Origin of the sequence: Pleurocapsa sp. PCC 7319 (assembly GCF_000332195.1) — a bacterium.
GTDB lineage: Bacteria > Cyanobacteriota > Cyanobacteriia > Cyanobacteriales > Xenococcaceae > Waterburya.
The window spans coordinates 3,220,365-3,275,958 of sequence record NZ_KB235922.1 but is presented as its reverse complement, the minus strand read 5'-3'; the positions used below and the strand labels follow the sequence as shown (position 1 = coordinate 3,275,958).

66 protein-coding genes, 4 pseudogenes and 1 riboswitch (2 of these 71 only partly in view) are annotated in these 55,594 nt (G+C 37.8%); of the genes and pseudogenes, 24 read left to right on the top strand and 46 right to left on the bottom strand.

The window, feature by feature from the left end; genetic code table 11:
* On the top strand, positions 1-656 hold the 3' portion of the coding sequence (locus PLEUR7319_RS0118900; protein ID WP_019506796.1) for a hypothetical protein. The gene continues 88 nt to the left of window position 1, outside the view; the window shows 656 of its 744 coding nt (coding positions 89-744); its start codon lies beyond the left edge, outside the window; it ends in the stop codon at positions 654-656.
* Positions 657-895: 239 nt separating this feature from the next.
* On the opposite strand, the gene PLEUR7319_RS40175 is transcribed toward PLEUR7319_RS0118900, so the two are convergent.
* Together PLEUR7319_RS40175 and PLEUR7319_RS0118890 are read right to left on the bottom strand one after the other, a co-directional pair.
* Positions 896-1,384 (bottom strand): hypothetical protein, encoded by a 489-nt coding sequence (locus PLEUR7319_RS40175; RefSeq protein ID WP_019506795.1) that lies wholly within the window; start codon positions 1,382-1,384, stop codon positions 896-898.
* 106 nt (positions 1,385-1,490) lie between these two features.
* Positions 1,491-3,287 carry a DUF262 domain-containing protein gene (locus PLEUR7319_RS0118890; protein ID WP_019506794.1) on the bottom strand — a complete coding sequence of 599 codons (1,797 nt, stop codon included), beginning with the start codon at positions 3,285-3,287 and terminating at the stop codon, positions 1,491-1,493.
* Between the two features lie 144 nt (positions 3,288-3,431).
* On the opposite strand from PLEUR7319_RS0118890, the pseudogene PLEUR7319_RS35975 reads away from it, so the two are divergent.
* From PLEUR7319_RS35975 to PLEUR7319_RS0118865, 5 genes and pseudogenes are all read left to right on the top strand, one after another.
* A pseudogene (locus tag PLEUR7319_RS35975) lies at positions 3,432-4,988 on the top strand (N-6 DNA methylase).
* Between the two features lie 3 nt (positions 4,989-4,991).
* Entirely contained in the window at positions 4,992-6,281 is a 1,290-nt protein-coding gene (locus PLEUR7319_RS38335; protein WP_019506791.1) for a restriction endonuclease subunit S, read from the top strand.
* Entirely contained in the window at positions 6,278-6,505 is a 228-nt protein-coding gene (locus PLEUR7319_RS0118875; protein ID WP_019506790.1) for a DUF433 domain-containing protein, read from the top strand. Before PLEUR7319_RS38335 ends, PLEUR7319_RS0118875 begins: the two co-directional genes overlap by 4 nt.
* Positions 6,502-6,876: a DUF5615 family PIN-like protein gene (locus PLEUR7319_RS0118870; RefSeq protein WP_019506789.1), complete on the top strand. Its 375-nt coding sequence runs from the start codon at positions 6,502-6,504 to the stop codon at positions 6,874-6,876. The genes PLEUR7319_RS0118875 and PLEUR7319_RS0118870 overlap by 4 nt, the downstream gene beginning before the upstream one ends.
* A gap of 3 nt (positions 6,877-6,879) precedes the next feature.
* Positions 6,880-10,026, top strand: a complete 3,147-nt coding sequence (locus PLEUR7319_RS0118865) for a type I restriction endonuclease subunit R (RefSeq protein ID WP_019506788.1) — start codon at positions 6,880-6,882, stop codon at positions 10,024-10,026.
* A 15-nt stretch (positions 10,027-10,041) separates the two neighbouring features.
* Here the strand turns inward: PLEUR7319_RS0118865 and PLEUR7319_RS0118860 are convergent, their stop codons facing one another.
* The 5 genes from PLEUR7319_RS0118860 to PLEUR7319_RS0118840 all read right to left on the bottom strand — a co-directional run bounded on the left by PLEUR7319_RS0118860 (position 10,042) and on the right by PLEUR7319_RS0118840 (position 12,256).
* Positions 10,042-10,599, bottom strand: a complete 558-nt coding sequence (locus PLEUR7319_RS0118860; RefSeq protein ID WP_019506787.1) for a hypothetical protein — start codon at positions 10,597-10,599, stop codon at positions 10,042-10,044.
* A 55-nt stretch (positions 10,600-10,654) separates the two neighbouring features.
* Entirely contained in the window at positions 10,655-10,972 is a 318-nt protein-coding gene (locus PLEUR7319_RS0118855) for a hypothetical protein (protein WP_019506786.1), read from the bottom strand.
* Positions 10,973-11,187: 215 nt separating this feature from the next.
* Positions 11,188-11,643: a hypothetical protein gene (locus PLEUR7319_RS0118850; RefSeq protein ID WP_144054338.1), complete on the bottom strand. Its 456-nt coding sequence runs from the start codon at positions 11,641-11,643 to the stop codon at positions 11,188-11,190.
* Positions 11,644-11,715: 72 nt separating this feature from the next.
* Positions 11,716-11,898: a hypothetical protein gene (locus PLEUR7319_RS35965; RefSeq protein ID WP_019506784.1), complete on the bottom strand. Its 183-nt coding sequence runs from the start codon at positions 11,896-11,898 to the stop codon at positions 11,716-11,718.
* Between the two features lie 145 nt (positions 11,899-12,043).
* Positions 12,044-12,256: an AlpA family transcriptional regulator gene (locus PLEUR7319_RS0118840; RefSeq protein ID WP_019506783.1), complete on the bottom strand. Its 213-nt coding sequence runs from the start codon at positions 12,254-12,256 to the stop codon at positions 12,044-12,046.
* 232 nt (positions 12,257-12,488) lie between these two features.
* Here PLEUR7319_RS0118840 and PLEUR7319_RS35960 point away from each other — a divergent pair, with 232 nt between their 5' ends.
* Positions 12,489-12,851: a hypothetical protein gene (locus PLEUR7319_RS35960; protein WP_019506782.1), complete on the top strand. Its 363-nt coding sequence runs from the start codon at positions 12,489-12,491 to the stop codon at positions 12,849-12,851.
* Between the two features lie 258 nt (positions 12,852-13,109).
* Here the strand turns inward: PLEUR7319_RS35960 and PLEUR7319_RS0118830 are convergent, their stop codons facing one another.
* The 8 genes from PLEUR7319_RS0118830 to PLEUR7319_RS0118785 form a co-directional block, all read right to left on the bottom strand.
* Positions 13,110-14,597, bottom strand: a complete 1,488-nt coding sequence (locus PLEUR7319_RS0118830) for a hypothetical protein (RefSeq protein WP_019506781.1) — start codon at positions 14,595-14,597, stop codon at positions 13,110-13,112.
* A gap of 923 nt (positions 14,598-15,520) precedes the next feature.
* Complete coding sequence (locus PLEUR7319_RS0118815; protein ID WP_019506778.1) at positions 15,521-15,907, bottom strand: hypothetical protein; 387 nt, start codon at positions 15,905-15,907, stop codon at positions 15,521-15,523.
* Positions 15,895-16,497 carry a hypothetical protein gene (locus PLEUR7319_RS0118810; RefSeq protein ID WP_036799013.1) on the bottom strand — a complete coding sequence of 201 codons (603 nt, stop codon included), beginning with the start codon at positions 16,495-16,497 and terminating at the stop codon, positions 15,895-15,897. Before PLEUR7319_RS0118810 ends, PLEUR7319_RS0118815 begins: the two co-directional genes overlap by 13 nt.
* 90 nt (positions 16,498-16,587) lie before the next feature.
* Positions 16,588-17,106, bottom strand: coding sequence for a hypothetical protein (locus tag PLEUR7319_RS0118805; RefSeq protein ID WP_019506776.1), 519 nt, complete (start codon positions 17,104-17,106; stop codon positions 16,588-16,590).
* Between the two features lie 101 nt (positions 17,107-17,207).
* Positions 17,208-17,957, bottom strand: coding sequence for a hypothetical protein (locus PLEUR7319_RS0118800; protein ID WP_019506775.1), 750 nt, complete (start codon positions 17,955-17,957; stop codon positions 17,208-17,210).
* A 274-nt stretch (positions 17,958-18,231) separates the two neighbouring features.
* A complete protein-coding gene (locus tag PLEUR7319_RS0118795) occupies positions 18,232-18,429 on the bottom strand; it encodes a hypothetical protein (protein ID WP_019506774.1) in 198 nt (65 codons plus the stop codon).
* Positions 18,430-18,542: 113 nt separating this feature from the next.
* Positions 18,543-18,767 carry a hypothetical protein gene (locus PLEUR7319_RS0118790; protein ID WP_019506773.1) on the bottom strand — a complete coding sequence of 75 codons (225 nt, stop codon included), beginning with the start codon at positions 18,765-18,767 and terminating at the stop codon, positions 18,543-18,545.
* A gap of 307 nt (positions 18,768-19,074) precedes the next feature.
* Entirely contained in the window at positions 19,075-22,449 is a 3,375-nt protein-coding gene (locus PLEUR7319_RS0118785; RefSeq protein WP_019506772.1) for a hypothetical protein, read from the bottom strand.
* Positions 22,450-22,956: 507 nt separating this feature from the next.
* On the opposite strand from PLEUR7319_RS0118785, the gene PLEUR7319_RS0118775 reads away from it, so the two are divergent.
* The gene (locus PLEUR7319_RS0118775) at positions 22,957-23,331 is read left to right on the top strand and encodes a hypothetical protein (RefSeq protein ID WP_019506770.1); all 375 of its coding nucleotides are present in this window, start codon (positions 22,957-22,959) and stop codon (positions 23,329-23,331) included.
* A 37-nt stretch (positions 23,332-23,368) separates the two neighbouring features.
* Here PLEUR7319_RS0118775 and PLEUR7319_RS0118770 read toward each other — a convergent pair whose 3' ends face one another.
* From PLEUR7319_RS0118770 to PLEUR7319_RS0118725, 10 genes and pseudogenes are all read right to left on the bottom strand, one after another.
* Positions 23,369-24,535, bottom strand: a complete 1,167-nt coding sequence (locus PLEUR7319_RS0118770; RefSeq protein ID WP_019506769.1) for a tyrosine-type recombinase/integrase — start codon at positions 24,533-24,535, stop codon at positions 23,369-23,371.
* A 466-nt stretch (positions 24,536-25,001) separates the two neighbouring features.
* On the bottom strand, positions 25,002-25,190 hold the full coding sequence (locus PLEUR7319_RS0118765; protein WP_019506768.1) for a hypothetical protein: 189 nt from the start codon (positions 25,188-25,190) through the stop codon (positions 25,002-25,004).
* Between the two features lie 70 nt (positions 25,191-25,260).
* A pseudogene (locus tag PLEUR7319_RS35955) lies at positions 25,261-25,977 on the bottom strand (RNA-guided endonuclease InsQ/TnpB family protein); the annotation flags it as partial.
* A gap of 166 nt (positions 25,978-26,143) precedes the next feature.
* Entirely contained in the window at positions 26,144-26,290 is a 147-nt protein-coding gene (locus PLEUR7319_RS41370; RefSeq protein ID WP_019506766.1) for a hypothetical protein, read from the bottom strand.
* Positions 26,291-26,318: 28 nt separating this feature from the next.
* Positions 26,319-27,218: an alpha/beta fold hydrolase gene (locus PLEUR7319_RS0118750; protein WP_019506765.1), complete on the bottom strand. Its 900-nt coding sequence runs from the start codon at positions 27,216-27,218 to the stop codon at positions 26,319-26,321.
* Between the two features lie 138 nt (positions 27,219-27,356).
* On the bottom strand, positions 27,357-27,626 hold the full coding sequence (locus PLEUR7319_RS0118745) for a type II toxin-antitoxin system RelE/ParE family toxin (RefSeq protein ID WP_019506764.1): 270 nt from the start codon (positions 27,624-27,626) through the stop codon (positions 27,357-27,359).
* Positions 27,623-27,841 (bottom strand): hypothetical protein, encoded by a 219-nt coding sequence (locus PLEUR7319_RS0118740; protein WP_026102633.1) that lies wholly within the window; start codon positions 27,839-27,841, stop codon positions 27,623-27,625. The genes PLEUR7319_RS0118745 and PLEUR7319_RS0118740 overlap by 4 nt, the downstream gene beginning before the upstream one ends.
* A 225-nt stretch (positions 27,842-28,066) precedes the next feature.
* A complete protein-coding gene (locus tag PLEUR7319_RS0118735) occupies positions 28,067-28,645 on the bottom strand; it encodes a DJ-1/PfpI family protein (RefSeq protein ID WP_019506762.1) in 579 nt (192 codons plus the stop codon).
* A 252-nt stretch (positions 28,646-28,897) separates the two neighbouring features.
* Complete coding sequence (locus PLEUR7319_RS0118730) at positions 28,898-29,509, bottom strand: cation transporter (protein WP_019506761.1); 612 nt, start codon at positions 29,507-29,509, stop codon at positions 28,898-28,900.
* Between the two features lie 135 nt (positions 29,510-29,644).
* The gene (locus PLEUR7319_RS0118725; protein ID WP_036799009.1) at positions 29,645-30,013 is read right to left on the bottom strand and encodes a metalloregulator ArsR/SmtB family transcription factor; all 369 of its coding nucleotides are present in this window, start codon (positions 30,011-30,013) and stop codon (positions 29,645-29,647) included.
* A gap of 126 nt (positions 30,014-30,139) precedes the next feature.
* Between PLEUR7319_RS0118725 and PLEUR7319_RS0118720 the strand changes: the two genes are divergently transcribed.
* The 3 genes from PLEUR7319_RS0118720 (at position 30,140) to PLEUR7319_RS0118710 (ending at position 30,990) form a co-directional block, all read left to right on the top strand.
* Complete coding sequence (locus tag PLEUR7319_RS0118720) at positions 30,140-30,346, top strand: type II toxin-antitoxin system HicA family toxin (protein WP_019506759.1); 207 nt, start codon at positions 30,140-30,142, stop codon at positions 30,344-30,346.
* The gene (locus tag PLEUR7319_RS0118715) at positions 30,343-30,555 is read left to right on the top strand and encodes a type II toxin-antitoxin system HicB family antitoxin (protein WP_019506758.1); all 213 of its coding nucleotides are present in this window, start codon (positions 30,343-30,345) and stop codon (positions 30,553-30,555) included. The genes PLEUR7319_RS0118720 and PLEUR7319_RS0118715 overlap by 4 nt, the downstream gene beginning before the upstream one ends.
* 183 nt (positions 30,556-30,738) lie before the next feature.
* Complete coding sequence (locus PLEUR7319_RS0118710) at positions 30,739-30,990, top strand: SDR family NAD(P)-dependent oxidoreductase (RefSeq protein WP_019506757.1); 252 nt, start codon at positions 30,739-30,741, stop codon at positions 30,988-30,990.
* A 4-nt stretch (positions 30,991-30,994) separates the two neighbouring features.
* On the opposite strand, the gene PLEUR7319_RS0118705 is transcribed toward PLEUR7319_RS0118710, so the two are convergent.
* The 10 genes from PLEUR7319_RS0118705 to PLEUR7319_RS0118665 form a co-directional block, all read right to left on the bottom strand.
* On the bottom strand, positions 30,995-32,206 hold the full coding sequence (locus tag PLEUR7319_RS0118705; protein ID WP_019506756.1) for an FAD/NAD(P)-binding protein: 1,212 nt from the start codon (positions 32,204-32,206) through the stop codon (positions 30,995-30,997).
* Positions 32,207-32,267: 61 nt separating this feature from the next.
* Entirely contained in the window at positions 32,268-32,945 is a 678-nt protein-coding gene (locus tag PLEUR7319_RS35950; RefSeq protein WP_019506755.1) for a hypothetical protein, read from the bottom strand.
* 85 nt (positions 32,946-33,030) lie between these two features.
* Positions 33,031-33,885, bottom strand: coding sequence for a hypothetical protein (locus PLEUR7319_RS0118695; protein ID WP_019506754.1), 855 nt, complete (start codon positions 33,883-33,885; stop codon positions 33,031-33,033).
* Between the two features lie 212 nt (positions 33,886-34,097).
* The gene (locus tag PLEUR7319_RS0118690; protein WP_019506753.1) at positions 34,098-35,090 is read right to left on the bottom strand and encodes a sirohydrochlorin chelatase; all 993 of its coding nucleotides are present in this window, start codon (positions 35,088-35,090) and stop codon (positions 34,098-34,100) included.
* A 233-nt stretch (positions 35,091-35,323) separates the two neighbouring features.
* Positions 35,324-35,474: riboswitch (cobalamin riboswitch) on the bottom strand.
* Positions 35,475-35,634: 160 nt separating this feature from the next.
* Entirely contained in the window at positions 35,635-35,964 is a 330-nt protein-coding gene (locus PLEUR7319_RS0118685) for a hypothetical protein (protein WP_019506752.1), read from the bottom strand.
* 167 nt (positions 35,965-36,131) lie between these two features.
* The gene (locus tag PLEUR7319_RS0118680; RefSeq protein WP_019506751.1) at positions 36,132-36,275 is read right to left on the bottom strand and encodes a chlorophyll a/b-binding protein; all 144 of its coding nucleotides are present in this window, start codon (positions 36,273-36,275) and stop codon (positions 36,132-36,134) included.
* A gap of 97 nt (positions 36,276-36,372) precedes the next feature.
* Positions 36,373-37,332, bottom strand: coding sequence for an orange carotenoid-binding protein (locus tag PLEUR7319_RS0118675; protein WP_019506750.1), 960 nt, complete (start codon positions 37,330-37,332; stop codon positions 36,373-36,375).
* Positions 37,333-37,495: 163 nt separating this feature from the next.
* On the bottom strand, positions 37,496-37,708 hold the full coding sequence (locus PLEUR7319_RS0118670; RefSeq protein ID WP_019506749.1) for a hypothetical protein: 213 nt from the start codon (positions 37,706-37,708) through the stop codon (positions 37,496-37,498).
* 192 nt (positions 37,709-37,900) lie between these two features.
* Positions 37,901-38,047, bottom strand: a complete 147-nt coding sequence (locus tag PLEUR7319_RS41365; protein WP_158441854.1) for a hypothetical protein — start codon at positions 38,045-38,047, stop codon at positions 37,901-37,903.
* A gap of 320 nt (positions 38,048-38,367) precedes the next feature.
* Positions 38,368-38,967: a superoxide dismutase gene (locus PLEUR7319_RS0118665; protein WP_019506748.1), complete on the bottom strand. Its 600-nt coding sequence runs from the start codon at positions 38,965-38,967 to the stop codon at positions 38,368-38,370.
* Positions 38,968-39,190: 223 nt separating this feature from the next.
* Here PLEUR7319_RS0118665 and hemB point away from each other — a divergent pair, with 223 nt between their 5' ends.
* A complete protein-coding gene (gene hemB / locus PLEUR7319_RS0118660) occupies positions 39,191-40,180 on the top strand; it encodes a porphobilinogen synthase (RefSeq protein WP_019506747.1) in 990 nt (329 codons plus the stop codon).
* A 34-nt stretch (positions 40,181-40,214) separates the two neighbouring features.
* Here hemB and PLEUR7319_RS0118655 read toward each other — a convergent pair whose 3' ends face one another.
* Positions 40,215-40,448, bottom strand: a complete 234-nt coding sequence (locus PLEUR7319_RS0118655; RefSeq protein WP_019506746.1) for a hypothetical protein — start codon at positions 40,446-40,448, stop codon at positions 40,215-40,217.
* Between the two features lie 83 nt (positions 40,449-40,531).
* On the opposite strand from PLEUR7319_RS0118655, the gene PLEUR7319_RS0118650 reads away from it, so the two are divergent.
* Positions 40,532-41,341, top strand: coding sequence for a class I SAM-dependent methyltransferase (locus PLEUR7319_RS0118650; protein WP_019506745.1), 810 nt, complete (start codon positions 40,532-40,534; stop codon positions 41,339-41,341).
* A gap of 91 nt (positions 41,342-41,432) precedes the next feature.
* On the opposite strand, the gene PLEUR7319_RS0118645 is transcribed toward PLEUR7319_RS0118650, so the two are convergent.
* Both PLEUR7319_RS0118645 and PLEUR7319_RS0118640 read right to left on the bottom strand, forming a co-directional pair.
* Positions 41,433-41,651, bottom strand: a complete 219-nt coding sequence (locus PLEUR7319_RS0118645) for a type II toxin-antitoxin system HicB family antitoxin (protein WP_019506744.1) — start codon at positions 41,649-41,651, stop codon at positions 41,433-41,435.
* A complete protein-coding gene (locus PLEUR7319_RS0118640) occupies positions 41,641-41,850 on the bottom strand; it encodes a type II toxin-antitoxin system HicA family toxin (protein WP_019506743.1) in 210 nt (69 codons plus the stop codon). The genes PLEUR7319_RS0118645 and PLEUR7319_RS0118640 overlap by 11 nt, the downstream gene beginning before the upstream one ends.
* Before the next feature lie 288 nt (positions 41,851-42,138).
* Between PLEUR7319_RS0118640 and PLEUR7319_RS0118635 the strand changes: the two genes are divergently transcribed.
* From PLEUR7319_RS0118635 to PLEUR7319_RS0118605, 7 genes and pseudogenes are all read left to right on the top strand, one after another.
* A complete protein-coding gene (locus PLEUR7319_RS0118635; RefSeq protein WP_019506742.1) occupies positions 42,139-43,308 on the top strand; it encodes a PQQ-binding-like beta-propeller repeat protein in 1,170 nt (389 codons plus the stop codon).
* Positions 43,309-43,495: 187 nt separating this feature from the next.
* Positions 43,496-44,290 (top strand): GTP-binding protein, encoded by a 795-nt coding sequence (locus tag PLEUR7319_RS0118630; protein WP_019506741.1) that lies wholly within the window; start codon positions 43,496-43,498, stop codon positions 44,288-44,290.
* Positions 44,287-45,102, top strand: coding sequence for a metallophosphoesterase (locus tag PLEUR7319_RS0118625; RefSeq protein ID WP_019506740.1), 816 nt, complete (start codon positions 44,287-44,289; stop codon positions 45,100-45,102). The genes PLEUR7319_RS0118630 and PLEUR7319_RS0118625 overlap by 4 nt, the downstream gene beginning before the upstream one ends.
* A gap of 68 nt (positions 45,103-45,170) precedes the next feature.
* A pseudogene (locus PLEUR7319_RS35945) lies at positions 45,171-45,668 on the top strand (GTP-binding protein); the annotation flags it as partial.
* Positions 45,656-46,744 (top strand): WD40 repeat domain-containing protein, encoded by a 1,089-nt coding sequence (locus PLEUR7319_RS0118615; RefSeq protein ID WP_019506738.1) that lies wholly within the window; start codon positions 45,656-45,658, stop codon positions 46,742-46,744. The pseudogene PLEUR7319_RS35945 and the gene PLEUR7319_RS0118615, both read left to right, overlap by 13 nt.
* Positions 46,745-46,844: 100 nt before the next feature.
* Positions 46,845-47,132: a hypothetical protein gene (locus tag PLEUR7319_RS0118610; protein ID WP_019506737.1), complete on the top strand. Its 288-nt coding sequence runs from the start codon at positions 46,845-46,847 to the stop codon at positions 47,130-47,132.
* A 2-nt stretch (positions 47,133-47,134) separates the two neighbouring features.
* The gene (locus PLEUR7319_RS0118605; RefSeq protein WP_019506736.1) at positions 47,135-47,563 is read left to right on the top strand and encodes a type II toxin-antitoxin system VapC family toxin; all 429 of its coding nucleotides are present in this window, start codon (positions 47,135-47,137) and stop codon (positions 47,561-47,563) included.
* Between the two features lie 78 nt (positions 47,564-47,641).
* Here the strand turns inward: PLEUR7319_RS0118605 and PLEUR7319_RS0118600 are convergent, their stop codons facing one another.
* The 3 genes from PLEUR7319_RS0118600 to PLEUR7319_RS0118590 all read right to left on the bottom strand — a co-directional run bounded on the left by PLEUR7319_RS0118600 (position 47,642) and on the right by PLEUR7319_RS0118590 (position 49,349).
* Entirely contained in the window at positions 47,642-47,980 is a 339-nt protein-coding gene (locus PLEUR7319_RS0118600; RefSeq protein WP_026102631.1) for a DUF5615 family PIN-like protein, read from the bottom strand.
* A gap of 8 nt (positions 47,981-47,988) precedes the next feature.
* Positions 47,989-48,276 carry a DUF433 domain-containing protein gene (locus tag PLEUR7319_RS0118595; protein ID WP_019506734.1) on the bottom strand — a complete coding sequence of 96 codons (288 nt, stop codon included), beginning with the start codon at positions 48,274-48,276 and terminating at the stop codon, positions 47,989-47,991.
* Positions 48,277-48,527: 251 nt separating this feature from the next.
* Positions 48,528-49,349, bottom strand: a complete 822-nt coding sequence (locus PLEUR7319_RS0118590) for a hypothetical protein (RefSeq protein WP_019506733.1) — start codon at positions 49,347-49,349, stop codon at positions 48,528-48,530.
* A 522-nt stretch (positions 49,350-49,871) separates the two neighbouring features.
* On the opposite strand from PLEUR7319_RS0118590, the gene PLEUR7319_RS39555 reads away from it, so the two are divergent.
* Positions 49,872-50,060, top strand: coding sequence for a phage integrase N-terminal SAM-like domain-containing protein (locus PLEUR7319_RS39555; RefSeq protein ID WP_071592930.1), 189 nt, complete (start codon positions 49,872-49,874; stop codon positions 50,058-50,060).
* On the opposite strand, the gene PLEUR7319_RS0118585 is transcribed toward PLEUR7319_RS39555, so the two are convergent.
* The 3 genes from PLEUR7319_RS0118585 to PLEUR7319_RS0118575 all read right to left on the bottom strand — a co-directional run bounded on the left by PLEUR7319_RS0118585 (position 50,040) and on the right by PLEUR7319_RS0118575 (position 52,717).
* Complete coding sequence (locus PLEUR7319_RS0118585) at positions 50,040-50,855, bottom strand: metal ABC transporter permease (RefSeq protein ID WP_026102630.1); 816 nt, start codon at positions 50,853-50,855, stop codon at positions 50,040-50,042. The genes PLEUR7319_RS39555 and PLEUR7319_RS0118585 overlap by 21 nt on opposite strands.
* A complete protein-coding gene (locus tag PLEUR7319_RS0118580) occupies positions 50,824-51,612 on the bottom strand; it encodes a metal ABC transporter ATP-binding protein (protein ID WP_019506731.1) in 789 nt (262 codons plus the stop codon). The genes PLEUR7319_RS0118585 and PLEUR7319_RS0118580 overlap by 32 nt, the downstream gene beginning before the upstream one ends.
* A gap of 82 nt (positions 51,613-51,694) precedes the next feature.
* On the bottom strand, positions 51,695-52,717 hold the full coding sequence (locus tag PLEUR7319_RS0118575) for a metal ABC transporter solute-binding protein, Zn/Mn family (protein WP_019506730.1): 1,023 nt from the start codon (positions 52,715-52,717) through the stop codon (positions 51,695-51,697).
* A gap of 120 nt (positions 52,718-52,837) precedes the next feature.
* Between PLEUR7319_RS0118575 and PLEUR7319_RS43180 the strand changes: the two genes are divergently transcribed.
* From PLEUR7319_RS43180 to PLEUR7319_RS39550, 3 genes and pseudogenes are all read left to right on the top strand, one after another.
* Positions 52,838-52,966 (top strand): hypothetical protein, encoded by a 129-nt coding sequence (locus tag PLEUR7319_RS43180; protein ID WP_256380646.1) that lies wholly within the window; start codon positions 52,838-52,840, stop codon positions 52,964-52,966.
* On the top strand, positions 52,954-54,477 hold the full coding sequence (locus PLEUR7319_RS0118570) for an IS66 family transposase (RefSeq protein ID WP_019503244.1): 1,524 nt from the start codon (positions 52,954-52,956) through the stop codon (positions 54,475-54,477). Before PLEUR7319_RS43180 ends, PLEUR7319_RS0118570 begins: the two co-directional genes overlap by 13 nt.
* Positions 54,478-54,550: 73 nt before the next feature.
* Positions 54,551-54,676: pseudogene (locus tag PLEUR7319_RS39550) on the top strand (metallophosphatase); the annotation flags it as partial.
* Between the two features lie 49 nt (positions 54,677-54,725).
* On the opposite strand, the gene PLEUR7319_RS35940 reads toward PLEUR7319_RS39550, so the two are convergent.
* Both PLEUR7319_RS35940 and PLEUR7319_RS0118555 read right to left on the bottom strand, forming a co-directional pair.
* Positions 54,726-55,046 carry a DUF3291 domain-containing protein gene (locus PLEUR7319_RS35940; protein ID WP_019506728.1) on the bottom strand — a complete coding sequence of 107 codons (321 nt, stop codon included), beginning with the start codon at positions 55,044-55,046 and terminating at the stop codon, positions 54,726-54,728.
* Positions 55,047-55,089: 43 nt separating this feature from the next.
* On the bottom strand, positions 55,090-55,594 hold the 3' portion of the coding sequence (locus PLEUR7319_RS0118555; protein ID WP_202804250.1) for an alpha/beta fold hydrolase. 437 nt of this gene lie beyond the right edge of the window; the window shows 505 of its 942 coding nt (coding positions 438-942); the start codon falls outside the window, past its right edge — the gene reads right to left on this strand; the stop codon is at positions 55,090-55,092.

Here is a 55,594-nt window from a genome sequence, read left to right as displayed (position 1 = left end):
TTTTGACTTTCAATGATATGGATGGTCTTGAAAAATACCAATACGCACACAGTACCAAAAAGAAAAGAGAAGAAATCTACAGATTGATTCTTCAAAATGAAGATTTTGACAAATTTGACACTGTGAAAGACTTTCACGACTACGTTTTGGGAAGTGCGGAGGATATAGCCGAAGCAAAAAGATTATATAAAGAGACAATGGATAGCTACAAAGCTGGTCTTGAATCTAAAGTAGCTAAATTGAGTCTCGATTTTGAAATTAAAGATGACACTCGCGAGCTTCAACAAGAAATAAAGGGTCAGCAAAAATGCTGCAAACTGATTGAAAATGGTTTGAAAGGATATGGCAAGGCAATTGTAGCAGGTCATATCATTGGCAAACAAAAACAAGTGATTGCTGCGGGCAACTATATAGCTGTAGAAGCTTCTAGGATTACGAGTGAACAAAACTTAAAAAATAAATCAATAAAAGATGTTAAGACAGTGATGAAGAATGTAAGTCCTGGTGTTAACAATCTTGTAACAAGTCTTCACACGGAAAGGGGGGAACTAAATGCTAAGGCTGACAGCTTGGTCGTTGCGACCTCCGAACAAGGGGGACAGTTGATAGAAGCAGTAGAAGAATTCGAGAAACAAACTGTAGGCGTTGGTGGATAACTAACCCGAACACTCTCTTCTGCAAAAGTTGGGGGTGTTCCTAAGACAATCCAAGATATCTTGAAAATAACAATTGTTGGTTCAAGTTGACAAACTTGAAAATCGAATTCTGAAAACTCGCTAAAAGTCATCTAGTAGCACCAGGATTAGCTACAACGGCACTCACCATTAAGTCTATAAGTGGGAGTATCCTGTGATGCTGCTAGATGGCTTACCCCATAGATAACTGGAGTATGGGCTTATTTGCATTTGAGTTCGTAATGTATTTCTTGGATAATCCAGTCACACCAGATAGCCTGACCCGTTGTAGTACGACCCCAAACTATCAAACCCATAAAATCTTTCTCTACGGTTTCGCCTTTATCTTCAAGTTTGTTGGCTAGCCATTCGCTGATAAGCCAGTATTCACAAACTTCGCAGTTATAACTAAATAAATCCCAATTGAGGTCATCAAAGTATTTTTTGATGGCTTCTTTTTTGTGTTCGTGTATTGGCTCTACTGTGTAATATTCATTGTCTTTATCATATACACCCCATAGATTATCAGCATCTACTTGAACAGTACAGACATTTTGGTTAATAGCCTTCTCTGCTTCATCCCAATCAGTTGAAGTGGTTAAGTGATAAAACTCTTCACAATATTTTTCTTGTTGTAGTAGTTCATCAATAAGGGGACTGATGAAATAAATTACTTCAGTCTCTATTAGTTCTTTTATTGTTCTAGTCATAACATTGATTTTTTAGTCATGTAGATAAGTAAAAAAATAGAGCCAGTTTTACGTCATAACTCAGGACAGGTTATTTAGTTGGAAAGAGATTGGGTTACATCAACCGCTATAGCTCGAAGTAATAATTTTTAATCTTGTTCGCCATCAATCTTCGGCGTTCGGCTAGAAAATCATCATAATCATCAATGGTTTTAGTTTCCATAGCATCAGGAAGACAGTGCATGGCAAAATTATCGTACATTTGTTCTATCTTATTTATTCCTCCAAATTTAGCTTCGCCATCATTTGCTTGTTTTAGAAGAAGTGAAAAATATTCAGATGGAGGATTATCTCTAATGGAGATATTGATTTCACTCTGCATCATTACATAATTAGCAATCTGGTTATATCTACCGCGAGTTAAGCCGTGTTTTTGAAGATACTTTTTAGGGAAGATATGATGTATGTCTCCTCTGTGAAGTAGAAGGTCATTTACAGTAATATCTTTTGATAAGAATCCTTTATTATTTGCTTTGACTTGAGATGCAAGGAACACTTTAAAATAAGGACTGCTAGCTACAGAGGTATTCATTTGTTGTGGTAATGACGAGTTCCAAAATGCCTCTGACAAATCAGCAGATTCTATTTTTGATAAGTATTCTGGAAATCCAAACTGATTAATTCTTTTGATGTCTGTATCAAATGTAGATTCTGGAGAGCCAGAATATCTTCCAGTCAGTATAGACATTACAAACCATTTGCGGACATAAGACTCTATTTTGTTTGAATCGATTTTCTGTTCTTTAAGGACTAGATAAACGATGTAAGAAAAATTAATCGCGTTTTGAGAGCGAATCATTGACGAGTTTATAAAACCAGATGAGCGAACAATCATCATAAAACGCTTAAAGTTGGTTTCATTCATGAAATTGAAAATACCTTTCTCAAGCATCTTGAAAGATGATTCTGCTATTTGTTCTTCATAACTTCTAGTTTCAAAATTTCTACCTGAAAGTAAAGCTACCAAATCTTCTAACCTTCCTCGCTTGAACTCTGAAGTAAAAGCTACACGCAACATATCAGTATAAGAGGGAGCATACAAATCATCATTCACGGATTTTAACCATGACATTTTCTGAAAGTATTCTGTAGCCGAAAAGTCTAAGTCTATCTCTGCTAGTTGTTGATAAAACTCTGGTGCAACTGCAAGATGACAAAAGTAATCAATACATTTTCTCAGCAAATTACCGCCATAAGTTTCATTGGCAGCAATCTTGGACATAGCAAAATCTGCTTGGCTTAATCTTGCTCCTTGTGAGTTGATACGGATGAAAATTTCTGTAATGGTTTCAATATCTAAATCAGAATTTAGTTCGATTAAACCGATATGATTATTAGCTATCCCTTTTAATAAATCAATGCTTTCAAAAATGTCGTCTTGGTCTGCATCCTCGTTCTTTTGACAATAATCGTTGACAAATTTGATAGTTTTGAAGTCAGCAGTAAACACTTGGGCTATATCTACAATCCAAGATTTATCTTTACTTATTGCAGTATTAGAAACTTCAAACTTCCTTTCTTGAGGATGGAAAGCAATTGTTATACGTACTTTTCTATAGTCTTTGTTGATTACGTATCTTCCTAAAACGGCAGCCATTAAAGCAGTAACACGCTGTTGTCCATCTATAAGTATTCTTTTCCCACTAGATGAAGTTCCATCTTTTAACTTAACTGTAGGGTTACGCCATGCAATCAGATAACCTACTGGATAACCTTGATATAAAGAGTCAATTAGGTCACGTACTTTACTAGCATTCCATACAAAAGGTCGCTGAATTTCAGGTATAGCAATTTCACCTGAACTAATCCAAGAAAGTAAAGTTTGAACGGGATGTTGGTTAACTGAATATTTTTGGATGGACATGAATAGGGATATTTTATATGTAGTTGCTTCATCATTAGAATGCCCATTTCTCATTAGCGTTTCTAAAGTTCGTTGAAATATCTGGTGTCATCGCCATAAATAGGACATACAATCAAAAAGCTTGATGATTGTAGTAAACACCTTATGCCAGCCAACACCACTGATTTAGAGAAACGTTTATGGGATGCTGCCGATGAGTTGAGGGCAAACTCTAAGCTCAAAGCTTCAGAGTATTCTGTACCTGTACTGGGGTTAATCTTCCTGCGCTACGCTGATTACAGGTTTACCAAAGCAGAACAGGAGTTAAAGAACAAAGGCAGTAGAAGACGTGGTGTATCTAAAGCAGACTATCAAGCCAAAGGGGTAATGTATTTACCCGATATAGCTCGTTTTTCCTATCTAGTTAATCTCCCAGAGAGCGAGGATACAGGGAAGGCGATAAATGAAGCTATGAAAGCTATTGAGGCTGAGAATGAGGAATTGAGTAACATTTTGCCTCAGACTTATAACCGCTTTGAAAATAGCTTGTTAGTCGAACTACTCAAAAGCTTTAACAAGATAGATATCGATACAGATTTAGAAGGTGATGCTTTCGGGAAGATATACGAATACTTCCTCGGTAAGTTTGCCATGAGTGAAGGACAAAAGGGAGGGGAATTTTTCACCCCTACTTCTATCGTTAAATTAATTGTCGAAATTCTAGAACCCTATCACGGACGTATTTATGACCCTGCCTGTGGTTCGGGTGGTATGTTCGTACAAAGTGCTTCCTTTGTCAGTAAGCATCAGAAAAACCCTAATGCTGAGATAAGTATCTACGGACAGGAAAGGGTAACTGAGACAGTACGGCTATGCAAGATGAACCTAGCTGTACATGGTTTATCTGGAGATATTAAAGAAGGCAATACTTATTACGAGGATATCCACAAGAGTATTAGTAAGTTTGACTTCGTAATGGCTAATCCACCCTTCAATGTGGATAAGGTGGATAAGGAAAAGATGAAGGGGGATTTACGGGTACAAGACTTTGGAATGCCTAAAGCTGATAGTGCTAATTATCTCTGGATTCATTTCTTCTACAGTGCTTTAAGTGATAAAGGTAGGGCAGGATTTGTCATGGCTAACTCTGCTAGCGATGCTAGAAGTTCAGAGTTAGAAATCAGACAAAAGCTCATCGAAGCTAGTGTAGTCGATGTAATGATAGCTGTAAAATCTAATTTTTTCTATACAGTGGGTGTACCTTGTACTCTTTGGTTTTTAGATAAAGGTAAAACCGACACCACACGGAAGAACAAAGTTTTATTTATTGATGCCAGACATATTTATCGGTAGATAGATAGAGCGCATCGGGAGTTTACCCCAGAACAGATTGAGTTTATTTCTAATATTGTCAGGCTTTATCGAGGGGAGCAAATAGAAACTGTTTATGATTCTCCTTTGCTGAAAGAGAATTTTCCAGAAGGTCAATATATTGATGTAGCTGGTTTATGCTGTATGGCTACCATCGATAAAATTAAAGAGCAAGGATGGAGTTTGAACCCTGGAAGATATGTAGGGGTTGCGGAAAAGGAAGAGGAAGAATTTGATTTTGCTGAAAGGTTGTCAGAATTGAATGAAGAGTTGGAGATTTTGAATAGTGAGGCAAAGGGCTTAGAGGGAAAAATTGCTGAGAATGTAGTTAAGCTACTGGAGGAAATTTAAAAAATGATAAACTCAGTAATTCTAAAATCTCTTATTGATATATCTAAAGATGGAGAATGGGGTAAAGGAGAACAGTTTGATAAATCAGTGAAAATGGCTGTCATTAGAGGAACAGATTTTGAAAAAGTCAGAAAAGGAGAAATTGAGGATTTACCCATTCGCTATATTCCAAAGCGTATTGCAGATAGAAAAATTCTCAAACCCAATGATATTTTGTTAGAAACGGCTGGTGGTTCAAAAAATAGACCTACAGGACGTTCCCTATTTATCAATCCTTCAATAGTTTACAAGTCAGAATTACCATTAATTTGTGCTAGTTTTAGTAGATTTATAAGAATCAATCCTAAACGGGCAAACAGCAATTACTTATTTTGGCAACTACAGTATCTTTATCACGCTGGTTATTTGTTGCAATATCATACTCAGCATACTGGAGTAGCGAGATTTCAATATACTGTTTTCTCGGAAAACGAGCCTTTGTATCTACCACCTCTACCCATACAAAACAAAATTGCTTCTATACTTTCAGCCTATGATGACCTCATCGAAAATAATACCAGACGCATCAAAATATTAGAATCAATGGCACAAACTATCTATCAAGAGTGGTTTGTTAAATTCCGTTTCCCTGGTCACGAACAGGTAAATATGGTTGAGTCTGAATTAGGTTTAATTCCTGAAGGTTGGGAAGTCACAAAAGTAACGGACGCAGTTTTAGTTAATCCCAAAACTCAAGTTCCCAAACAAGGACAAAAACCTTTTGTTCCTATGGGGAGTCTATCTACTGATTCAATGCTAATAAATGATATTGAATCTCGTACTAGTAACAGTGGTGCAAAGTTCAAAAATCACGATACTCTTTTAGCAAGAATTACTCCTAGTCTTGAAAATGGCAAAACAGGCTATGTTCAATTTTTACCTTCTAATGATTCTGTAGCTTGTGGTTCGACTGAGTTTATTGTTCTTAGGTCTAAAACTCTTTGTTCTGAATATGTTTATCTTTTGGCACGTTCAGATGACTTTAGAGAAAATGCAATTAAGAGCATGACTGGCTCTAGCGGTAGACAAAGAGTACAAGTAGGTTGCTTTGAAACTTTTTTAATAGCTCATCCTGACAGTAATACTATTCAAAAGTTTTCTGAAATTGTTTCTCCACTATTCAGACAAATATATGTTCTTTCAGAGAAAAACATTAACCTCCATAAAACTCGTGACTTACTATTACCCAAACTCATTTCAGGGCAGATAGATGTAGAAAACCTAAATATAGACACAGGAGAATTAGCAGCATGAACTTAGATAGAATTACCTTCAATCCCGAAGTAATGGGTGGTAAGCCTTGTATCAGAGGGATGCGGGTTACTGTAGGAACAATAGTAGGTTTAATGGCTTCAGGTCATACTCCAGAGGAAATCCTCAAAGCCTATCCCTACTTGGAAAAAGATGACATTTATCAGGCTTTAGCGTATGCTGCATGGCGTACAGAAGAAATTGAAGTACCCCTCGCTATGCCGTGAAAATTGTTATCGACATGAACATACCTCCTACTTGGGTATCTGTATTTGAGGCTGCTGGTTATGAAGCCGTCCACTGGTCTTCTGTAGGTGATATAAAAGCTAAAGACTCAACTATCATGGCTTGGGCTGTGAGTAACGGTTACACGGTGTTTACCCATGATTTAGACTTTGGTACGCTGTTGGCAATCTCGGAAGCTGATACACCAAGCGTAATTCAGGTAAGGACTCAAGATGTTTTCCCCGATAAATTGGGCAAGATAGTATTAGCTGCGCTACTACAGTTTCAGTCTGAACTAGAAGCGGGTGCTTTAGTTACTGTGAATGAAGCTCAAGCCAAAGCCAGGATACTACCTATCAAACGAAATTCTTAACCGATGAAAAAACCTCATCCTGATTCTGAAGATGCCTTAGAACTACGTACAATTGAACTATTCAAAGAAATAGGGTGGGACAAAACAGCTAATTGTTACCACGAATGGCAAGACGATAAAAGTACGTTAGGCAGAAGCAGTAGAAAAGAGGTTGTCTTAGTACACCAGTTAAGGAAAGCGTTAGTTAGATTAAACCCTGACTTATCAACAGCAGCAATTGATTTAGCGATAGAAGAATTAACTAAAAACCGCAGCACCTTAAGTTTAGAAAATGCTAACCGCGAGATATATAGGTTGCTCAAGGATGGGGTTAAAGTTACTTTTCAAGATGCCAACGATGAAGAAGCAATAGAAACAGTTAAAGTAATTGATTGGAATGACCCCAGTAACAATGATTTCTTCCTCGCCTCTCAATTCTGGATTACAGGGGAAATGTATCTCAGGCGTACAGATTTACTAGGTTTTGTTAATGGTTTACCCCTAGTATTTATCGAACTCAAACGCCATCACAGAAGACTCAAAACAGCCTATGATGATAACCTCCGAGACTATAAACAAACTATCCCACAGCTATTCTGGTACAACGCTTTTATTATTCTCTCCAACGGTAGTAAAAGTAGAATTGGTAGCCTAACCTCATCCTGGGAACACTTCAGCGAGTGGAAGAAAATTAACTCTGAAGGCGAGAAGGGGATTATTTCTCTGGAAACTGTAGTTAGAGGAACTTGTAATAAAAAACTGCTACTAGACATCATTGAAAACTTCACCTTCTTCTATACGGCTAAAGGGAAGTTAGTAAAGATAGTCGGCAAGAATCACCAGTACTTAGGGGTAAATAATGCTATTGATGCCGTTAAACAGATACAAGACAACCAAGGTAAGTTAGGGGTCTTCTGGCATACTCAAGGTAGCGGTAAATCCTATAGCATGGTGTTCTTTGCTCAAAAGATACACCGTAAATTACAGGGTAACTGGACGTTTTTAGTTATTACCGATAGAGATGACTTAGACAAACAAATCTATCAAAACTTTGCCTATGCTGATGCTGTTACCGAACCAGAAAAGAACGTCAGGGCTAATAGTGCAGTACACCTCAAGCAACTACTAAAAGAAGACCATCGCTACGTATTCACCCTAATTCAGAAATTTAGAGTAGACAAAGGAGAAACCTATCCTAAACTCTCAGACCGTTCTAACATCATCGTCGTGGTAGATGAAGCACACCGCAGCCAATACGATACTTTTGCCCTCAACATGAGGAATGCTTTACCTAATGCTGCTTTTATCGGCTTTACTGGTACTCCTTTGATGGCTGGTGAAGAAAGAACCAGAGAAGTATTTGGCGATTATGTCAGTATCTATAACTTCCGTCAGTCAGTAGAAGATAAAGCTACCGTACCCCTCTACTATGAAAACCGCATTCCCGAACTACAGCTTACCAACGATGAGCTTAACGAGAATATGCAGAACATCATTGAGAATGCCACTCTTGATGAAGACCAAGAAAGCTTACTAGAACGTCAATGTAGCAGGGAATATAACCTGATAGTAAACAATGACCGTTTAGACAAGATTGCAGCCGATATAGTAACCCATTTCTTAGCTAGAGGATTTCAAGGTAAAGCGATGGTTATTTCTATTGATAGGTTTACCGCAGTCAAAATGTATGACAAAGTACAGCACTACTGGAAGGAACATCTAAACGAACTCAAAGCCCAACTAGCCCAAGCAAACGTTAGTGAGTTTGAACTTAAGCAGCTACAGAAGAAAATCCAGTATGTAGAAGATACAGACATGGCGGTAATTATTTCTTCTTCCCAGAATGAAGTAGAAGACTTCCAGAACAAAGGTTTAGATATTACTCCCCACCGTCATAGATTAGTCAACGAATCACCAGGACTAGATGAAAAGTTCAAAGATACTAATAACCCACTAAGAATAGTATTTGTTTGTGCTATGTGGATAACTGGGTTTGATGCCCCTAGTTGCTCTACAGTGTACCTAGACAAACCGATGAAGAATCATACCCTGATGCAGACTATAGCTAGGGCTAACCGAGTCTTCAAGGAAAAAGTAAACGGGCTAATAGTTGACTATATCGGCGTATTCCGTAACTTACAGGATGCTCTAGCTATTTATGGTTCTGCTTCAGGTGGTGGCGTAGAAGATGGCGACACACCCGTTAATCCTAAAACGGTATTAGTACAGGAACTAAGAGAAGCAATAGCTGAAGCTAAGGACTTCTGTAAGCAAAAAGGAATCGACTTACACAAACTAGATACTACCCAGGATGCTTTTGAACGAGCAAAAGTATGGGATGAAGCAGTAGAAGCTGTATTAGTCAGTGAACAGGTGAAAAAGCATTATTTCGCCCTCTCAGCTAACGTTACCCGACTGTACAAAGCTATCCTCCCAGATACAACTGCTAATGAGTTTGCTAAGACTCAGATGCTACTAGAGAAACTAGCAATAAAGATTCGTCAAGAACTACCAGAGACGGATATCTCAGAAGTCATGGAAGAGGTAGCAGAATTACTAGACGAATCAATAGTAGCAGGTGAGTTTATTATTCCCGATAGTCCCAAACAGCTAATAGATTTAAGCCAACTAGATTTAGAACAGCTAGAAGATAAATTTAAAACTGGCTACAAACATACAGAAGCCGAAAAACTTAAAGGAACAGTCCACCGCAAGCTACAGCAAATGGTTGAGTTTAATAAAACCCGTCTCAACTACTTTGAGAAGTACCAGAAGATGATAGAAGAATATAACTCTGGTTCGCGTAATGTAGATTGGTTCTTTACTGAGTTGCTAGGATTTGCCAAACAGTTAAACGAAGAAGAGAAAAGAGCTATAGCCCAAAAGTTAACTGAAGAAGAGTTAGCTATCTTTGACCTGTTAACTAAACCTAATATCAATTTGAGTAAGCAGGAAGAGAAGGAAGTTAAAGAAATAGCCCAGGAATTATTGGCAACCCTGAAACGAGAGAAGCTAGTTATAGATTGGCGTAAGCGTCAGCAGACTAGAGCCTCTGTAGAAGTGGCAATTAAGGATGTATTGGATAGATTACCCCAGTCTTATTCTGATGAGATGTACGAACTGAAGTGTAATGAAGTATACCAACATATTTATGATTCTTATGCAGGTTAAGTATTTCAAATACTTCTATGGTAGATAACGAGTAATTTGAATGAACAAACTTACTCCTAAACTTCTAACTGAGTTTTCATAGAACTCAAATCCTTTGGCATCCATTTCATTCTTCATTGTTTCAATACAGAATACTAAAAGACGGGCGCGTTCAACTGTAAGCTTTTTCAAGTCTTGTTTCTGTCGGTCAGTTAATAATTCTGGGAGTCCCAAATCATTATCTAAATAATCTTCTACAGCAGAATTAACGGCTTGTTGAGTAGCGTTAGTCCCGTTGGCATAGCCGTTAGACTTAGGTATGTTTGGCATTATCTCTTTGACAGATTTTAGTCCTGCGCCATTGATATTGTGGGGTGGTTCTTTATCAAGAACACTAAATTTACCCTTGTCAGATTCGATAAGCTCAACAATGTCGCCTTTATGCTTTGAGCGATATACTTTGTTGCCAAGCTCATTACTCCAACAAGCGACTTGGGAATTATCAGATAGTAACTTACAGTTGAGAACAAGCTTACGACCATATTTAGTCTTCGCGATTACACAGTTGATTACTTCTGCTTGATGAGTTTTCATGGTGATAAATATTTGATTGATTAGTCAAGTGTTTATGTAAATAAAAAGAAGGTAGCTAAAACGGGTGCTGACCTTCAGGTATACATTCCCAGACGTAAGAAATCCGCCAATGCTTACGCAAATAGCCTTCTTGTTCCAGTAAGTCAGCAATAATGTCATAGGACGCACCCCCACAAGGCAAATGAACAATCTCTCTAGGCAAACTAATGTATGTAATGTCGTCATCTACAGGACAAGTTACAGCGCGTCCGTCTTGTATAAACGTATGTTCTTCAACTGTTACTAGTGAGACACCAACAGTTACAATCTTTGGGCGTGGGTCAAAGTTTTCATCGTAGCTACCTTGAGGTGGTCTTGATTTTGATATGGTCATTAGTTTTAATTGCTGAAAATGTATAGTTAATAAAAAAAGACCCCCAAGAAATTAATCTTGAGAGCCGTCTGATAATTTGCCAACACTGGGTTATTAGATAATCCCTATTTAATTGTTTAAATATTATTTAGAAAGCTTATTTATTCGATTTTATTTATAAAAACTATTTAATAAATTTTTCTACAACTATTTTAAGTAACTGACATGATTATTAATTAAAATGGTAGGTCATCATCTAATTCATTCTCTTCTGAATCTAATGTTTCTTGTTGAACTGGTTTTTCTAAAACCTGTAAAATATTAGCTTTATGTTCTTTCAACTTTTCAGCTAAAATAGCACCGTGCATATTCATATGACCTTCATATAATTTCTTTGTTCTATAAGGGTATCTCCTCCTTAGAAACAAAGCTACTTTCATTTCTTCCGCATATTGGTGATTATTAGAAATTTCTTTTTCAAGCTCTTTATTTTTCATTCTACAAAAGCTTTCAAAATATACATCACCCTCATCACTTCCATCATCAATATCAGAGCAATCTACTAAGTTACCTCCTCTTGCCAAAGAGTCTGCCCAGAAAATAGCTTTGTCAAACATTTCTAGAGCTTCTTTGCTATTTTGCATATCACTATCTAAAACTTTGTAATCTGTTCCGTATTTAATATTTTTCATAATTCTTTTTTTGTTTATTATTTTTCCCTTGAGACAATTTGTTAATCGCATTAGAGTCTGCGATATAGCCATTTATTTTTTAATCAATTGCTTTACTGCTTTTCTTACTAAATGACTAGTTGGTAAATCAAGCTCGATAGATAATTTACTCAATTCTTCCCAATCTTTTCTCTCAAACCTTATACTTCTTGTTATTGATTTGAGTTTTCTACTAGCTATTTCTGACGTAATAGTGTCAGCTACATTTAATTTCATTATACTACTTTCGACTACATATATATTATAACAATAAATATTAGAAATGACAATCATTCTCATAAAATATAATTAACAAAAAACTACCGTTCAAATTAAAGAATAGTGGTCTTATTTGTTTATTCAGTTTCATAATATAGAGAAACTAAGTATTAACTTCTTCTATATAAAATCTAGTAGCTAGAAGCTTATCAACTTCAGATTTGAGATAATACACTTTGGTCTTCTCCAGGCTATCGCGCACTTTGCGGAGTAGACCTTTTTTAATATATCCTCGCAAGGTTGTAGTGCTAACTTGCAAGGCTTCTCTTGTTTCTTTAATGGTTAATAAATCTTTCTTAGTAATTGTTGCTTTCATAAATCTAAACTCTATATCTAAACTCTATATTTCAAATATTCCTTAATTGCTAATCTAACTAATTCACTTATTCGCATATTATATTTATCTGCTATGATACTTAATCTGTCCCAATCATTAGGAAGCAGTCTTATATTTCTGCTTATCATTATTTTCTTCATATATAAAAAGTAATCACTATGGCTACTTTTCTATTATTGAAAAATAGTAGTAGTAAATAATAGTCAAACTATTGATTAACAAACTAATCGCTTTTAATATCAGAGAAATAGAAAATAGAAGAAATAAACCCTATACTTATACTTGGCTTAATAGAGGCTTGAATATGAGTGATAGTTTAAACGAAAGGCTGCAAGAGTTTATTGATTCCTTCGAGTTAGTCTTTGATATTGATTGGGATTTTACGAAAGAATCTGTTCGAGATGAATACTTGATAAAAGAGAATGGAACTTTCTTAGACCCTTTTCCAGAAAAGCACTTTACAGGTGGCAAAGGAGACAACTGGAGCAACAGGTCATCTCTGCTTGCTGCATATCGGGAACTAAAAGCATTTGCTATTAGTGAGGGCTTATATAATCCTGATAAATCACCTTAGAATGAGTAGATTACATTAACTGCTCAATATCTTGGGGGAAAAACTTGCAGCAATGCACAGTTGTTGTATTTCTTACTACACAAAGGTTATAGCTATTTCTATACCTCTATATATACGTATCTATAGGAGGAGAAGCTGAAATAGTAGCCCTTACCTGCCTCTCTATTCTATTTCTCAATATAAGGGGGGCTGAAACCTACTTCTCTTGTTAATGATGCTCCTTCCCCCATGATTTACGGCTAAATTGAAGGTTGAAAGTTAGAGATGTTCGTATTCAAGGTAGGTTGGGATGTTAAAGGTTTTAAGGCTATCTATAGTTGACTGAAAAGCATTTACAATTGTCTTGGTATATTTATTCCTCTTGGTATTATCCAAGAACCTAACTGAGAAGCCGTCATGTTGCCATAGGGTAATGACATAATACTCACTGTTCTTTTTAGCTAGGTCTATGATTGGAGTTAGTATAGCCATTTCAATCATCTGTACTTCTTGAGCCATAGCAGATGTTATACGCTTACGTTGGGTATAAGGCATGACTCCAGTTTCTTCAAACTTCTTAAGTTCGCCTTTGCTTATTCCTGTTTTAAAGAAATTACTAGAATTACAGGTTAGCCCCGCAACTAATGAGTAGTAGCGACCTTGAGGAACATTGGCTAATCTATTAATCTCAGCCTCACGAGCATCAAATAAATCTCTAACCAACCAGATATTACTAAACTTTTGACCTGCCCCTTTACCAAATAACTTATCGTACTCTTTAGCTATACTTGTCTCTTGCTTGCCAAACACAACACTGTATAAGCTTTCTTTAAAAAACCTTTTGGCATACTCGTATTCATCAGCAGATACAGAAAAGACATCAAAGAATAAGTCCCATACGCTATTGCGTTGGCTAAGGAATTTATGAATACTAGGTATATTCCATTTACTGCTGACTATTGCTAACTGACTAGATTTAATATCAAACTCCGTCCAGCCTTTACACAGCATTTTGCGATATTGACGAGGTAAGCCTGTTATAGAAACCCCTTCATCGTATAATCTCCAACTATTTTTTACTCCATGCAACATTGGTTTTTTTATCTCCTTCAGACAATCTATTATTTCTAAATAAACTTTCTTTTTAGTTTCTGCTAAATCAATTCTGTTGTTGATAGCCAGTTCGACGGTATCAATATTGTTATCAATTATTTTTCTATAGTGCTTAATATCTACCTTCATCATGTAGAAAAATATCTTAGCTGCTCCTGTTCTGACTTTTCTACACTTCCTGATATCGTCTAACTCGTCTTGAAGTTTTTCTTGCGCTTTTTTAAGTTCTAGATTTCTATTTCTGGTAGTAAATTTATTCCCACTGATTAAATAGATTCTTCCGCCTTCTTGTTTATAGTCTTTATATGTCTCTAAAGTAATAAGAGATTCTAGTCTCGCATCAATAGGAAATTCAACGACTCTACATCTACCTTCTGCAAAACTCCAATCCGACCAAGTGATGTGTTGTATTTCCTTACTGAACTTCTGTAAAAATAAATATCCTTTGTAATTATTAGCTGCCAAGGCTCTAGTTTTACTTTCACAGTATGCCAAAGCAAACTGTGGCACTTTCAGTAAACAATTTTCTTTGTCTTCCCAATTGTTACTAAAAAATCTATATTGCAAAAATCTTAAATAAGAAATTTTGTTTAAGCAATTAGGATATATTTTGATTATTTCATCTCTAAAATTCTTTGATACTGTTTGCCTCATAGGTTATAATATAAAAAGTTATAATTATTTCATTTATTTGGAATTGCTCAATAGTCTTTACTCTATTGTTTTAGTAATACTTTTTTGTATTTGTATTTTCCATAAATATCTTCTGAAACTTTCTAGCTAAAGCAAATACTAGAAAGTTTTTTAATATCTAGTTTCCTATCTATATTCTAACCTAGTAATATTTAATCCTACTTACTACGCCTGTTATTTATTATCATTAAAGATGATGATAAATTAACATGGGGTTTACACGGACATAGTTTTAATTTGTTATCAATTTAAAATAATACTTTTGAAAGCATATAGACCTACTAATCTTTAGTAGGTCATTTTTTTATCTAAGATTTATGCCATGTACAGTCACTCTCTACCACCACACATAGAAAGATACAATTAAGCTCAGAGCGATACTGTATACAGATACTACTAATATTTGATGCCTACTTTTCTCGTAGTTTCTGGTTTTATCTTGTGACTAATTGATATATATATTCCAGATATATTCGTACTCTAAGACAAATGATATTGGGACATATATAGCCTTTGCCAACTCTTCTGGTATCATAGGTCTATTTTCGTTTATCAAGTTATATAGACCCATATAAATTAGACCAGAACCCTTAATATTATTTCTAAATTTACTTTGTGTTTCTATTAATAATTTCTCTTTAGAGGTCATACTGTTTCTTGAATATTCTTACTATGCTATTTAGTTGGCTAAAAAATGATTTATTATTTTTTTGTGCTTGCTGCTCGACAAAATCTATAACAAAGTTTTGTAAGGTAACGTGCTTAGGGCTGGTGTGAATTCTGTTTTTAATTTTCATAATTAATATTTCTAAGTATATAAATACTATTTTATCTAGAATAATAGTACCTATGTTATTCAATAATTACCGAAGCTAATGGATTAATCAGCCACTATTAATTATTTTTGCTAGTTGCTTTTTTTGAGAGCTATTCATAATATTAGCGTAGCTATCTAAAAAGCTGTTAATTACTTTATTAGGATTTAAACTATTCTCTATTTCAGCTATCAAACTATCTTTTACTAACTTAAAATCTTTTGTATTCAAACACTGTCCTTTAATAGTAGGAAATATAATATTAAACTTCTCGTTAAACTCAGATTCCTTATCCTGTGATATTTCTAATGTTACTTGTGTAGACACACTAATTGGTTGGGCTGCTGTATCCTCTTCTTCAATATGACAATTAATATCTCCTTCCATTGCTACATCGTTACCTTGTAGGGGTGCTACAACAGAAGGATGAGGACTATCTATTACTAATTGCCACAACCCTTTACCAAGTATTCTTGTACCCTTTCAGGCACTTCAAAGTTATAAACCTGCCAGTACTTAGTTATGTCAGGGAGAGCTTGTTGAGGCTCAATCTCAGTCCAGACATCTTTGATATGTTCTATCTTGCTGTCAACCCAGTCATAGTATTTGTGGTTAATATCGCAGTTACTTAGTATCTTCTCTGTGTTTTTCGTCCACCATTGGAGGCTAACAGGACTATTAAACATAGAGAACCAAGGACATTGTTCTATGCCATTGGTAATTCTCTTTGTCCTGATACCCAACTCTTTCAACTCAGCATCATATCTACCCTTTTCACTGAGCAGAGTTTTAATTTCAATCTCAATTAAATTAAGACCTATAGACTGCTTGGTAGCTTCATCTATATCTAATAAATCAATCTCGTTGTTATTGCAGTACCTTTTGATATCAGCCTTTCTACCAGACAGTAAGACCTCATATAGCTCTATCATATCCGTATTGAGCCTAGTTTCAATTAATCTTTCTATCTCGCTACAGTGGGCATCGTAGCCCCTAATAATTAACTCTCTCTGAACTTGGTTGAGTTCCATAATAATATTCACCATATTGATTAAATAGTTTTGAAGTTTTATAGACAAACAAATAGAGGCTGGCAACTTCATACCACCCCCTATTAAATAAATTTCATCTTGTATTTACTCTGGTAAATCGTCTGAGTTGAAAGGATTATCATCATTAGTAGAAGGCAATGATTTAACTTCTGTATTGCCCTCTAGTAATAACCACTCTTGAGTCTCAAACGACATATCAAAATCAGTGTTAATGCTTTCCCAGTCGGCATCTATCACGCTACTTTCTAGCAACTTAGATTCATTACTAGCAAGGGTTTCCTGATGCTTAGTCTTAAGTTCGCCTTGTAATGCTTTTACTACAGCAGGAATATCTTCGGTGAGAAATTGCTTTATACCGTCTTCTTCACCGTGAGCCTGAGCTAGTTCTGCGCTCTTGACTAAATCATTCTGTAGCTCGGCTCTAGTGGCTTTCCCAGTGTTACTCCGAACCACATTAGATGCTTTTTCAATAGTCTCAGTTGCTTTACTGCGTCCGAGTTGATTGTTAGCTCGTTTGGCAGCAAGTAGTTCATCAATACTTCTAACCTTTGTGCCAGACTGATTATGATTATTTGATTCGTGGTTATGATTAGCTTTAGCCATATCAATTGATTGCTCCTAATTTGATTAATTTGAATTGAATAAAATAAATAAAAATAGGGCGTATCTCTGTAGACACACCCTTGATGAAATATAGATTGTGGTTAATTCTCAACCAGTGCCTTAACATCCCTAACTACTGGTGCTTTGCTACCGCCATTACTACTAGAAGATTTGGCTGCTAACTTAGATTGCATTTGAGCCATCTGTTCCTGCATAACCATCATTTGCTTAAACATCTCCTCTCTACTGGGAAGTTCAGGGGGAGCATCATTAGACGGAACATCAATATTTTCTGTAGTCGTTTTGGCTACTTCTTGTTGGGGGCGAAATAATCCGTTGCTACGAGTCTTAACTCTACGATTAGCACTTCTAGACTTAAGAGCATTTAAACGGTTCTTGAAGGCATCAATGCTCAAGCCACCAGTGATATCCACGCTGATGATGTTGGTTATCCATAACTTGCTGCGGTTATCATCTGCTTCTTCAGCCTCATCTTTAATATCAAGACGGAAACCCGACGCTACTATATTTAGATATACGCGATTGTTTAAATCATTACGCTCTGCTCGTTTGGTAAAAATAGCCTCAGCTTCATTGATAATCTTTTCGGCTAAGATTAGTTTATCTACTAAGATTAGTGCTTCTAGTCCTTTGATATCTCCGCTATAGTCATACTCAGCACCACTATCTTCAGTGTGAACTAACCCATTTGCCTCAACTACTGAGCCTGTCATATTGGCATGAAGGAAACCACCTTGTTCGCTCTCAGTAATACTAAAAGTGATATTGTCATTATCTTTAGCTTTGTTGATAAGAACTACGATATTGAATTGACGAGTTTGATTAGACATAATTTGAACTCCTTGATTTAATTTGATTTGATTGATTTATGTACCTTGAGAAAATATTTAATGACCATTAGGTTCTGGTCATAGACACTGTAACTAAACTGGTTAAGACAACTAAGTTAATTACTCGTAAGTAGCAAGTAGCAAATAAAAAGTGTCTCGATGTAAACTGAGTATTGCTATAGAAAAACCGCCCAACTGCATTGAGTTAGACGGCTTATTTACTACTTAATTCTTGTATTATTGCTGCTCTTCTACTGCGTAGCAGAGAAGCTGGTTATTCAATTGTCATAAATATCTGAAACAGACGAGCTAGGTTTTGCTTTCCTCCGACAGTATGAGATAGGCTTGCTAAAAACCTTATTGCTGACTTCTCACCTGGACTGAGGTTGTTCAATCCCAGTAAAAACTTATCTTTCTTAGCTTGCTGTACCTTGTCGCTATATTCTTGATGAACTTCTTTAACAGTTTTCATAGTTAGTATCTTAGTATTTATATACTACTAATCTAGTCAATACCAATGGCATAAAAATAATCAATATTTTCCGTATTCCTAATGAAAGGACATACAAGTAATGCTGATTAAAATTACTCGTTAAAGAAATTATCAGGATAAATAGAGGGGTCGAAGCTGTAACTCGCTATTTCAGTTCTGAGTATTGCTTCCCAGTCTGTATTATTATCTGGATACCATTGATTTTTGATATCCTGGCATAATTCATCATCAGCTACTACCTGACCTAGAATAGCATCGTTATGCTTGATAACATCTTGAATTAACTGGTTGTATCGTTCGATTAATAAAATATTCATAGGGTATTATTTCAAGGGTATAAATATCTCAAACACCCAAAGGGTATAACTAGCAATATTCATAGGGATTCATCCTTGCTGCTATCACGTTTTAAATTCAAGTTCCGCTATCAGCACATAAAACTAACAAAGCACTGAAGCTTCTATTAGTCAGAGAGTCCCAATAACTTCTGATACTATTAACTCCCAAAGATATGAATCTACAAGGAAGTATCACTTGAATCTATTAGCGATAAGAAGGATTAATATAATTAAGTCTAAGATTTGGTTAAAAGTTAGAGATAAGAACTACACAACGATAAACCTACTAGGCTACAAGACCACCATTAACAAACTCCTGCCAAGTAATCATGGCATTAGCAAAAGGATGTGCAGCATCAATCATATCTACAGCAAGGCTAGAGAATATACCATTGATACAGCCTTCTTGGTTTAGATGACCTTTGGTTAGAGTTCTGAACAAACCATTGTTGAGAGCTTGTAGTTTGATTTGCTGACTTTCAGAACTTCCAAACTGAAGCTCAACATCACCGAAATGTTGATTGAGTTCAGTCTGAGATTGAATGATAGACTGCGCTCTAAATTGAGAAGCATAGAACCAGGAATTTTTATTACCGCCTTTATTTCTACGGGTTAACAAACCACTAGAGCTTACTTTGTTTTTACCAAGTCTTTCCAGTGCGGATTTAGTCAGTTTGGCAAACTCCGACTCATTACCAGCAGAGAAGCCAGCTAATCCAAATTCTTCATAGAAGACAAATGAACTAGCTTTAATAGCGACTATCTCAGCATGAGAGAAAGCACTATAACCGCTCTGATGAAACTTAGTGGTGAAACTGTTAAAGGCATTGAACATTAGGCTATAACCTTGTCCTACACGCACTGTGTAGTGATTAGCTACAGCTTCGGCTAGTTCAATGATGTCAGGGTTTGAGTCAACTACAACATTATTTATTCCAGCACCAAAGTTATTACGGGGTTTGATAATGCCAGCGAACAAATCACCAGCACCAAAGGTTTTCATTGCTTCTACAGCAATCTCTTTACCAACAAGAGGATGATTCATCATTGAAGCAATAGAGTTTCTAACCTCATCACCCCGTTCGCCTTGTGTGTCTACACTACTGATACGGACTTGCTTTAGAGGCACAACCCATAAGGTGTCACCATCATTATCAGTTTGGCTACTCCAAGCTAATACGGAAGGAGATACAGCACAGGTAAACTTACCACAGGCTTTATCGTTAAAGCGGATAATACCAGGGGTTAAATCAACTACAGGATTGCGATAGAACAGAACTACATCACCGTCTTTGATTTGTTTAACTTTCTTACCGTTCTTATCTACAGTTCCAGTTACCAGGGGGCTATTGCTGTTAATCCAGATAACAGGGACTTCTTCACCATTCACTAACTCATAGCCAGCTTGGGAATTAGCTATAACTTTCATACCGTGGGTGGTGAACAGGGGAGAACCTTTAACAAAAGCTTTCTCACGGCTGTTTACGTCGTCTTTCCAGTTTTCTAGACTAGAGCCTAAGCGGAAAGCATATTCCGCAATCAGATGGGGACAGGAAGATTTATCAGCAACCAAACTTAGGAAAGCATGGACTTCCACTACTTTGTTATCGGTGGAGAAGCCAGTTTTATTGAAATGGCTCAACACAGTTAATAGACGAGCAGGGATTGTTACCTTCCACTGACGCGAACCATTAACCGAACCCTCGACTTTAAACCCATGAGGATATTTATCTCCTAGCTGCTTTAATAAATCACGGCTAGAGGATTTTGCTATAGTGCTTAAAACATCACGCAATGCTTGAGCCTGACATTCTCTGTCTAGATTGAAACGAGCATCAACATGGTTTTTACTAGCTAGTTTAAGGGATTTAACGAGCTTGCTGTTATGCTCGGTTACTTTCTTTAATCCATCACAGGGAAATGTTGTTAGATAGGATGTGGCATTAGAAGCCAGACGACGATTGACGCTGAGGTTTTCGGGAACGGAACTTAATTCAATAGCGAACACTAAAGGAGCAACAAAGCCTTTAGCTTGATAGTTCAATTTAACTAGACTATTGCCTATTTCAGTTTCTTCAACACCAGTAAAGGCATCGGGATTAGAAGTTTTGAATGCTTCCAAGTCTTGTCTAGAGACAACCTGCTCTACCCTATAGTCTTCAGTCATTGCTGCAATCTCAGCCTCAACTGCTTCTAAGTCAACAAGTCCGCCTAGAACCCATTTACCGTTACTGTCTTCTTCTACATAGCGAAGTTCACCATTTTGACAGAAAGCAATTCTCTGTCCTTCGTTGTTTGCCCAACCTCTTAAACTAACTGCCTTTTCATTCTTAACTGAGTTGTGATTGAGAATAAAACGAGCATCTACTGGTTCGTCGTTAGAGTCAAGGACAACATAATCATCATTGCGAGTAGTCATTCCTTTAATCCACTGTCCCCTAAGCTTGGCATTATAATCTTTAAACTCAGCTTTAGTGTGGACTTCTACTACTGAGCTACGGCATTCGGTGTTAATGAAAGCACCTCGACGAACGCTCTTAACTTTATGGACTCTGACAGGGAAGGTGTTGAAGTTAGCAACTACAGCTTGTCCTTTAAACTCAATTACCTCTCCAGGTTGAAGAACGGTTTCATTGAGTTCATGGGCTTTTAGTTCAGCTTTTACATCTTCAATGACTACTTGAACTTGAGCAGCACGATTATTGGTCAGAGATAGTGATTTGATTTTCTTCTCTACTTCAGCTTGATATTCTGGATTGCTAGCGAACAATAGTTCTAAGTTAATTCCACCACGAAGCAGTTTATTAGCTACATAGTTAATAGGCTCTCTGTTTACTATGCCAGCATCACCTACAGCTAAAGATAGTAGTGGGTCATTTAGCAATAGACTATAATCAGCTAGCCCATAAGATACGGCAAACTTACCATCATAAAGTTCTGCCACTAAAGCATCTTCATGAACTACAGGAAGTTCCGCAGCTATATGTTTGAGCATAGTCTCGCGGTTAAGCTGCTTCTCTGCTTTATCAGCATGAACTATAGACTTAGTTCCATCTACAAAACGTCCTGATACGACTACAGCATCAGCTACCTTAGCTCGTTTCTTATTGGTTTTATCTGGTAGGGCAAAGCCCCACTGTCTAGTTGCTGTTTCTAAGCAACCTTCGACCCATAAACCTTTGCCCATGAGTCCACTAGACTTAATCTCAAAGCCCACCACATCATAGTCTCTGAGGACTTGTTGAGCATCGCGGGTGTTATCTGTTTCTGGTTGAATGGCACTGAGGTTATAGCTAGTGGTGTCTCGCTCATCGATTTCCCAGTTACTTACTAGGACAGTGCCTACAAGTTCATTGAGAAAATTAATTGCAGTGTTGGCTTGCTTAAAGCTATTAACAGTCTTCATCATTAGCTTCATAGCTGACTCTACAGAGATAACCTGAGTTTGATACTCATAGTCATTAGACTTAAAGCCTTTGTCAGAATAGACTTTACGGACAGCGATTAGTCTTTCGTTTACTTTGAATACACGATTACGCCAAGCTACTGTCCCAGCTTCAAAGTTAAAGGTGATTGCTATTTCTCGCTCTGCATTGGGATTACCAAAGCTAGGGAATTGAAGTTGAATTGTTGATACGGATGTTAAAGTCTGAGTTTTCATTTTATGTATGTCTCCTTTGATTTAATTGAATAAACTCAAAAAAAGGGTCAGTCTCTTGACTAACCCTTGTGAAAAATAAATATCTAGTTGTAAAATTCCTGACCCCATAGGGGGGCTATAGTCTGTTACTCACAAGGCAAAGTTTTCACCACCTCATGTTTTGACTCTTATTGGCTTTTTAAGCGGTTAAATAAATTACTGTCCCCAACCTATATATAAGAAGAGGTGGGGGTGGGTCTTGTTATTTGCGAACCCAAAAATATACAGAAAATATTTTTATCCTTCTTAGTGCGATTTTTGAACACTAAGTATCATTACTTTTGCTGTTTTATGGAGATAGATATTTATGGCATAAAACAATGAAAGATAAACTACGTTCGCTAGAACAGAATCTATTGAAGATAAGGAATAACAAAATTCTCAGTTCAGAAACCAAACAAGAATTTACTAGGATTCTAGAACTGTACTATCAGAACAAAAATACTATTAATCAATATTTAATCAATTATGAATAATAACTACCGACATCCTGCTATGGAAAATGAAGGGCTTCAGCCATACGTGGGTACTTTAGAAGCCGAACAACAGCTACGCGCTTATGAATTAGAAAATTCTAGACCTGCTGTTGAGAGTCTACCCGCTATTCCCAATCATAATCTTAATTATTTGTCTCCAGATTTCGTAGAGTTTTCTGATAATCAAGAGACACAGATACAACGAGAACTATACAATCGACAAGAAAAATCTGTTTCTTCCATTCGTAATAGGTTATGTGACCTAAGAGATAAGCTTAATTCCAGACAGGCTACTCTAAAATCTCAACTCAGACAGGTTGAGTCGCAATTACGAGAGGTTAATAAACAGTTAGATAAGTTGTCATAAAAACTGTAGAGGGGAATTTTACCCCTCTGTTTGTTAGTTACAGTTCTGGTAGATTAAAGTCTTGCTTGGCTGCTAAATAATGCTTGATGATAGTAGCTACAGAATTACCTGATAATGTAGCCACAGTTTTGATATCTACTCCATCCCTCACCAATCTAGTAATAAAAGAATGCCTTAGAGCATAAGGCTTGAGATACTTCTCTACCCTCTTCTCCTCGACTAAACCTTTCAAAACAACACGCCAATCTCTTTTTCTGAAATTGCCATGATTAAGATAGCCACCTTCTACACCAGGAAACATTAGTTTATTTGTTCTAGGTACAGAATCAAGTACTGATACTAATTGTTTGTTACAGGGAAAAAGTCTAATCTCTTTTGTTTTGGTATGTGGTAGTAGTATCCCTTTACTGTAAGCTTTGGAGAACTTGATATAAGTCTTTCCACCCTTACGCTTAATATCGTCAAAGGTTAGAGCTACAATTTCTTCTGGTCTTGCTCCAGTAAGGGCTAACATCTCCACATACTGAGCATAGAATGAATGTTCGTAGCTAGAGAACTTATGTTTATATTCATCAGAATAGAAAGCAGCGATGATTGCCTTAACTTCATTAGGCTCAAAGCATTCTATCGGTTTTTTCTGTGGCTTAGGAATATTGATACTCTGATATGGATTAACCGTAATAAGTCCCGCATTAACAGCAGCATTGACCGCAGGATTAATACAAGACCTAAACAGCGTAGCAATGGTCGAGACAGCGTATTTACTCTGTAGGTAAGAAACAAATTCCTGAGCTTTGTTTAACTCTAATAGCCGTTTGTCCGTCCGAGACAAGTAACGGTCGCAATCTTTCCATAAATGGTTTTGAGTGGTCTGAGCAATTCTGTCTTTGTTTAGGTCTTTATATCGCTCCCAGACTTCTACCAGAGTATAAGTTTTGGTTTTCTTCTCTTGAGCTAGTTCTAGCGTTTTAGCATGAGTAGGAGAATATCTGGCGTAAGTTTCATCAAAGTCTCCCAAGTCGATATCTCTGTTAACAAGTTGCGCTGCTTTTAACGCTACTGCCCAACCTTCATCTGAGACTTGGGCTATTTTCAATTGATGTCTTTTACCTTTGGGATAGGTGAATCTGAGACGGTATCTATCGGCAGTAATGTCTACAGTTACTTTGCCTATTTTGGCTCTTTCTTTACCTTCTAAGTACATTAGTCCTATTTTTATAGAACCAAATAAGAACCAATTTTGGGTCAAATACTGGAAATATCAGGCTAAATGCAACGTAATAATCAGCTTTTCAGCTTCTTGCACTGCCTGTCACGCAGGAGGTCGCGGGTTCGAGTTCCGTCAGTCCCGTATCATACAGAGTCTGGGTTTCAGCGATTCTTCAATATTCAACTTCGAGTGGTATTTAGGATTATAGACCCAAAAAATCATCTTTGACGAATATCTTCCTCAATGGAATTATAAAGTTCAGCCACAATCTACTTAACTTTGGTAGATAATTAAATCCTCATTCCTCAGACTTGATTTTGTATCAATAGCTGGGAATCAAGCGATCGTTATTTGAAAAATGCGATCACTTGTGTTCCTAAAGATCGATAACTGTAACCATATTCAAAACAGTAGAGAGAGAAAAAGCGATCGCTGTATTTAAATAAATTTCTTGCAATGATTAAACTTCAACTTCAACGTCTATTAACTGTCCCTCACGAACAAATTTTACTAGATTAGTTATCTCTTTCATTACATAGCCGTGAGCTTCAGGATTTTGCCAGCAATTATCGGGTTGATGTTGTTTATAGTCGGCTGGACACCATGTATAGTTTATCCATTGAGGATAATACGTCTTGAAAGTCAACATTGCTCTTCTGTAGTTTCAGGGAATGCTGATAAGTGACATCCTCCTACGCTGACTGCTTGGCAGTACAGACCTAGGCTTCCAACTCTCGCAAGTTGGCATTTCTGGATCGGCACTTATCTAGATACGAGATCCCCGACAGTACGCCACTACCAGACAGTTTCCATTCCCGACAGTCCGTCGGTACTGATTTCAATCCTCGTTGTAAAATCACTCTCCCGCTAGCATGATCTCTTGTAGTAGAGTAGCCACATTCAGGACAATTGTGAACTCGTTGAGTCAGTTGTTTTTTCCCTGTGTGAGCATTACACTCAGGACAAATTTGACTGGTGTATTTATGGTCTACTTGCTGAAAGTATTTGCCACGTTTCCAGCATACCCAGGACAACAAATCTCGAAATTGACCGAAGCCACCATCAAGCATTTGCTTGCCTAAAAATCCTCTAGCAGTCATTTTAAAGTTGATGTCCTCCACAAAAATCATGTCTGCCATGTCACACAGAAGATGGCTAGTTTGAAAGTGAAAGTTTTTACGAGTATTAGATATTTGATGGTGAACTCTAGCTACTTTAAGCTGTGCTTTTTCCCAGTTTTTAGACCGTTTTTTCTTACGAGATACCTTCCGTTGCAGCACTTTAAGCCTACTTTGGAGTTCTCGAAAAAAAAGTGCCGGTTCAACTCGGAAGTTATCGCTAGTTACCAAAAAAGATTCCAGTCCAATGTCAATCCCAATCCCACGCCCAAAAGGCAACGGGTCGGGTACTTTGACATCGCATTGAATAGTTACTAGACGTGGGGCTTCCCACCGACAATGCTAAAAGATTTTTAACTCGATGAATACCAAATTTATCTTCTAAGGTAAATAAAGATGCGATGCCTTCGGCTAGGCTTCGCCAATCGCACCATCTTTGGAATGATTTGAACGATCTTCAACTAAAATTTTGTCTTCTGGAACGTTAAGCTTTATGTACTCTTTCAATGCCTCTTCCGCCAAATGTAAAAATACAATCTCCTTGTTTTAGATCGTCTTTAGCATTGCCAAATAATATTTGAGTTATTTGGCTTTGTGATAACTTATCGACATCAATTTCAGAAAGTTTCATAATATCTGGCTCAATAATAATGATCGCTCTAAAGAAAATCCTGAATCGCTTTTGTCACCGCTTCGGGAGACTCTTCATAAATCCCCAACGTCCCTCTTAGTCTGACTGTTTGTACTTCTTCCAACTCTGCCATCGCCTCCATTTCTGTTTTTGATTTCGGGGGTGCATTTTCCGCCAGAACGATTGATACGGGTATCGATACAGATTCTAGAAGCTGCAAAAACTCCTCTCTATTAGTGACAGGATCGATCGCGCCAGTAACAAAAGCTGCTGGGGCATATCTCGCGCCATCTTTTGAGGTAATTTGGTGTTTTTGGGCGATGAATTCGGGGGTTAGCTTGGTTTCATCTACATATACATGACGTTTATACATCAAGCGCAGAAAGGAAGGGGTAGTGTTGAGATAGTATAACCCTTGTCCGATAATAGGCGATCGCACTAAGTTTTTCACCCCATTCCTGACACCATCGGGTAAACCCATAACTCTCAAAGGTCCTTGCCAAGTAGGAGCAATTAAAATTAGTTGAGATATTATATCTGGGTTATCCTGAGCAAATTTCAAAGCATATCCCGAAGCATGACCCGCAGCGATTATGATAATTGGGATATTAAAAACAGATTTAATAAAATCTCTCAACAATTGCTGAAATAATGCGGGATTATAATCCACAGGGGGACATTGAGACTCGCCAAATCCCAACCAATCTAAAACCGTCACTTGATATTGTGTAGCTAGTAGACTGGCAATACCTTTCATCTCCGTGCGACTGGAAACCGTACTAAAAGCGGGAAGTAACAGTACGGGATTTCCCGCGCCGATGGTTTCATAGACTATTTGATATTGTTTGTCTAAAAAATTCCAGTGATAAACATTCTTTGTCCCGCCAATACTGGAGTTGAGTTGAGTTCGATCGGTTGCTGTAGTCATAGCTATTAATGAAGGGAAATCTATCTACAATAGAATTTTAGTCAGATATTTAGGTAGTCATACAACCTACTTAACCCATTGATACGATCGAGACAATCGCTCATAATCTAGTCAAAACATGGATATCAAGATCTCTGGCTACAAACCAGATAGTAATTTTTCATAATCTTGATGAGAACCGATCCAAAACCAAATGACAGTATCTCCATCCAATTGACCAACTGCTCGATAGTTTTTACTGATTCGGGCGGAATAAATAGGCAGTCTTTGATGCACTTTTTTAAAACGTAAGCTTGGATGAGTTGGATTTTTTTTAAACTGACGATATGCACTACGTGCTTGTGCTTGAATTTGTTTTGGTAATTTAGCAAAGACTTGACGAAACTTTAATGTTGTTCGCGACTTCACAATTTTTCTGGGTCTAATTCTTGGGTTTTTCCAGCTCTATATTCTGTCATCGCTTCAGCAGCAAGCTCGGCTAGTAAATCTTGAGAATTGCTAAAAGCTTGTTCCCATTTAATCTCGTCTTCAAGTTCTTCTAAAATGATTGTAGCGATCGCATCTTGTTCGTTGTCAGGCAAATTTTTAATACGTGCAACCGCTTGATTGAGTAATTCTGTCATAGTAATCACTGGTAGTTGTTTATCAAGTATATCTTGAGCAATAAGCGCGATCTTCGACGGTTTCATAGACTATTTGATATTGCTTGTCTAAAAAATTCCAGTTGTAAAAATTTTTTATTCCGCCAATACTAGAGTTGAGTTGAGTTCGATCGGATGCTGTAGTCATAGCAAATAGTGAATTTAGAGTTCGGGTTTCGTTCCAAAATATCATTTACTCAACAATGCCTAAATTTCTATGTCATATTCCATTCTTTTTGCTAAGTCTTTGACAACTTTAGCCCCAAATAATCTCTTGATTATATAGAAGGACATATTAATTCCAGCCGAAATCCCACCAGATGTTAGAATATGACCTTCATCTACAAATTTAACTCCTCTAACTACTTCTACTTTTGGATATTCTTTTTCTAAGCGATCGTAGTCCATCCAATGCGTAGTTGCTTTTTTATTGTCTAAAATTCCTGCCTCAGCTAAAAGAAGTGCGCCCGTGCAAACTGAAGCCAAAATTTCTACCTTGTTCTCCTGTGATTGAAGCCATTCAATCATAACGGGATTTTTAATCTCAATTTCTTCTGCTCCATAGCCTCCAGGGACGATGAGAATATCAGAAATAGGCTCGTTTTGATAACTAAGATCTGGTAATACTTTTAATCCATTTCTGGCTGAGATTATTTCGCCAGTTTCACCAATAGTCTTTACCTCAAATAGTTTTTCATTTCCTTTCGAGGCTTTCGAGAACACTTCGTAAGGTCCTGCGAAATCTAGTACTTCAACCTCATTAAAGATAACTATGCCAACTTTCATGATGTCTTTTAATTAAAATACTATGTGTTGTTGCGTTTTCTGCTTTACTACTACAATAATAAAAACATTTACCCAGCAATGCAGATAGTTGATTAGCTTTGCAGTTGTCTTAAAGCATTTATACATAACTAAATCTAATAAGAAACGTTTAATAAAGCAATAATTTATCTGAGGCGATCGCAACATGGGAAAATGCTAAAGGAAAGATTATACCCATTGTATAACCCACCATATTTGTAATCTAATTGAGTTTCAATTTAATTCGGCTCTTGCCTGAGTTAGAACTTTTCCCGCAGATTGGGCAAAAACGACGGTGAGTAATAGCCCTAAAATGAAATCTGGCAAAAACGAACCAGTTAGAAATACCAATCCAGCAGTTAGCAACACTGAAGTATTGGCAATAATGTCGTTACGGGAACACAGCCAAACTGAAGACATATTGATATTGTCATTACGGTGACGAATCAACAGTAAAAAGCAGATTAGGTTAGCTGCTAGAGCTAAAATACCAATCTCGCTCATTAAACCAACTGTAGGAACGGTTTGAGCGAATAATTGATAAGTAGCTCTGGCAAATACAGCGATCGCCGTAATAAACATAATACTGCCTTTGAGTATTGCCGATCGCGCCTGGGCTTTTTTACCTTTTTGAATAACATAAAGGCTACAGCCATAAACTAAAGCATCCCCTAGCATATCTAAGGAGTCACCAGTCAGAGATAGAGAGGCTGCCTTGATTCCTCCGCTAAACTCCACCACAAACATTACTGCATTGATTACCAAAATAATCCATAATACTTTGCTCTGGCGTTGTTGTAGCTTTTCTAATTCCTTGGCTTTGTGTTGACAACAATGTTCTGCCATTGTTTTTTGTTATAACGTTCAAGTGAGTGTTTGAATCATATTTATGATATCTCTCAAACGTTCAAAAGAACATTAGAATGTAAACCAAATTAAAGTGATAAAAATAGAGAAAGACTAAGACATACTAACTAAAAGCTAAACTAACTCCCGTAAAGCATAGCTAAGAATATCAGTAACGCGCCGATCTTTTAGCGAATAATAAGCTAATTTACCGTCATTACGGTATTTAAGTAATTTCAGATCGCGCATTTTCCGCAGATGATGGGAAGCGGTAGCGATTTTGACATTTAACATGGCTGCAATATCGCAGACACAAAGTTCATCGCCGTTTCTGAGGGCATAAAGTATCTTAACCCGCGAGCGGTCTGCTAAAGCATTAAAGATAACCGTCATTTCTTCTAAAGTATCTTCTGAAGGAAAAGTTTCTCTAATTTGAGCAACTAACTCGGTGTTAAAACATCTTACCTGACAAAGATCGTCTGCTTTGGTTTTACTCACGGATATTTAAGGGTAACGGTTAAATCTATTTAGTTCAATGGTACAAGATATGAATTACTTAAGTTGTTGGTACAGTCTTATATCGCGAGGTACGCTTAACTTAAAACATAGAGCGGATGTAGGAAAAAGTATTTGCCCAAGAAAATTAGAGAACTAAAAGCTATGCTATTAAAAGCAGATTGTATTTGCGAACAGGGGAAAGGAAGCCACACTAAATGGAGTCATCCTTTGTTAAGTTACAAGATAACTATATCTGGTAAAGATGGAAACGATGCTAAACGCTATCAAGAGAAAGATGTAAAAGATTTTCTTAAAGATATCAAGGAGGCTCAAAAATGAAATCACGCTACAGCATTGTAATTCAATGGAGTAATGAAGATGAATGTTACATTGTTTCTTTACCAGAATTTGGCAAGTATGCTCGAACTCATGGCGATACTTATGAAGAAGCAGTAAAAAATGCTCAAGAGGTTTTGGAGTTATTAATAGAAGATAATAATAATCTCCCGCAACCAAATATTTATGAGAGCGAGGCTATTGCCAATTGAATTTCCAGGGTAATTATTACAAAAGATATTATTTAGTTTATGAAGTAAAAAGCGATTACACTCCGCGTAGCCTTCGGATCGCGTTTATTTTCTGCAAGCTCGCTATCACTATCAAAAAGGTGATTGAATGTATTTGTATTTATGGTGCGATCGCAATTTATTCAAGAATTTCAAATTAAATAAATGAAACTAAATTTACAAGAAAAAAGAGCCTTAATAACAGGTAGTAATGTTGGGATTGGTCAAGCGATCGCCAAAACTTTAGCTGAAGAAGGTGTGGCCGTTGTAATACATGGTCTTAAAGAGGATAAAGTTACTCATGTCACCGAAAAAATTAGACAAAATGGTGGTAAAGCTTTTGGGATAAAAAGCGATCGCCTTGACTTCAACTTGATGGCACATTACGGACACAATAACGATAATCTTCAACAATAAAAAATCAACCAATCGCCAAACTGGGCTTAACAATTGCTGGCACAATAAGCCTTGCAGCCATTTTCCCACCACCGATGTTTCTGGCAACAGGACCAATTCGTAACGCAGCCAAACCACCCATAATAAAAAAGTTAGACTTGGGCAGACGTAAATATTCGTCTAGTACGGGTAAGCCGTTAACTGTTTCTGTGGGATAAGTCTCAAGTACGTCTTGTAATAAGGGATGCTCGGTAATGTTGAATTTCGTACCAGTAGCTAACCAGATACGGTTAAACTGATGTTTGCTGCCATCGTGACAATGAATCTGCCAGAGATTATCTTGCCAATGTGCGTCGCTAACTTGACAGCATTCATCTATCCTCATCTTCCCTTCGTTGGCTGCTTGGCTTAATTGCAGAATCATTTCGGGAGTCATCGAACCGCCATTACGGGCTTGCTGTATTTGCTGGTAACGGTCATACCAATCGGTTTCGGCGTGAAAGTCTTTGAGATATTTTGGTCCTAACCAACCAGGATCGGCATCAAAGATTTTTGATTGTAACTGTTTTCTAGTCATTAGAGTAACAGTTGCACCCAGGTTTATCGCACCTTTGGCTAAATGTCCGCTAGTTAAACCACCACCGACGATTAAAACCTGTTCTCCTGTTAACTTAAGATGCTTTAAATTTACTTGTTGAGAATGGCATAATCTATCGGATGGGTAATCTGAGGTAATTTTTTCTACCCAATTGGGAAGCTGTACTTTACCACTTCCCGTAGCTAGTACCACTCTACGGGTAACAATAGTTTCTCCCGTATTTAAAACCAATTGAAATCGAGAACGAGAAGCACGTTCAATCGGTAAAATCTGGATTACTTTGGCGGGATAAACCTTATCTGTTAACTTCCAGCGTCGAATTACTTCATCACAAAAATCATTAAATAGCTTTGTTCCTGGTCTATCGTAAGGTGGGAATAACTCATTATGCCTATGTTCGGCAAAGGTTCTTAATAGATGGGGGTTGGGATCGGGATGATGGACGGCAGGCGATCGCAAATAAGGAATTTGTTGTGCTGCAAATTGTTGCTGCCACTGACTCAGCCAAGTTTGACTCGGATCGAAAACTAAGAATTTATGATAATGCTTCCCACTTTTTTGTAATAGGTGGGTGGTTAAAGTTAGAGCCTGAACTCCTGCGCCAACAATCGCTAGGTCTATATATTCGGGTAATTTCACTCGCGGAAAATAATGATTATCTCTATCACTATATAATAATGATTATCATTTTAATTGTCATTTACCTTTTCATCGCTTGTTTAAGGAGCTTAACTGCCATCACACCTAGTACACAGCCATGAAGAAGAGAGAGAGAAATAGCCCAAACAATATCTTTCCAAAAAATACTCCATAAAATTGTCAAACTAAGTCCGTGTCCCCATATTAATTGGGCAATCAGAACGATACTTCCTTGATATAGGGTATACCCACCCAAAACACCTATTGCCAACCAAATGAGATAGCCCTGAAAGTTATTTCGGCTAAATTTCGGCTGTAAAGTTAAGAGCCAAGTAACTAAAAAAATACTGCTGCCCATTACTAATCCCCAAGTTAGTGATTCTAAACTCAGGGGGTAGCGACTAATGGTAAAACCATAAACTTGGTTAGCAAGCCAAATACTCGTGATGCTTGTCAGTGCTCTGGGGCGAGTCAAGGTGTTACCAGCAACAGCAGCAATGCCAACTAGCGGTGGATGGGGATAAACAATACTACTAGTACTCCCCACGACTATTAAACAAAACTGCCACCAGGGACTAAGAGCAATTGCTCGTAAAACACCTTGCCATAGCTGGAGTGTGTTCCAAGTAACCGTTGCAGTAATCGATGGAGGATGTAGCCGAGATGATTTCCAATCATTGTCAGAGCGAGTTAAAAGTAACTCTAGTTGCTCGATCATTTCTTGAGAGAATAACTGCATTTTGTTCCTCCCCGCTCGTGTTGACATTCAAGATGATTGAAGCGATTACGCTCCGCGTACTGGCAAAGCCAATCGCTTTTAATAATTATTCAATAACCGCACAATGTCCTTCTCCAACATGACCCAAACCAATAATTGCTTTAGTGAGTTTTTCTTGGTCTTCGGCAGATAACTGTTGAGTCAGGGTGGCATCATCAATGGTTAAACTGTCATTAGACGCTAATTGTGCCAAAGGTTCAAAACCTAAAGCATCCACATTGATAGCTTCATCGGCACTAGTCTCGGCATCGCCAAATACATGATCGAAGTGAAAGGTGGTTTCTATTTCCCCTGGTGAATCTGCCTCCACAATTCCCTTGCGTTCGTCCCCCACATATTCACCGCAGAGATACTGAATGGGACGATCAAGACTAATATCAAAGTTAATTGTTTGATCGTCTTTGGTAGCTGTTCCCTGCATGACCATGGTTTTCCCTGCTAGGGGAGAGTCTGCGCCCGCAGTATCGATTTGCCAAGCCATTGCATTATATAAACCAGGTGTTACTTCCGCATCTGCGACTAAAATAGGTGCTGCATCTGCTTCTCCTTCGGCTAAATCTATAACTTGAGGTGTATCTACTAAAGAGACTTTTTCCTGATACTCTAAACCGTCGAGAGTGTCTGTTTCTGTGGGTTCAAAAGCACCATCTATTTGATATGCCGTGACTTCGGCTAGATTTACATCCAGGCGCTCGAAACTCATTGTCCAACCATCTTTAGTAACGAAACCCTGGCGGACAAAATCCTCTCCGTTAGCCACTAAGTTTAAAGTAGCTTGACCTTGGGCATTGGCAACAGCAGGATTACTGTTATTACTTTCTGCCGTCTCACTGTTAACACGACTTCCAAGGGTTAAAGATATTAGGGCAATGGTGCTGAGTTTGAATAAGTTACGATTCATAGTTTTTCGGATTTTTCAAATAATATTAATGTGTTGTTTTAATCTGGCGATCGCCAAAATTACTAGATCTCTTACATGAATAGAAGATTAATCATTTCTTGCTCCGTCCTTAATGGCGAGGAAACCTCGCCACGGGCGGTGCGCTTTTCCCTTTAACCTTTTCCCTTTTCCCTCCACTTGAGTAGTTCATAATGATTCGTGCAAGAATTCTACTAAGGTGTCTGCCAAATACGCTGATGATAATCTTCTAATTTGGCATAAGGATCGTGGTTTTCGTGATGGTGATGATGTCCGTGGTGATGATGTCCGTGTCCGTGTTCACCGCCATTGGTGGCAGCGAGACGAAACTTACACATTTCGCAGTTCATTGCTACTTGCCCGAGTTGCGCTTCAATTTCTCTGCTTCTAATTACTTGCAACAATTGGTCAGCAATACCCATCTCAGGTAAAGAAACAAATTCAATTTCACTATGTTCTTGTTGTTGCTGGGCAGTAATGTGGTGGATTTTTTCCATTAAAGTCCCCGTAAACAAGAAATATGGTAAAACGATGACGCGCTTGGGTCGATATAGATAAGCCCGACGAAATCCTTCTGATAAACGAGGATGACTGATGCCGATAAAACAGGTTTCCACCGTCTTGTAGCCACTTCCTTCCCAGATAATGCGGGCTAGTTTATAAACATCTCCATTAGCATCGGGATCGCTCGAACCCCTACCAACGAATAACAGTACCGTATCTTCACGGGAAATATTACGACGATTATGTTCTGGCTGGTCTAATTCTGCCAAGCGATCGCGCCACAGTTTGATTATTTTTGGAGTAATACCCAAGTGACGACCATAACTAATCTCTAATTGAGGATAGGGTTGACTGGCTCGGTCTAATTCATTGGTGACATCAAATTTATTGTGTCGGGCAGCAAATAATAGAATAGGTAATGCTGTAATTTCTGTAAAGCCTTGTCGCACACAGGCTTCGATTCCTCGTTGAATGTTGGGTTCGGTCAATTCTAAAAAACAAGGAATCACTGGACGAGAGGTATCTAATTGTTGATACGTTGCCACAAATTCCAGAAAAGTTTGCCTTCCGCGATCGTTTCTCGTTCCGTGACCGATCGCTAATAAAGGTCTGGAATGGGGTAGAGGAGTTAATCGTAATGAATCAGTCCCCTGTTTTTGAGAAGTATTTTTAATAGCTATCAAAGATTTAGTCCTTATATGCGGTGAATAAAACAAGACAAGAATTAGAGCAATTTAGAATAGACGTTAAATTACTCCCAAATTTTTCACTTAAAGCCTGTCAAATAAGTGTTTGAGTATCGCCTTGATTTATCAACTTTACATAACAATAAATCAATAATAAGTATTGACAAAAAAATATTAATCATCTGTACCTCGCAGACTATTTTAGTAGTTTATTTTGGAGTTTTAAAAGTATCTAACCAACTCCTGTCGGCGGGCATCCTGACTGAAAGATTTTGAATTAAAATCTCATCACAGTTGCGGGACAGCGTTGGATTTGCACCAAACTTTCCCCTTTACTTTTCATGGCTGTTCCCCATGAAAACCGACTATTCAATTTCTTTTTATAATACCCTGATTTGCTTGAACTAAACATAAAGAAATTTTGAGTTTCTTTATTTAGTTTGTTAAATTTTTTTCATAAAAAAATGAGTTAAACCTGTCAGCAAGGTACAACTCATTTTCAACTAATTATAATATAAATTATTATTTTGATTTTGATTATTTACATTCGTGCTAGAGCAAGTATTTTAGATAACATTTCTGATGGCAAATCTTGAAGATCTTCAAGCGTCAACCATTTCTCTTTAACCAAGTTAGCAAGATCGAATACGATACTAGAAGAGTTATAGGCATATTTACCATCTATTTCATATCTTTTCATACTTAATAAATCGTGTAAATCCCATAAATCTTCTATTTCGTTCAAAGAATTAGCGCGAGCGCGAACATTCATCATCAGAGCAGAAATTTCTCTTTCATAGGCTTTTTGCAAAACTTGTTGGGCTATTTTTTCCTCCGTTACTGATAATTGGTTTTGGTTGACTTCTAACATTAATAATTCTGATTTAGTACATTTGTTTATTTTATAGATTAAAATCCTATCATCAAAATAAACAAAAATAAACAGCCTATCTCTAGTTTTTACAAGATAGACTGCTATGTGAAAATTATTTTTCTATTTAATCAGTTTGGTTCGATAAACATCTTTCTAAGTGGAGTTTACATTAAACCGATCTGACTAAGAATGCCTTGACCTGTGAAGTATTCAGTGGCCGCTGCAATTACAAAACCTAGCATTGCTAAACGACCGTTCCATACTTCTGCAAATCGAGTAAAGCCTAATTTGTTTTCTTGATTATCCATGATGACCTCAGATGTATTATTGCTAATAATTCCTGTCTAAATTATAGTCAATGTAAATTTTTATTGCAATAAATTGACAAAATTTTTGCTGTTTCAATTAACGAGCTAAATTAAGTAATTCTTTGGGAGATGCCAACAAATCGATCGCCACAAAGAAAATTTTATTTTCGCTATTTAGCAAAAATCGCCAGGACATATTCATGCCTACTCCCGCACCAAACCAAGGAGTTTGTACTTTACCCGTGACTTTAATCTGGGTATAACCATCTTCGGTGGGTTCAGAAATACCCTGCTCTGGAGCTAGTTTAAGGTTGGGACATTCTTCTTTAAAGAATTTTAGTACCGCATCTTTTCCGACAATTGGTCTTTTGAAAGGAGGTTGCAACGCACCGTCTTCGGTGAATAACTTAATTAACTCATCAAAATCATTAGCATTTAATAAGTTCATGTAGTTCAAGACAGTAGAATTCGTCACTCCTGCAATAGAAACTTTAGTTCGCTTCGACATTTCTACAGGAGGAGCAACAGGCTCGCTAACCCTGGTAAAGTTGACCATCTTAGCAGGATCGAATCCCATATCTACTACAGTGTTACGCAACACGGTAATTTGCTGACCAGAATCCAATCCTTGAAGTGTTTGCAAAACTGCATTAGCATTAGCAGAAAGTTTATATCCTTCGGGAATAGGAGCAACTATTCCTTGTTCCATCCATTCCCCTAATCGATACCAAAATCCCAGTTTTATATTGGGAGTCCAAGTAGCGTAGGTACGGCAAATTGGCGTATCGGCATGGTTAGCCAGATCGCACATTACCTGAGACTGCTCTTGAAAACTCATCTCTTTAATCTGGTCGAGAGTAGGCTCGGCAAATTGCATATTTGCAGCTCCAGGAGCAGCAACAGTGATGGTTTTGCCTATTTCCAGGTAAGCAAACCAAATCCAAGCTAGTTGATCTTCGGCACTTAGTTGATTGAAGCGAGCGGTTAAAGCTGGTACCGCATCAGCAGATAAGGTATTGGGAAATATGTTACGTGCTGAGTCAATAGTAAATGGCATAGACGATCTTCCAATAATTTATCGTGCAATTAGATTGAAAACGTTAAGTCTATTGTAAACATATTTTTATTAAGGTTACATTATTAAACAAAAACCGTATACTGCTTTACATCGAGTTTAATCAATGGTATTACAAAAGCAATTTTAGATTATTTGATTTCGCTTAAATAGATTGATACTTGCGATCGATCCAGCATTTAGCTCGCCGAATTGCATCTATCGTAGTAATTGCACTGGGGACAGCCACCGCACAACCTCCATCGTGGTTGACCCAAGCGGCATAACTACAAAATCTATCTACTTCATCGCGATCTATTTGCACTTTGCAACCACGATAAACAAACGAGAGAATAATCTGAGGATAATTGGGGTGCATGGTTAGTACTCAAAAAATATTTTGCAGTGTTAAATAAGGCGATCGCTTTTATGACGTTGGTGATTTAATGTATGACCTATAAAGTGTTTTGGTTCGTAGCTATTAGCTATTAGCCATTAGCCATTAGCTTTTAAGAAATGTGGATCGAGCAAACGAATCTAACTTTCATACCTTGATTCACCAATACCGCTTTTATGACAGCGAAGAGGTTTTGTTAGTTTTATTTCTCGCCTCTACTACTGTCCAAATCTCTTGCCAGCGATCGATAATTAGTTGTCTCATTTTATGGGATTGCCATTGGGGAATATTATGCCGTCGAGAAGGTTGTAGTTTAGTCACGGTTTTCTAGATTCAATGTTTAATTAGTAACAACGGATATTTTGATATCCGTCGGTAATTTGTAGCAATAAGCAGTTATCTTAGGACACTTGCTATATGCGAAGCGGTATCCTTTAGGACTTGCTACTTGCTACTTGCTACTTGCTACTTGCTACTTGCTACTTGCTACTTGTTACTTGCTACTTGCTACTTGTTACTTTAATTCGAGCGTTCCCTTGCCCAGATAACGCTCCTGGGTAAACGTCTTACGCCGACGCGGGGTCTCGAATTTACTTACGAGCAAATAAATTAGCTCGTCACAAATAGATCTACTACGATTTTCAGGCAGCAGCTAGATTTTGAGCAACAAAATCCCAGTTAACCAATTTACCCAAGAAATCATCAATATAAGCAGGACGTTTGTTTTGATAATCAAGATAGTAAGCGTGTTCCCAAACATCCATAGTTAACAGGGGTACTTGTCCGCTAGCTATGGGATTATCCGCATTCAATGTTTTTGTCACCTTGAGGGTGTCGCCATCAAGTACTAGCCAAGCCCAACCACTACCAAACTGAGTTGCCCCTGCATTTTTAAAAGCTTCGACAAATTTATCAAAGCTACCAAAATCCGCATCGATTTTTTTAGCTAGTTCTCCCGTAGGAGTGCCACCACCGCTAGGTTTCATGCACTGCCAATAAAAACTGTGATTCCAAGCCTGAGCAGCATTATTAAATAATCCTGTTTTACTATCATCTCCAGTGATCGCTTTAATCACTTCTTCAATCGGTTTACTATCTAATTCCGTTCCTTGCACTCCATCGTTGTACTTATTGACATAGGCAGCGTGATGTTTATCATGATGAAATTCTAGGGTGCTTTTAGAAATTGCTGGTTCTAAAGCGGTGTAATCGTAAGGTAGGGATGGTAATTCGTAAGCCATTGTATTAAGTTCTCCTCTTGCTCTAAAAATTATTGTGACAAGATATTGGTTAAATAGCTGTCTGTTAACAATCCAACTTTCTTGCAAAAGTGCGATCGCACTATGGTTGGGAATTTATTTGGGATTAGTATAGTCATTCCCAAAATCTATTTTTTTGATAACGATTATCATTATAAAATTAACTTAATCAATCTTTCAATCTCAAATTACGCGATCGCACGCTATGACTTCTACTAATCAAAATTTAACTAATCGCCCTCGTCGTCTCCGTCGCACTCCATCTTTACGTCGTATGGTGCGAGAAAATCAATTAACCGTTAACGATTTGATTTATCCCGTCTTTGTCATGGAGGGGGAAAACCAACAAGAAGAGATTGCTTCGATGCCAGAAATCTATCGTTATTCTCTCGATTTACTGCTGAAAGAAATAGCCGATGCTGCTAATTTAGGAATAAATGCGATCGCCCTATTTCCTCTGATTTCCAATGACAAGAAAGATAACGCAGGAACAGAAAGCTATAACCCCGATGGTTTAGTACAGCGCACGATAAAAGCGATTAAACAAGAAGTACCTGAAATAACCGTTATTACTGACGTGGCACTCGATCCTTTTTCTACCTACGGTCATGATGGCATAGTCAAAGATGGCAAAATCATTAACGACGAAACGGTAGAAGTGCTAGTAAAACAAGCAGTCTCTCAAGCTGAAGCAGGAGCAGATATAGTAGCCCCTTCCGATATGATGGATGGTAGAGTGGGAGTAATCCGTAAGGGTTTAGATGCTGCTGGTTATTTCGATGTCGGTATCCTAGCTTATTCGGCTAAATACGCTTCAGCTTATTATGGACCTTTCCGCGATGCTTTAGAATCCGCCCCCCAATTTGGCGATAAAAAAACCTATCAAATGAATCCTGCCAACAGCCAAGAAGCAATTAAAGAAGTGGCTTTGGATATTGCTGAAGGGGCGGACATGGTAATGGTCAAACCAGCTTTAGCTTATCTAGATATTATTCGTCGCATTAAGGAATATACCAACTTACCCGTTGCTGCTTATAACGTCAGTGGGGAATATGCGATGGTGAAAGCTGCTGCCCAACAAGGTTGGATCGATGAAAAGAAAGTAGTTTTAGAAACTCTAACCAGTATGAAACGGGCGGGGGCAGATTTGATTTTGACTTATTTTGCCAAGCAAGTAGCTTTGATGTTGAAATAGGTATAGATAACGTTTATATCGAGTAAGTATCTGGTCACAGCGAAACTTCTCTAGCATTATCTCTAATACGATTAAAATCCTCATCCTCGCCCACATCAGGCATCGCAAGTAGTAATTCTTTAAGAGAATTTTCTGGGATTTTTTTGTCAAAAGCACTCGTTAGAATTGAATCTAGCTCCGATTCAAGCGATCGCCCATAAATTGCTGCTCTTTGCTTTAAGCGATCGCGATTATCTTTACTCAAATTATTAAGATTTATACTAGTCATAATTGGCAATACAATATTAATTTAATTTATTTAGTAATTTCCATTTTATAAATCAAATTATACTTGTAATCTATTACAAACATATGCAAATATACACGGATGCAAATAATGCTAATTGGAACGATAGAGCAAAATGCCATCATGATTCTTCTGAGGTTGGAAATTTACTAGCAAAACTAAGAAATGGACAAAGTACTCTTAAAGAAATAGAGATAAATCTTTTAGGAGATATTAAAGGCAAAAAAGTTCTTCATCTAATGTGTCATAATGGCTTGGATTCAATTTCTCTAGCTTTAAAAGGGGCTAATGTCACAGCAGTAGATTTCAGCAAAGAATCTCTAAACTATGCTCATGAATATGCAGCAATGTTAAACATAACAAACATTGAATTTATTTTAGGCGATATCAATAGTCATTTAGATAGCCTAGACAATAAGTTTGATATTGTATTCATGACATATGGTGTTCTTTGTTGGCTGAATGACTTACGCCAAGTTTTTACTAATGCTGCTAAGTATCTTAAAAATAAAGGACAACTTTTATTGATAGATCATCATCCTTTTCTCGATTTGTTATCTTATGAAGACAACAAACTCAAGCTTGCTGGGCAATATTTTCACGATCCGATTCCTGAAGAATGTATTTGCACTACTAGCTATATAGGTTGTGGTCGATTAGCAAATCCGACAACTTATCAATGGTCACATGACATAGGAGAAATAGTCAGAAGTTTAATTACTTCGGGATTGAAAATAGAACATTTTCAAGAGTATCCTTATATCCATTATGAAAGATATCCTTTTTTGACAAAGCAAGAAGAGAGGTATTTGCTTCCAAAAAACATGAACAAAATTCCCATGCTCTTTAGTATCTTGGCATCTTTAAATGTTTAGCCGACTCCGTTTGTAATTTACATAGAAGTTGGAAAGCAGTGCGATCTTATTTGTAAAATTGGAAGGGTAGAGCGATCACTATTCAAGAAAATCAAGCTGAAACTAACTTAACTACTGGTAATGATTTATTTTCTGCTTGAAACTGTAAAATTAATTCTTCCATTACATCCAAACCATTTTGCAAAGCCGATTGATAAGTATCTCCATGAGTCACAGGCTGCATAATTTCATCAGCGAAATCAGGAAGATAAGCTAAATAACATTCATTTTCTTGACTCCAAGCGATTGTAATTTGATACTTATGATTCATTATTGGCTCTTTCAATAGCTTGTTTTACCTGCTTTTCTGAATATGCTTTGGCATCCGATCCATCTTTTCCAGGTAAGTTTACTCTTATTGTAGTCCCTGGATATTGATATATGGCATGGCTGCCTTTACCTCGTTTTGGCATTAGCTCAAATCCTGCCTTCAACAATATTGCTTTTAACTCACGAATTTTCTTAGGCAAATTGCTGATTTCCTAAATTTATTTAACTTCAACACATTATAGCGATCGCCCATGAATTGCTGCTCTTTGCTTTAAGCGATCGCGATTATCTTTACTTAAATTGTCAAGGTTTATACTGGTCATGGAGGGTCATACTATTGAGAGTAAGTATTATTTTACTTCTTTAGTTTATGTTGGTTTGATAAGAAGCAAACAATTTTAGGAATTCATACCTGGTCACGGCATTTCAGAGTATGCCAACATCCATGCCATCGGTCATTTCAAATTCGTTAGACTTAACCCAAAATTATGTTTCGAGCTAATTTTCAAAGAACGGGAGTTTATGATACGCCTGAAGTTCGCCAACTAAATGGATTAAAGTGGCAGTCTCGAAAATCTCCTGATTCTTTAACTTGGTATTTCTGCTTATGTGTTTCGGAGAGCGTAGTTTGTGTTGGAAATTCCGAGCGCAATTTGTATGGATTAGATTCTGAAACTGGAATAGAATTGTGGCAACATCAATTAGGAGAAAAGTTTTTCTCTAACCCAGTAATCTATGATGGAATTGTTTATATCAGTAGCCTTAATTTCAATGAAGCTAAAACAGATCAATATTTTAGAGCTATAGATTTAAAAACTGGGCAAAAATTATGGCAATTTAAATTAGAATTTCAACCAACATCTTTAATGTATGGTTCTGTAACTTCATCTCCTGTGGTATCAAAAGGAGTAGTTTATGTTGGAGGTACAGATGGTTATCTTTATGGTATTAATATTTCTTCGGCAGAATTGGTATCGAGTTTTAAAACTACTAAAAATATGCCACTTACTCCACCCGCGCTGAAAGATGACATTATTTATGTTGCAAGTGGTGATGGTTATTTGTATGCCATAGAACTATCAACAGGACAACAAAAATGGCAATATGAAATTGGTGGTTTAAAACCTTTTTACCCTTCTTTTCCAGCGATTGCTAATCAGTCAGTCTACATTATCAGTAGTGATAATACTCTCCATTCTCTAAATCTTCAAACAGGAGAACTACTTTGGACGTTCAAAGATAAAAGTAGATGCCTATATGCACCTGTAATTACCGAAAAAGCTATATATGTTTGTGGTTCTAATACTTCCTTTTATGCCTTAGATATTGAAACAGGAAAAATACAATGGACATTTCAAACAGGTGATGTGAAATATCTTTCTAGTCCAATTATGGCAAGAGACACGATTTATATCGGAGGTCAAGGATTTTTGCAAGCATTAGATGCAAATACAAGAAAAGAACTTTGGCAATTTACAACTCCTTTGCCTGAAAACCTAATTTTAGAGCCACAGTTTTTGATTGGTAAACTGGGAGAGGGAATTTTGTCTAAACTAACAGGAGCTACATTTAGTACCGAAAAATTCTTAACTCCAATAATTTATGCAGGTGCAATATACGTCGGATGTAAAAATGGATATCTTTATGCTCTGCATTAAACAAAAAAAGAATAATAAAAACAAAATTTATAGTTTTTATTCGTTTCCTCGATCGCCAATAAATTTATCGCTATTTTCCATAATGCAACTACTAAACAGTAGAAAAGCGATCGCTTTAGTTCAAATTCTCTAACAATACAATTTCGAGTTTTGGATATAATGATAATCGTTATCAAAATGTCATTCCATGATTATCGCGATCGCCAGTCCCCCAGGTGCGGGTAAAACCCACTGGATTCATCAACAAATAGCCCAAATCGATAAACCTGTAGGTTATTTCAGTCCGCAAACCGATTCCATACCTATTGATGCCACATACCTCCAAAGTGAATATCCCCAACTAAAGCTTTATCAGACAGGAGAAGAAGCGGAATTAGACAAAACCACTACTTATGTTGAAATTCCGTGGTATTTGGATTTAGCAGGAATTGAACCTTTACTGCAAACTTTTAATTCTCATCGAGTAGCCATAATCCCTGACGATACAGATAGTGCAGAATTAAAGACTTGGGCGGATGAAATTATTCCAGGAGATCGCATCACCAAGCCAACTACTGCCTTACAGATTCATCGGGGAGTTTTGACGAGCGACCCCGCGTCGGCGCAAGACGCAAGGGAATGCGCTCGTTTGACAGGGGAAATTTTAGATTTTGACAGTCTGGCTACGTTTTGGCTAGAACTTACCCAAGGTGCTTATGGTGAGGTGGTTCGGGCAAAGGGAATCTTCGATTTAGAAGACGGACTAATTTATCATGGTGACTTTAAGTTAGGAAAATCCGAACTTGAGTTTAAACCTTTAAATTTACCCCGTTGGTTAAATGGTAAACCAAATCGCAAGAGTGGTTTTGAAATCGTGGGTAGTAATTTAGATAAGGCTGAAATTGCCCAAACTGTCCGAGATTGCTGTGTTCCCGAATCGGCAATTAATTATTACCAACAACAAGTAAAAGAGTCTTTAGCAACTGAATTAGAAGTAGTATGAAAATAGCAGTAATGTCCTGTATTCATGGTAATTATGCAGCTTTAGATGCAGTTTTACTGGATATCGATCACCAAAAAGCCGAAAAGATTTATTGTCTGGGGGATTTAGTGGGTTATGGTCCTGATCCCAATGAGGTAGTAGAACAAATTCGTTCTTTAGATATTCCCACCGTACAAGGATGTTGGGATGAAGATGTTGTCGAAGGATTAAATGCCTGTGACTGTAGTTATCCTTCCCTGTTAGCAGAAAAAAGAGGCAAAATCGCCCATGAATGGACAAATAAACAAGTAAAACCCGAAGTTAGGGAATATCTAGCTCAATTACCCCATACCTATAAAGAAGATAATCTCTGTTTCGTACATGGTAGCCCTAGTAGCAACCACGAATATTTGTTACCCGAAATGGATGCTTTTACTGCTTTAGAAAGAGTCCTCTCCAGCGATGCAGATATCTTATTTTGCGGACATACCCACGTTCCCTATGTTCGCACCCTAGATTCTGGACAATTACAGGTTAAAGTTCGTCAACCTAATAAAAAAGAACAACCTGTTGTTAGTTTTAACACTCCCCTGAAACGAATTATCAATGTCGGTTCGGTAGGCGAACCCCGTCATGGTCGTCCCAATGCTACCTATGTCATTTATGATACGGAGACAGAAGCAGTAAACTTGCGGGAAGTGGAGTATGACTATCAAACAACCTGCGCTGCTATTTTAGATGCTGGTTTACCGCCGATTTTTGCTTGGCGTTTGGCTAGGGGTTTAGAATTTGCCGAAAAAGCGGACGATCCGACTCATGTTTGCGAGAGGTAAATTACTATCAAGGTCGATTCTCTAGATCTAATAATTTCCCAGGCTAATTTTTAGATTAAAAACCGTTCAATAAAACCGATCTCGTGACTCCCGAAGAGTTAGAAGAATTAGAAAGTAAAATCAAAGCCATGAACGGGATGGCAAAAATTTATCGTACCCAAAATTCTGAACTAGGAATGGATGCTTTATTAGGAGTACAGGCATTCGATTTAGACCGTGCTTTAGAAATCGACCCCGAATTTTTAAACGAAGATGCCCATGAACACGACGAGACGGTAAAATCCTTTGCCATAGTAGAATCTGGAGAACTAGACGGACAAAAACTAAATAACTGGTTGAGTAACCTACTACAAACTAAAGGGGTAGATATCTTCCGCATGAAAGGCATTTTAAATGTTGCAGGAGAAAGCGATCGCTTTGTCTTTCAGGGAGTACATATGCTACTGGATGGTAGACCAGACCGCCCTTGGAAAGAAGGAGAAACCCGTAAGAATGAATTGGTGTTTATCGGTCGCAATCTGGATGAGGCACAACTGAGAGAGGACTTTAAACAATGTATGGTGTAGGTGCGAAGAAAAAAGTCTTATTTCAACCGCACTGGCAGGGTAGTCTCTCAGAATACGTTACCGCAGTAGCCTGGTCGTCCAATGGTCTATTAGCTGCTAGTTCGGCTGCGGGGGAAGTGGTTGTATGGCAAGATGGCAACCTAGTTAGTTTATTATCTGCGGGTTTAGTATCGGTTGACTGTTTGGCTTTTTCCTCGGATGGCAAGTTTTTAGCTGCTGGTGGACAGGATGGCAAGGTTAGAGTTTGGTCTATGGCTTCCCCCGAAATTCGGGGGATAAGAGGGGGATCTCCAGATTTAATCGCTACTCTAGATAATGCGCCCTCATGGGTCGATAAACTAGCTTGGAGTCCTGCTTGTAACCACTTAGCCTTTAGTTTAGGGCGTTACGTGCAAATCTGGGATGCCGATGCTCAAACAGTTATAACTACTCTGCCCTTTGCTAACTCTTCTGTTCTAGATTTAGCTTGGCGACCGAATGGGGAAAGTATTGCGATCGCAGGGAATGGAGGAGTCAAAGTATGGTCTACTATAGATTGGGATGATGACCCCTATCTGATTGATATGCCCTCAGCTAGTATTGTTACGGCTTGGTCTGGGGACAGTAAATATATTGCCTCTGGTAATTTTGACAATACCATTACCGTTTTAGAATACGGCAGTCCTCATCCTTGGATGATGCGGGGTTTTCCTGGTAAGATTTCCAATCTAACTTGGTCGCAAAGAGGATCGAGCAATGCACCTTTGTTAGCAGCATCGAGTATAGAAGGCATTGCCGTCTGGAAAAAAGAAGTTGATGATAAAGATGGTTGGAATGCCCGTGTTTTAGATTTGCACGAGCGAAAAGTCCAAGCCCTACTGTTCCATCCCCATAATTTATTACTGGCTTCTGCTGCGGATGATGGTTGGTTGTGCTTGTGGACAAAAGCCAAACAAGTAGGGCAAATATTAGAAGGTGCTAAGGGTGGTTTTTCCTGTTTAGCTTGGAGTCAGGATGGCAAACAGTTGGCTGCTGGGGGTCAGGATGGGGAGCTAATTATTTGGTCTGAGTCCAAAAGAGGGAAGGGTTTTGGTTGATTTAACTTGGGGATGTGCGATTAATTATTTTGGCTCTTAGTTTTTAAGCAGACTAGATACAATAGAATTAAACGCAATATAGCTAAAGTAAATAAAAATTGTGGATAATTGGAATATTTTACTAGAAAGTCGAGATGATGGTCTTACTGTAGCTACTGTTCTAGAAGTTCCCAATCTTCAAACTACAGATAAAACCAAACAAGGCGCAATTGAAAAAGTTCGAGAGCTACTACATAAACGTTTAGCAAAAGCTGAGATCATTCAGATTTCAGTACCCAAAAAAACTAATGGAAATTCTCTAATGAAATTTGCTGGTATTTTTGAAAATGACTCTGATTTTCAAGAAATTATGTCAGAAATAAGAGCAGAACGAGAAAATAACAGTTAAATATGACTTTATGGATTCTCGATACTGACCATATTTCACTGTTCTTAGCTGGCAATAAATCTGTAATAGCTCAAGTTGCCGAACATTCTGACAATACAGCAATTACAATAATCACTGTCCAAGAATTATTTAATGGTTGGAATGGAAAATTAAACAACCCTCGACAAGCAAATAACTTGAATAATCTTTATACTAAACTGTGGCAAACTACAGAATTTTTTAAAATAATAACTATTTTAAACTTCGATCGCGATGCTGAAGCTTGCTATAACAATTTACGACAAAATAATCGTAACTTAGCTAAAAAGAGATTAGAAAAAGATTTGCGTATTGCTTCTATTGCGCTGATGCAAAATGCCACAGTAGTAACGCGAAATTATAAGGATTTTTCCCAAGTTCCAAATTTACAGTTAGATAATTGGGTAGATTAATTGTTTGTTTTAATAATTAATGCGATCGCATTATGTATCTGCTTTAAAATTTTGGGCGATCGCCTTACAACAAAACAATTAGGCATACAATAATTGATTATTAATTTCCTCAACTGTCAACGCGCTTACTAAAATACCAATACGCTTCGCGACTTCGTAGGCATTTTTCTGGAAAACAATAATAATTCCAAAATGTTGTTTATTCTCATCGATATATTGAAGATGCAATCTCTCGAAGTCAACACGGTTATGAGTTACGAGACATCGACTCAAAGAACTAGCAATTTTCAGTTGTTCGCGATCGCTCTTACCCAAAGTTGCTTGTTCGGGAACAGTGGTAACATCTAAACCACGAGATTCTAGAAGGGTAGCAACCAAAGCGGACATATCCTCATCTGTGTAAAGTGCTGCTGGCATAGCTTAAATTAACTGAAGGAAGCTTTCACCGCAGGATGAACTAAATCATCAGGAACTCGATTGCGCTCGATATATTCATTTATTTCTGTCTGATTATCCAAATAAAAACTTAAAGCATCGAACACTTGTGCCAAAGTGAGATGGGGTAGATGATGCAAAATTTCTTCTGGCATTATGCCTAAACGCCACAAGCCAACAATAGCACGTACAGATGTCCTAGTACCTTTAATAATTGGTTCTCCACTTAAAATCTCAGGATTTCGAGCTACATAACGAGACAAGGCTGTAGCAGACATAAAAGTTGTTTGTTTATGATAATTGGTATTGTATTCAGTTTATCAGCAGGTTTTATGGTTAAGGCAATGGCGATCGCACTATGTAACTGCTTGAAAATCTCAGGCGATCGCCCAAAACGAGTTTTTTATAAATTCCTTAACTTAATAAGATTGCACTTTTTTCCTTAACGGTTTGCTTGAGCGGCGACGAAAAAACTGAAACGGTAGACGAAGAGACTTTGCACGTCCGCTTCAAGCGAATTGTGATGCCACTATTGCACTTGAAACGAAAACGCAGCATCTCCGAAATACATTGAAGAAATTGGAACTGAGGACTTAGTTTTAATCACAACCTCTCGAATTCGATTTGCAACACCGGGTTGGATATCTAGCCTGGGACTATCACTCTGTCTTGTTGGTAGTATTTGCTCCCATGCAGTTAGTGTATGACTCGCTTCAATCACAATGGAAGCAACCTTAGAAATTTGGTTCTTTCCGCCTCCACTTGCAGCTAATGTTTGGGTCGCCCTTGAACGAAGGCAAGATAGATCCTGGTCATAATGGCAAATAAGACACATTGAGTCGCCCCCTTTGCTTGACATCAACCGTCGCATTACCGGAACTTTCATGAGCGTTGTGGAGAAAGCTGAAGCTCCTCTTGCAATTAGCCCATCACCTGAGAGCACACCTACAGAGTAAGGCGCAGGAATTGGGTTATCAAGAAAACCATCCAGGAGAATCGTGCTCCAACCCCATTGTCTACCGTCGCGCACGATCGAGGTATGGATCGGCAGCGTATGCGGAATCTGCAACGTTTTTAACCAACTAGCCGTGTTCCAAATCCCTTCGGCTGAAGCAAAAGAAATGCCATAGAAGTAAGGTATAGGAATATTTTCTGTTCCAAGCCGTAGAAACTCAATATCAAGATTGCCCAGTCGTACAATTCCGCTGCAAAAATCGTCATACTCACGAGCGGGAATCAGAATTGGAACATCAAGTTCTGTCCTAACCGTATCGATTAAATCGATCGGGTTAGAGCATCGAATTACAAGATGATCGACACCAGTTAGCATTGTTCCCATTCCAAACGCCATCTATAGAATGTTAACCATAATTTCCTGTGTTGCTCTTCGAGGCTATTCTTGCCAAGCATGGAACGTTCCGCCACTCACTTTGACTGCACTTCTGCCCATTGCTACGAAGCGGCATAACTATTTAGGGCTTGCTGAAAAACTTGGATTTGATAAGATATCTGTTTAAAAGCTCTTAGCTCTTAGCTTTTAGCTCTTAGCTTTTAAGGAAATAGAGCATTTTATTGCGCTAAGTGCCAGAAAAAGAACCTTCCTTTATCAAACAACCTTGCACTTTAATTGAAGAAAAAGTCTTGAAACATATATAAATAAATAGTTTTGACTTATTCAGCAAGCCCTATTTATTATACAGAAACTTTCTGGATATCCACCCTGTAGAGGATAAATTTGAGAAACTTTTTGTATATTTACCCTACATAGCATGATATCAAAAAACTTTCGATATATTCGTCGGTGATATCGAGAAATTTTTTAACTATCATACTAAGTAATCATAATATCAAGAATTTTTCTGGCTATCATTCCGTGGAAAAACCCCTGAAGAAACTCCTCGAACAAGTTAGTGATGTTATTCGTCTGAAGCATTATTCTTACATAACTGACGAAAGCTACGTTAACTGGATTAAACGCTACACAATATTTCATAATAAACAGCATCCCAAAGAAATGGGCGGAAGAGAAATTGAAGATTTTTCAACCCTGCCGACACCATAAAGCCACTGCTAAAAACCCAAATAACTGAACCAAAACAATACTCGGACCACTAGGCAAATCGATCGCCCCAGAAATGACCATGCCCATTACTCCACTGGTCGCACCTATCCCCGCAGCAGTGGTTAAAAACGGGACAAACTGCTGACAAATTAATCTGGCAGAAGCAGCAGGAATGACTAGAAAACCATTAACTAACAAGATACCGACTGCCCGAATAGTGAGGGCGATAGTAATTGCCAAAAGAACAATAAAAAAATAGCGATGACTGCGAACGGGTACACCTTTAACTAGGGCTAAATCGCTGTTTAGGGTAAGTAATATTTGTTCTGGTAAACTAATAATTATCCAAGCTAAAGTTACGGCTAAGAGTAATAATAATAAAATCAAATCGGTATTACTAATAGCTAAAATATCCCCAAATAAAATCGATAATAAATTACCCCGATATCCTTTTAAATAACTAAAGCCAATTGTACCTAAAGCGATCGAACCCGATAGGGAAATGCATAAAACCGTATCGCTACCCAAATCGGTTCTGTCAATTAAATAAATTACCCCCAAACCAAAAGCGACAGTAAAACCAATTAACGTCCAAGTAGCAGGAAGTTCTAACAACGCAGCTAAAACTACTCCTAGCATTGCCGAATGTCCCACCGTATCCCCAAACAACGAGAGACGACGCAAAATTAAAAAGCTGCCCAAAATTCCACCTAAAATACCAAGCAGTACACCACCTAGCACCGCCCGTTGCATAAAGGGTAAACTAAAAAGACTCAGTACGTCTGCTAGGTTCATGATGATGACAGGTAGGACTAACTAAAGAACCGTATATTTGTAAGAGATTTTCGGGTGTAAGAGTGGTTGAGGGCGAACCTTGATACAGTAACCGACGGTTCAAACAGATTACCGAGTCACAATACTTACTAACTAAATCTAAATCGTGGGAAACTTCCAAAATCGTCCAGTTGTGTTCTTGTTTGAGATGATTGAGTAAAGCTGCAAATTCCATTTCTCCCGTAGCATCTACCCCTGCTAAGGCTTCATCGAGAACTAAAAGACGACGGGGAACGACTAAACAATAAGCCAGTAAGACTCGTTTTAATTCTCCTCCGCTAAGAGTACCGATTTTTTGTTGGGCTTGTTTGGTTAAATGAACCTGTTCTAGAGCTTGGTAAATCCTCTCTCGTTGACCTTTACTAGAGTACCACCACTGTTTTCTATTTAAGCCCAAACCCACTAATTCCGATACCGTTAACGGAAAAGTGCGATCAAAGGAAAACTTTTGCGGAATGTAGCCAATTTTCTGTTTAAATCGCTTTGATTGTTTACCAGTAGAATTAAATAACCTAATTTCACCCGATCGCGCCTCAACCAAGCCTAAAATAGATTTAATCAAGGTACTCTTCCCCGCACCGTTTGGACCGATAATCGCCGTATGAGTACCTGGCAATAATTCAAAAGAAACATTATCTACCGCTAAATATTCCCCACGCACCACCGATAAATCTTTAACTGTAACTATGGGTTGGATAACAGATAAATTTTGGTACATCAAATTTACTAAATTGATTCAAGTAGAGAAAAATAGCCAAGAACAAAAAACTGATAACTGATAACTGTTGACTGATAACTGATTATTGGCACGCTCTTTCTAATGCCTCTAAATTCCCCCGCATAGCTTGAAAATAATATTGCGGATCGGTTTCTCCCGACTCTAGTGGGTCGATCGCTTCTAGGGGTAGATTTAAGTCACTAGATATTTGCTGGATACGTTTATCTTCAATTCCAGGTTCGGTGAGTAAAGCTTTAACCTGATATTGTTCGGCTGCTTGTTGGACTCGTTGAATATCTTTAGGAGTAATACTATCTTCGGGAATCTCTACTATTGCTTCTTGTTGCAGTCCGTAACGTTGGGCTAAATAGGGGAAAGCATCGTGAAAAGTTATAAAATTGCAACCTGCGACTGGTGCTAATCTTTGTTGAAATTCATTGTCTAGTTGTTGTAGTTGCTGAATATAAGCATCTGCATTGGTACGATAGCTATCTGCGTTACTCGGATCGATCGCGATTAAACCATCTCTAATATTAGCTACCTGTTGTTGTGCCATAACAGGATCTAACCAAACGTGAGGATTTCCTTCTTCGTGGTGGTGTCCGTGTTCCTCCTCTTCGTGTTCGTGTTCCTCATGTTCCTCTTCTATGACCTCTATTCCCTTACTGGAATCAATTTGCTGAAGTTGGGAATTACCTGCATTGGTTACTAAAGCCGATAAAAACTCTTCGATACCCAACCCGTTTTCTACTAATACATCTGCTGTAGCCAGTAGTTTGGCATCGTCTGGGGTGGCTTGGTAGTCGTGAACTTCCATACCAGGAGAAATTAAAATCTCTACTTCCCCTGTATCTCCTACTACAGCTTGAGTAAACAGATGAATGGGTAAGAAAGTTGAGACAATCTTGGGACTGGAATTGTTTTGGGCTGTGGTTGTTGTACTTAAAGCGATCGCGAAGCGTGGGCATAGCCCAATCGCACCTAAACAAGCGATGCTGGAAATTAGAGAGCGTTTTAAGAACTTGATTTTAGACAGGCGGAAATGCTCCTGTCTAAGGAGCTTCTTCCACGCCTGTCGTGAAGTTTTGAATAAATGAAAAGACATCTTATGACTATCAATGAACATCTGTGTGAAATAATGATAATCATTATCATAAGCTATAAAACATAAAAAGTGTTTGTGGCAATATAAAAATAATTATCATTCTTAAAAACACGCAGATAGATGTGGGCAATTATAAGCGGAATTGAAGGAAATATCGCAGCTTACGAAGCAGTAACCGTTCATTTCCCCCCAGTCAAAAATAAGCCAACTCCACCTTTGTGGTGTATGTTAAAAACATGGCTCAATTAGATAAAAATGACTTGGTACAGATGAACGAAGACTACTTCAAGTCTCTCGAAAAAGAGAGATTGGTAGAAGTAGCCAAAAATCTACATCAATTAGCCACAGATTTATGGGAAAAGCAACAGCAGAGTTCAGAAAATAGTTCTCAGCCACCATCAAAAGATAATCCTTACGGTTTAAAAGTAACCACAGAAGAATCAAACCCAGGTTCAGAATCTGAAACCGAGTTGGGACAAACTGAGTTGGATAAAAGAGATGAATCTTCAGAACCAGAAAAGAAGCAAAAATCAAAGAGGAAGCCAGGAAAACAACCAGGAGGAAAAGGTTTTGGTCGTCAGCAACCTCTGAAGGCGGAAGTAATCATTCCACACTATCCCCATAAATGTACCGCTTGTAATCATGATTTAAGCGAATCTGAGTCCTTTAGGTATATGGGATATTATGTCCTGGAACTAGAACCAGAATTATTTGGGTTGAGGATCGTCACTCAATTACATCACTACTATCGGACAACTTGCAGTTGTGGTCATTGCACCCATGCCCAACCAGGAACAGGGTTGGTTTCTGTAGTAGAAGGAAGAAGCAAAGATTTACAACTGACAGAGTATGTTTTAGTAGGAGCATTCCTCGCAACTTTCATCGCTTCCTTGAGCGTTCGCTACCGAATGAGTCGTACGAAAATTCAAGAGTTTTTAAATGATTGGACCAATACTAAATTGAGTATCGGAACAATAGATCGATGTATCCGAGAGACTGGAATTGCTTGTGTGCCAGTAGTCGAGGAGTTAGTTGAACAACTGCAACAAGCAGATATTCTACATTTAGACGAAACTCATTGGTATGAGAGTGGAAAACTGCATTGGTTATGGGTTGCTGTGACCACCAAAACCGCCGTATTTCATATCGGCTCTCGTCGGAAAGAAGAATTATCCTATCTAGTCACAGAAGCTTTTATCGGGTGGCTCATCAGTGATGGTTATGCTGCCTATCGTTCTTATCCAAAAAGACAAAGGTGTTTAGCTCACTTGATTCGTAAAGCCATTGCCATAACAGGAGCAATTAATCAAAAAGCTGCTCAAATCGGACAATGGATTTTAGATGACCTCAAAGAATTGATTGAATTGATTGCGCAAGGAAGTGAAGATAATCGTCTGATTCGTAAACGAATCGCTGGCCTCAGAAGAGTTTGTCATCTAGGAAAAAAGGCTGACCATACTAAGTTACAAGCCTTAGCCAAAGAGATTTTCAATGATTGGGATGCCGTAATCGCTTTGGTTCATCATCCTGAATTACCACCCACCAATAATGAGGCTGAAAGGGCATTACGTCATGCTGTGATTGCCCGACAGATTGGATTTGGCACTCGCACCCGCGAGGGAAGTTTGGCTTACAGTTCTTTGTTGAGCGTGATTGAAACCTGTCGTCTGAGAGATATTAATCCTTGGATAACAATCGCGGAGGTTTTGGCTTTGGCTAGACAAGGAATTGGTCCACCACCATTTCCTGTTGGCAATTAATTAATGGACAGTGGTAGGAATCTCCAGTGTCCTAAATTTCCCTTGCTTTTTTGGAGGGGGAATGAACGGTTACGTTGTCGGGGTGGGAAATGTCGGCAGAGAACCAGGAAAGGCTACTTATACCCTTTATAGCCCCTATAGCGATCGCCTGGAGTTTAAGACAGTCTACTATGGCAGTAAAAAGGGTTTTGGTAATTAAAAAAAAAGCAAAAGAATCTCTACTATAGTGAAGCGATCGCAATTTTTGTTCAAACAGTCAGTTTTTCATTAATTCGTGCTATTGCTTCTGACCAACTGGGAATATGTTCTGTCTCCCAGGTAAAGGATTGATTAGAACCTAGCTTATCGGAATCTTGCATAGCTTTAAGATGGGCTTTGGAATTACGAAAAGCTTTCATATCTTCCATAGTTTCCCACACGGATAAAGTTCTCAGATCCCTCACCCGAATTTTAATAGCAACCAAACCTTGAGAATTGTAAGCTTGATTTATTGATTTTAAGGATAAAATCGCAAACATCAAAAAAGCAGGAAACTCTTTGAGAGTGTATTTAGTGGTTGAGGCAATCATTGTTAAATATTTTACAAAGTCCTGGTTGTAATTCAATTAAAAGTTAGGAGTATTTCTGTAGCCAACTCAAAAGCAATTGATTGGTCTTGTCTGGTTGTTCGAGCATAAACCAGTGTCCTGCTTGTTCGATACGAATATACTCCCAGTCTGACAAAATATATTTACCCGAATTGCTCATTTGTGACTCCCAAAGAAAATCGTCTTTTTCACTCCAAATACCCAAAGTTGGAACATTAATAGGACTTGGTTCGGGTAATTGTTTATTTAAAGCAGCTAAGAGATATTCGGGAACGGGATTCGCTCTTTCTAATTTTTCCATATTCTCCAAGATACCTGGTTTTAAAGCATTTTCGACCAGGCGATCGCGATCAGGGTGAGAGCGTAAAACTTCACGGAATAAGTAACCATTATTAGCACGATACAGTTGGGGTGCAATGTCTTGAATATTGAGAAAGTAAAGCCATTGAACTTGTAAAGTTTCAAAAGATATGGTCAAAAATTCCGCTAAATGTCCTACGGACATCGCAGTATAGGTTTTTAATAAGTTT

Coding starts and splice junctions, on each gene's coding strand:
- PLEUR7319_RS40175 (WP_019506795.1), bottom strand. CDS start 1,384: ATGACTAGAACAATAAAAGAACTAATAGAGACTGAAGTAATTTATTTC.
- PLEUR7319_RS0118890 (WP_019506794.1), bottom strand. CDS start 3,287: ATGTCCATCCAAAAATATTCAGTTAACCAACATCCCGTTCAAACTTTA.
- PLEUR7319_RS38335 (WP_019506791.1), top strand. CDS start 4,992: ATGATAAACTCAGTAATTCTAAAATCTCTTATTGATATATCTAAAGAT.
- PLEUR7319_RS0118875 (WP_019506790.1), top strand. CDS start 6,278: ATGAACTTAGATAGAATTACCTTCAATCCCGAAGTAATGGGTGGTAAG.
- PLEUR7319_RS0118865 (WP_019506788.1), top strand. CDS start 6,880: ATGAAAAAACCTCATCCTGATTCTGAAGATGCCTTAGAACTACGTACA.
- PLEUR7319_RS0118860 (WP_019506787.1), bottom strand. CDS start 10,599: ATGAAAACTCATCAAGCAGAAGTAATCAACTGTGTAATCGCGAAGACT.
- PLEUR7319_RS0118855 (WP_019506786.1), bottom strand. CDS start 10,972: ATGACCATATCAAAATCAAGACCACCTCAAGGTAGCTACGATGAAAAC.
- PLEUR7319_RS0118850 (WP_144054338.1), bottom strand. CDS start 11,643: ATGAAAAATATTAAATACGGAACAGATTACAAAGTTTTAGATAGTGAT.
- PLEUR7319_RS35965 (WP_019506784.1), bottom strand. CDS start 11,898: ATGAAATTAAATGTAGCTGACACTATTACGTCAGAAATAGCTAGTAGA.
- PLEUR7319_RS0118840 (WP_019506783.1), bottom strand. CDS start 12,256: ATGAAAGCAACAATTACTAAGAAAGATTTATTAACCATTAAAGAAACA.
- PLEUR7319_RS0118830 (WP_019506781.1), bottom strand. CDS start 14,597: ATGAGGCAAACAGTATCAAAGAATTTTAGAGATGAAATAATCAAAATA.
- PLEUR7319_RS0118810 (WP_036799013.1), bottom strand. CDS start 16,497: ATGGTGAATATTATTATGGAACTCAACCAAGTTCAGAGAGAGTTAATT.
- PLEUR7319_RS0118805 (WP_019506776.1), bottom strand. CDS start 17,106: ATGGCTAAAGCTAATCATAACCACGAATCAAATAATCATAATCAGTCT.
- PLEUR7319_RS0118800 (WP_019506775.1), bottom strand. CDS start 17,957: ATGTCTAATCAAACTCGTCAATTCAATATCGTAGTTCTTATCAACAAA.
- PLEUR7319_RS0118795 (WP_019506774.1), bottom strand. CDS start 18,429: ATGAAAACTGTTAAAGAAGTTCATCAAGAATATAGCGACAAGGTACAG.
- PLEUR7319_RS0118790 (WP_019506773.1), bottom strand. CDS start 18,767: ATGAATATTTTATTAATCGAACGATACAACCAGTTAATTCAAGATGTT.
- PLEUR7319_RS0118785 (WP_019506772.1), bottom strand. CDS start 22,449: ATGAAAACTCAGACTTTAACATCCGTATCAACAATTCAACTTCAATTC.
- PLEUR7319_RS0118775 (WP_019506770.1), top strand. CDS start 22,957: ATGAATAATAACTACCGACATCCTGCTATGGAAAATGAAGGGCTTCAG.
- PLEUR7319_RS0118770 (WP_019506769.1), bottom strand. CDS start 24,535: ATGTACTTAGAAGGTAAAGAAAGAGCCAAAATAGGCAAAGTAACTGTA.
- PLEUR7319_RS0118765 (WP_019506768.1), bottom strand. CDS start 25,190: ATGTTGACTTTCAAGACGTATTATCCTCAATGGATAAACTATACATGG.
- PLEUR7319_RS41370 (WP_019506766.1), bottom strand. CDS start 26,290: ATGAAACTTTCTGAAATTGATGTCGATAAGTTATCACAAAGCCAAATA.
- PLEUR7319_RS0118750 (WP_019506765.1), bottom strand. CDS start 27,218: ATGACTACAGCAACCGATCGAACTCAACTCAACTCCAGTATTGGCGGG.
- PLEUR7319_RS0118740 (WP_026102633.1), bottom strand. CDS start 27,841: ATGACAGAATTACTCAATCAAGCGGTTGCACGTATTAAAAATTTGCCT.
- PLEUR7319_RS0118735 (WP_019506762.1), bottom strand. CDS start 28,645: ATGAAAGTTGGCATAGTTATCTTTAATGAGGTTGAAGTACTAGATTTC.
- PLEUR7319_RS0118730 (WP_019506761.1), bottom strand. CDS start 29,509: ATGGCAGAACATTGTTGTCAACACAAAGCCAAGGAATTAGAAAAGCTA.
- PLEUR7319_RS0118715 (WP_019506758.1), top strand. CDS start 30,343: ATGAAATCACGCTACAGCATTGTAATTCAATGGAGTAATGAAGATGAA.
- PLEUR7319_RS0118710 (WP_019506757.1), top strand. CDS start 30,739: ATGAAACTAAATTTACAAGAAAAAAGAGCCTTAATAACAGGTAGTAAT.
- PLEUR7319_RS35950 (WP_019506755.1), bottom strand. CDS start 32,945: ATGCAGTTATTCTCTCAAGAAATGATCGAGCAACTAGAGTTACTTTTA.
- PLEUR7319_RS0118695 (WP_019506754.1), bottom strand. CDS start 33,885: ATGAATCGTAACTTATTCAAACTCAGCACCATTGCCCTAATATCTTTA.
- PLEUR7319_RS0118685 (WP_019506752.1), bottom strand. CDS start 35,964: ATGTTAGAAGTCAACCAAAACCAATTATCAGTAACGGAGGAAAAAATA.
- PLEUR7319_RS0118680 (WP_019506751.1), bottom strand. CDS start 36,275: ATGGATAATCAAGAAAACAAATTAGGCTTTACTCGATTTGCAGAAGTA.
- PLEUR7319_RS0118675 (WP_019506750.1), bottom strand. CDS start 37,332: ATGCCATTTACTATTGACTCAGCACGTAACATATTTCCCAATACCTTA.
- PLEUR7319_RS0118670 (WP_019506749.1), bottom strand. CDS start 37,708: ATGCACCCCAATTATCCTCAGATTATTCTCTCGTTTGTTTATCGTGGT.
- PLEUR7319_RS0118665 (WP_019506748.1), bottom strand. CDS start 38,967: ATGGCTTACGAATTACCATCCCTACCTTACGATTACACCGCTTTAGAA.
- hemB (WP_019506747.1), top strand. CDS start 39,191: ATGACTTCTACTAATCAAAATTTAACTAATCGCCCTCGTCGTCTCCGT.
- PLEUR7319_RS0118655 (WP_019506746.1), bottom strand. CDS start 40,448: ATGACTAGTATAAATCTTAATAATTTGAGTAAAGATAATCGCGATCGC.
- PLEUR7319_RS0118650 (WP_019506745.1), top strand. CDS start 40,532: ATGCAAATATACACGGATGCAAATAATGCTAATTGGAACGATAGAGCA.
- PLEUR7319_RS0118645 (WP_019506744.1), bottom strand. CDS start 41,651: ATGAATCATAAGTATCAAATTACAATCGCTTGGAGTCAAGAAAATGAA.
- PLEUR7319_RS0118635 (WP_019506742.1), top strand. CDS start 42,139: ATGTTTCGAGCTAATTTTCAAAGAACGGGAGTTTATGATACGCCTGAA.
- PLEUR7319_RS0118630 (WP_019506741.1), top strand. CDS start 43,496: ATGATTATCGCGATCGCCAGTCCCCCAGGTGCGGGTAAAACCCACTGG.
- PLEUR7319_RS0118625 (WP_019506740.1), top strand. CDS start 44,287: ATGAAAATAGCAGTAATGTCCTGTATTCATGGTAATTATGCAGCTTTA.
- PLEUR7319_RS0118615 (WP_019506738.1), top strand. CDS start 45,656: ATGTATGGTGTAGGTGCGAAGAAAAAAGTCTTATTTCAACCGCACTGG.
- PLEUR7319_RS0118605 (WP_019506736.1), top strand. CDS start 47,135: ATGACTTTATGGATTCTCGATACTGACCATATTTCACTGTTCTTAGCT.
- PLEUR7319_RS0118600 (WP_026102631.1), bottom strand. CDS start 47,980: ATGCCAGCAGCACTTTACACAGATGAGGATATGTCCGCTTTGGTTGCT.
- PLEUR7319_RS0118595 (WP_019506734.1), bottom strand. CDS start 48,276: ATGTCTGCTACAGCCTTGTCTCGTTATGTAGCTCGAAATCCTGAGATT.
- PLEUR7319_RS0118590 (WP_019506733.1), bottom strand. CDS start 49,349: ATGGCGTTTGGAATGGGAACAATGCTAACTGGTGTCGATCATCTTGTA.
- PLEUR7319_RS0118585 (WP_026102630.1), bottom strand. CDS start 50,855: ATGAACCTAGCAGACGTACTGAGTCTTTTTAGTTTACCCTTTATGCAA.
- PLEUR7319_RS0118580 (WP_019506731.1), bottom strand. CDS start 51,612: ATGTACCAAAATTTATCTGTTATCCAACCCATAGTTACAGTTAAAGAT.
- PLEUR7319_RS0118575 (WP_019506730.1), bottom strand. CDS start 52,717: ATGTCTTTTCATTTATTCAAAACTTCACGACAGGCGTGGAAGAAGCTC.
- PLEUR7319_RS43180 (WP_256380646.1), top strand. CDS start 52,838: ATGTGGGCAATTATAAGCGGAATTGAAGGAAATATCGCAGCTTACGAA.
- PLEUR7319_RS0118570 (WP_019503244.1), top strand. CDS start 52,954: ATGGCTCAATTAGATAAAAATGACTTGGTACAGATGAACGAAGACTAC.
- PLEUR7319_RS35940 (WP_019506728.1), bottom strand. CDS start 55,046: ATGATTGCCTCAACCACTAAATACACTCTCAAAGAGTTTCCTGCTTTT.